Raw genomic sequence first — 57,671 nt, forward strand, 5'->3', positions numbered from 1 at the left:
CATGAAGATGACCGGCAAATTGTGTACGCCTGCAAAGTTGCAAGCTTCATGCCAATCGCCTTGGTTGCTGGACCCTTCCCCGCAGGTGGTCAACACAACATGGTCTTTCTTTTCCAATTTTCCTGCGTACGCAATCCCCACCGCGTGCAATACTTGGGTTGTCACAGGGCTGGAGCCAGTCAAGATGCGGAAACGTTTGTCACCGTAATGCCCCGGCATTTGGCGCCCGCCGCTGTTTGGATCTTCCGCCTTGGCGAAAGCGGACAGCATTTGATCTTTAGCCGACTGCCCGAAAGTCAGCACCATCCCCAAATCGCGGTAGTACGGGCAAAGCCAGTCTTTCTCACGATCCAACGCGAAGGCCGCACCGACCTGAATCGCTTCTTGCCCTTGGCAGGAGATCACAAACGGGATTTTACCCGCACGGTTCAACTTCCACATGCGTTCGTCAATTTTGCGGGCCAACAGCATCGTGCGGTACATTTCCAGCACTTGCTCATCGCTTAACCCCAATTCTTTATGGTTCAATTCGCTCATTGCGGTTCCTCCTTTATTACCCATGAATTGCTTTGCCGTCAACGGCCAATGCCGCTTCCAGATAAGCTTCGGACAAGGTCGGATGTGGGTGAATCACTTGTGAGATTTCCCAAGCGGTGGCATCAAGCACTTTGGCCAAACCAGCTTCTGAAATCATGTCTGTAGCGTGCGGACCGATGATGTGCACACCCAGCAAGTCGTCCGTCTTCGCATCGGACACGATTTTGATGAAGCCATCCGGTTCACCATAAACCAACGCTTTTCCGGCACCGCGGAATGGGAATTTGCCTACTTTTACTTCATACCCTTGTGCCTTCGCTTCCGCTTCAGTGAGTCCGATGCTGCCCACTTCCGGACGGCTGTAGGTACAACGCGGAACCTCTTGCGGATTCAGCGGATGTACGTCCAATCCAGCCATATGCTCAACAGCCAGAATTCCTTCATGGGAAGCCACATGAGCCAATTGGTAACCGCCGACCACATCGCCGATCGCATAGATGTGCTTCTCCTTGGTTTGCATAAACTCATTTACCTTGATGACGCCTTTTTCGGTTTCAATCGCTGTGTTGTGCAAACCGATATCTTCAATATTGGCTTGCCGGCCCACGGAAACGAGCATTTTTTCCGCTGTCAAAGTAATAACCTCAGAGCCCGATTCCGCCTGCAATGTGACTACCCCGTCCGTTTTGGATACGCTTTCAGGCAAGACCTTAGTATTGGTCAGCACTCTCACTTTGCGCTTTTTCATCAGGCGCGCCATCTCTTTGCTGACATCTTCATCTTCAAACGGCAAGATCCGATTGGCGAATTCAACTACAGTCACATCCACGCCAAAGTCGCTCAACATAGATGCCCATTCAATTCCAATCACGCCACCGCCAACGATGATGATCGATTTTGGCAATTCTTGCATCTGTAGGGCGTGATCCGAATTCATCACATACGTGCCATCTACATCCAACCCTGGCAATGTACGCGGCCGGGAACCCGTTGCAATCAGCACATATTGCGGAACCAACATCACCGGGTCGCCACCATCTTCGGACTCCACCGAAATCGTTCCCGGTTGTGGCGAGAAAATCGACGGGCCCAAAATACGGCCGACTCCTTTATACACATCTACTTTGTTTTTCTTGAGCAACCCTTCCACACCTTTGTGGAGTTGGCTGACCACTTTTTCTTTTCTGGCCTGTACGCCGGCAAAGTCAAGGGTGACATCCCCCACGCGGACCCCATATTCCTCTCCATGTTTTGCATGCTGATAGATCTCCGCGCTTCTGAGCAGGGTTTTGGAAGGAATGCATCCTTTATGAAGACATACCCCGCCTACTTTTTCCTTCTCGACAACGGCTACCTTCATTCCCAATTGAGCGGCGCGAACGGCGGCTACGTAGCCTCCTGGTCCCGCTCCCAACACTACCAAATCTACGTTTTCAGCCATGCGTTACCCCCACTTTTTCTGCGACAGGTGGATAGTTTTTGGCCGTCTCTTCGCCACGCACAACGCGAAGTGCTCCTTCCACAAGCGCTTGTAATTCATTTTCTCCCGGCACGAGGTGGACAGGGGCGATCCATTCCACCCGCTCTTGGATCATTTGGGTGAAACTTTTCCCATAAGCCAGCCCGCCGGTCAAAATGATGCCGTCCACTTTTCCTTTCAACACTGCGGCGCACGACCCGATTTCCTTCGCCACTTGGTAAGCCATCGCTTCATAGACGCTTTTGGCTTTCTCATCGCCCTGTGCAATGCGCTCTTCCACTTCGCGCGCATCCGTCGTGCCCAAATATCCCATAAGACCACCGCGGCCCACGATCATGCGCATGATTTCGCTGGCGAAATATTTGCCCGAGAAGCAGAGGGACACCAAATCCCCAACCGGAATGCTTCCCGCCCGTTCAGGGGAAAAGGGGCCATCCCCGTGCAATCCGTTATTCACATCAATCACGCGGCCATTAGCATGCACGCCGACGGTGATGCCTCCTCCCATATGAGCGACAATGTAATTCACTTGCTCATAACTGGTTCCGTTCTGTTTGGCGACACGGCGAGCAACCGCCTTTTGGTTCAGCGCATGGAAAATGCTGCGCCGTTCGATGGCGGGCATGCCCGAGATCTTGGCGATCGGTTCCATTTCATCGACCACCACCGGGTCGACGATAAACGAAGGGATGTTTAACTGGGACGCAATCTCATGTGCGATCACCGCTCCGAGGTTGGAAGCGTGCATGCCGTATTCACCGGAACGCAAATCGTCCAGCATCGGCCCGTTTACTTCATAAGTGCCTCCCGGAATGGGACGCAACAACCCACCGCGCGCCACCACTGCATCCAACCGTGTCAAGTTCATCCCTTCCCGATCAAGGGTGTCCAAGATCACTTGTTTTCGAAATGGATATTGCTCAAACAAATCATTAAACTTCGCGATTTCATCCGGGTCATGACGCAACGTTTCAACCAAAATCGCTTTTTCATCATCAAACACACCGATTTTGGTTGAAGTTGACCCTGGGTTAATCGCTAGAACCCGAATCGGCTCCACCATAAACACTCCGTTTCTTCCACGCTTTTATCTGTGACTCAAGATGCTTTGGCCGTTAACGAGGAATGTGCTTCTCGTTTTGCGCATAGCTGCGATCCGCTCTTCTGCCATCCGGTCAGCCGCCTTATAGCTTGGGATGCCGTCGCGCTTTGCAATTTCAAATACTTTGAGCATGTTGTCATAAATGGTTTCTACTCTTTTCATCGCCCGGTCACGATTGTAGCCGTACAGTTCATCAGCAACGTTAATCACGCCGCCCGCATTGATAACATAATCAGGTGCGTAGATGATTCCTTTCTGTTCCAACATCTCTCCGTGCTTCTCTTCTTTGAGCTGGTTATTGGCAGCACCGGCTACTACTTTACAAGTCAGGCGCTCAATCGTCTCATCGTTAATGATGGCGCCAAGTGCACAAGGGGAAAAGATGTCGCAATCAACGTCGTAGATTTTGTCAGGGCTTACCGCTTCCGCACCGAATTCTTGCACGGCACGATCCACGTTTGCCTGGTTGATGTCGGTCACGATCAGCTTAGCGCCTTCGGCATGCAGGTGTTTACACAGGTTGTACGCGACATGGCCAACTCCTTGCACCGCCACAACCTTGCCTTTGAGAGAGTCTTCACCAAAGGCCACTTTAGAAGCCGCTTTCATTCCTTTGTATACGCCATAGGCGGTCACAGGGGATGGATTTCCGCTGGAACCGAATGCTGGGGAAACACCGGTGACGTATTTCGTCTCTTCACGAATGATATCCATGTCTTCCACCGTGGTTCCCACATCTTCCGCAGTGATATAACGACCGTTCAACCCTTGAATGTAACGTCCCAACGCTCTAAACAACGCTTCGCTTTTATCTTTTTTGGGATCGCCGATGACAACAGTCTTTCCGCCTCCGAGGTTGAGTCCGGCTGCCGCGTTTTTGTAAGTCATACCACGGGCCAGGCGCAATGCGTCTTCAATCGCCGCATCTTCGCTGTCATATGTCCACATCCGGGTCCCGCCAAGCGCAGGCCCCAGAGTGGTATCATGGATGCAGATGATCGCTTTCAAACCAGATTGTTCATCATGGCACAGCACCAACTGCTCATAATCGTATTTCCCCATGTATTCAAAGATTTTCATGTGTAGTTCCCCCTAAACTATGCGCGTTTTTGATTGGCTGCTTGCAGTACCGCCAGAGCGATCGAGTACAGTTTCGCTTCAGGAGAGTCCGCACGGGAGGTTAAAACGACTGGAGCGGCAGCTCCCAGCACCAAAGCCCCAACCTTGCTTTTGCCAAAGTAAACAAGTGACTTGTACAACATGTTGCCTGCTTCAATATCAGGAACAAGCAAGACATCCGCTTGGCCGGCAACCGGGCTTTGGATCCCTTTGTGTTCCGCCGCATGGACAGAGACTGCGTTATCCAAAGCGAACGGCCCGTCGATGATGCCGCCTTTGATTTGCCCACGTCTGTTCATCTGTGTCAATGCCGCCGCGTCCAATGTGGGAGGCATGTTGGGATTAACTACTTCTACTGCACCCAGCACAGCCACTTTTGGTTCTTGATTGCCCAGCGAATGGCAATAGCCGATCACGTTTTGGACGATTTGGGCCTTCTCTGGTAATGTCGGCGCCACATTCAAAGCTGGGTCTGTCACGTGAATGAGACGATCATAACCGTCCACTTCATGCGTTGACACATGGCTTAACACTTTTCCCGTGCGCAATCCGTACTCTTTGTTGAGAACCGCACGCAAGAAATCAGATGTTTGGATCATGCCTTTCATCACAACATCTGCTTTGCCTTCACGCACGGCGGATACTGCCATTTGAGCGGCTTTAACGTCAGAATCGGCATGACCGATTGCAGCCGCATCGATCTCCAAGCCTACTTTTTGGCTTAAGGAGATGATGGTATCTTTATCTCCAAACAGAAGAAAATCTGCAATGTTGCGCTCTTTTGCCTCGCGTACCGCCTCCAGCACATCCTCATCGGCAGCTTGGGCCACCGCTACGGTGACAGATGGCAAGGTTTCCGCTTTTTTTACTACTTCCTCAAATGTTTTAATCATCCTACACACCTCTTTTTTCCGACTGTATTTGTCTGTTATCAAATCAGATTAAAAATAGTTTTCTCGGATTAGTCGGTCGCAATACCATATATGCAAATGCGGTGCCAACTCATCGACAAATCCGTGAAAGCATGATGTTTCCTGTTTTTTTATTTAAATTGTAAATAAAACCATTTGCAACGAATTGCAAAATGTCTGCAACTCTCTTCATGCAAAAAATTGCAGTGTCACAGTACCCCGTACCGCTCCAATTTGTAATAGAGGCTGCGGATGGAAATTCCCAACCTCCGCGCCGCTTCCGTTTTGTTTTGGCCACATGCCGCAACCACCTGCAAAATATAGTCCCGTTCCGTTTGCGCCAAAACTTCTTTCAGCGGTTTGCCGACAATCGCGTCGGGAACAGAGGGTGTCGCCGACGGTTGTATCATGCGGGAAAGGTCCAGTGGTGGAATATGTTCGCGCCGCATGCGTCTTTCGTTGAACGCCATATTGATCATAGCCCGACCCAGCACATTCTCCAATTCGCGCACATTTCCAGGCCAATCGTACTGGGACAGCACATGAATAGCGTCCTCTCCGATGTCTTCAACTTGCCGGCCGTACTCTTGATTAAACTTTTTGATCAAATGCAGGGATAAATCATACAAATCTTCTTTGCGCATGCGAAGCGGGGCGATATGTATAGGCAATACATTCAACCGGTAGTACAGATCTTCACGGAAGCGTTTTTCCTGAATCGCTTTTTCCAGATACACATTCGTCGCCGCTATGACGCGCACATCGACAGGAATTGATTTGGTGCCTCCGACCCGGAGCACTTCTTTCTCTTGCAACACTCGCAACAGCTTGGCTTGGGTGCTTAAGCTTAATTCCCCGATCTCATCCAGGAAAATCGTGCCTCCACTCGCCTCTTCAAACAAGCCTTTTTTTCCACCCCGTTTGGCTCCGGTAAATGCCCCTTCTTCATACCCGAACAATTCACTCTCTAATAGCGACTCAGACAAGGTGGCACAATTGACACGCACAAACTGGTTGTATTTACGGTCGCTCGCATTGTGAATCGCATGGGCAAACAACTCCTTGCCCGTGCCCGATTCCCCGCGTAGTAGCACCGTCGCCCGCGTTTGTGCCGCTTGCTTCGCTTGTGCCAGGGAGTGGCACATCGACTCACTGTTGCCGATGATGTCCTCAAATGTGTATTTCGCCTCCAAGGTGCGAATGATGCGGCGCGCCCGTTCCAAGTCGCGACTCAATTGCTTCAACTCGGTGACATCGTGGATGATGCCCACACTTCCCTTCAACTCATCACCGATGATGATGGGAGCTGCATTTACCACCACTTCTTTGTGGTGCGGGCCTACTTTCATGTGAACCCCCCGTGCCGGTTGACGCGTTTTCAACACTTTTTTGTGCAGGCTCTCCCCTTCGGAAATGTCCGTTTCAGCCGGTTTCCCGATCACCTGTTCAGGGGTTAGTCCAGTCAGCCGGGTGTAGGCGGGATTGATCAGTATGCCCATGCCATCTTGATCCACGACGGAAATGGCGTCATCAGAGGAGTTGATAATCGCCTGCAACATGCTTTTCATACTCTCCAAATCAAGCACTTGCTGTGTGAGCTGTTTGATCTCGCTGATGTCGCGAAAGACGGCAACGGCTCCGATCACTTTGCCGTCCGGCGCCTTGACCGGCACACGACTGGTGATGATTTCCAATCCATTTTCCAGCGTTTGCCGGCGATTCAATTCACTAATCCCTTCCTTAATGACCACGCCCAAACGCGTGTTGGGGATGACTTCAGTGACCGGTTTTCCCAAAGACTTTGCCGGATCAACGCCGGTCATTCGCCCTGCCGCCTGATTGAACAGCGTCACTTCTCCTCGTTGGTTGACGGCGATCATCCCGTCATGTGTCGAATTGACGACCGCTTCCAGTTCATTTTGCCGCCGTTTCCACGCTTGTCCCACCAGCTTAACCATCAATCGGGCAACAGCGCCGGAAATCACATGTGTTTGAGGTGGCGCCATTTCTTTCAGACGCCCCTCCACCTCATCTTCATCCGTCACGTCCAAAATCACATCCGGAGGGGGAGCAAGGAACGTTTGCATATCCGTGGAAGTTGGAATCCCCCGCTTGCGCGCCTCCACCAGACCGGGGGCGTCCGGCGCTGCATCCACCATGCCGACCACAGCAATAAAGTCGACTGAAGCCAACATGTCCAACACCGTTTTGCCGTCTTCGCCGCCTCCAACGATCAAAAAAGTTTGCAACTTGCACCCTCCTTTCAACCATCCGCCCCTTATCTTACCACACTAGGTACGGACTATTAACTTGTGCTCGTGGCTAATTGGAACGCAGGCTAGCCATCGGCGACAAAATAAGGTACTATTAGCCTTGACCACAGAAAGGACGGATGCGACATGAAACCAGTATACCAACGGATTATCGCCATCATCATCATGTGCGTGCCCGGCGCTTTGGCCATTTACGGCTGGACCTTGATGCGGGACGTCTTGTTCAACTATTTTGGTGGCCAAGGGATGGCTTGGCTTCCTTTCACTGGCGGACTCGTCTTGCTCATCATCGGATTAGCACTGATCGGCGGCTTCCTCTTCCACCATGACCGCAAACGGAAACGAATCCAGCCACGCCTGATTGGCAAACAAAACGACCCCACCTACCGCAACAAGCCGGGTTATTGACACACTAACTGGCATCTTTGCGCCCCATAACTCAAACTCAGGCATCCGCACCAACCAGCGGATGTTTTTTTGTGCCGCCATTCACCCTTTACCAACTGGGCACATATCTTGAGAGTGAAGACGCGAGGAGGGAAAACACATGACTTACCCACCATCATTCTGGCATCCCGGCCTTTTCCGCGAACCGATCGCCTCATCTTTTTCCTTTTTTCGCAAACTGCTCAACCGAATAGAAATGACAGCAACAGACCCTGCACAACGCGAAACCTCGGTTCGGCTACGGGAACAACTTTCGCAAATCGAGCACACGCTGTTCAGCCCAGATCCTTATCTCGCGGCAACGGGGGAACAACAATGGCGGCATTGGTTGCGATCGCTTGCTCGCTTGTTGGAACCGATCGAAACGATAGCCACTTCCGCTCGACAACCCGAAGAATCACCGTACAAGCAAGAGACATCTGCTGTCTCCGCTTACCGCCCGGTGCCAATCGGTCAACATCAACTCCCACCACTTCCCTATCCGTATGATGCCCTTGAACCCTACATTGATGAAACCACCATGCGCATCCATCATCAAGAACATCACAAAAAATATGTAGAAGACTTAAATAACGCAGAAACCCAATTGGCGCACGCGCGACAAACCGGCGATTTCTCATTGATCAAGCATTGGGAAAGAGAATTGGCCTTCAACGGCGCTGGCCATTATCTCCACACGCTTTTTTGGGAATCGATGAGTCCGCGTGGCGGCGGCGAACCCAGCGGAGCGCTTAAAAAGCAAATCATTCACGACTTTGGTAGCTTCGAAGCCTTTAAAAAACAATTTTCTGAAGCTGCCGAAAAAGTGGAAGGAGGAGGCTGGGCCATCCTTGTCTGGAGCCCCCGCGCCCACCGACTCGAAATCCTGCAAGCCGAAAAGCATCAAAACTTGTCACAACAGGACATCGTTCCCTTGTTGCCACTGGATGTGTGGGAACACGCCTATTATCTTAAATACCCCAACAAGAGAAGGCAGTATATCGACGCTTGGTGGCACGTTGTCAATTGGCCTCAAGTCTATAAACGCTTCTGCAAAGCCCGCCAACTCCGCTGGCACCCCTACTAAATGTTTGAGGCAGGTGGTTCCCATGGCCAAACATAAGTCTTACACCAAAGAGAAAAAACCAAACAATCCTCCAAAACCCCGTTACACCAATCAGGCCAATCTATTCCATCGAGATGTGATCGCCCCCCTGGAAAGGCGATACCGCCAATGTCTGCAAGCGCGGGAATATGAAAGCGCGCGCGCCCTCCTGCGAGAACTGGAAACAGCGCGCCGCGAGCACCCGATTTTGATTCACCGCAACGAACGAGTCAAAATCAATTGAGCCTGCAATGCCGACCCACTGACATCGGCACCCTTCCAACGATTACACGCAGCATATCATTTGTATGATGCGGACGGCATCCAGTTGGTGCCCTGATCTTAGTACCAGGTATTATGACCTTATCATAAAACCTTGCACAAATGAAGCCCTCTGCATCCACTTCCTTTTTCAGCACAAAAAGAAAACAAGCCTCTGATGTTGCCAAAGAATCCTCTCTGGCAACATCAGAGGCTTTAGATCATTGGTGTAAATAGCTCCGTTTTCACGTACAATCCCTATCCGACTTTGTGCTCGATCCGCAATTTGTCGGCCACCATCGCAATAAACTCACTGTTGGTCGGCTTCGCTTTGGACACATTGATGGTGTAACCGAACAGACTGCGAATGGAATCCATGTTCCCCCGGCTCCAAGCCACTTCGATCGCATGGCGAATCGCACGCTCCACCCGGCTCGGAGTGGTGTTGTATTTTTCCGCAATCCGCGGATACAAAGACTTCGTGATCGCCCCCAACAGATCGACCTCATTGTAGACCATGGATATCGCTTCCCGCAAATACAAGTATCCTTTAATATGCGCCGGCACGCCGATTTCATGAATCACGTTGGTGATGTTGGCGTCCAGGTTGTTTGCCCGTGGGGAAGGCATGCTCACCTGCGACGTTTTCACAAACGACGCCTTGCCGCTGATCCCTTTCATTTGCCGGATGCGATGTGTAAGAACGTCAAGATCAAACGGTTTGAGTATGTAATAAGAAGCGCCCAACTCGACCGCCCGCTGAGTGATGTTTTCCTGGCCAAACGCGGTCAGCATGATCACTTTGGGCACCGGTTGCAAATTCATCTGCTGGATCTGCTCCAACACGCCCAACCCATCCAAGTGCGGCATGATAATATCCAACACGAGCACATCTGGCACCCGCTGTTTGATCATGTCTATCACTTCGCCACCGTGATGGGCGACCCCGATCACTTCAATATCCCCTTGGCTCATAAGATGTTCCTTCAAAAGCTCGGCGAATTCCCGATTGTCATCCGCTAATATGACTCGGATCTGATTCAATGAGAGACCCTCCTAATCATCCATACCAGTTTCCTTTTTTGCATTCGACAAACGTAAAAATCTTCCTGCAATTCCCGTTGCTAATTGCTGAAAATTTGTAAATATCGCGAAAATGAACGTTTGGTTTTTAAACGATTTCATTTATGTATTCTAGAATATTCATCACCTTACTGAAGAACCCTATATAAAAAGGAGGTGATAACAATGAGACACCAAACTGACGAACGTAGCTTGGAACAACGGCAAAAAGAGCGGAAAAACAGACAAAGCTCGCCAGAGCAACCCACCGTAGGGCCCACCCATGCTGGTAACAAGAAATTGACCGGCCCTGACCGCCCCTCTACATAATCTCACAGCCGAATGGTATCTCCATTCGGTTTTATTTTTCCGAGACAATGATACCATATATTTTCCGATTAATATTATAATTGTTATTCAGGTTGAATTACAACGCAAATTAATTTAACATATTAAGCATGTGAATTATTGACTTAGTCAAATGTTTTGCCCTGCCACTTATAGTTATAAACAAATGATTCATCCCTTATATCAGTCATAGCGTGAGGTGATTATATGAAGATGAAAAAAATTGGCTTAGCTTGGCAAATTCTAATCGGACTCATCCTGGGGATCGCGGTTGGTGCCGTATTTTATGGTAACCCCAGTTTTGAACAATACTTACAACCAATCGGCGACATCTTCTTACGTCTGATCAAGATGATCGTCATCCCCATCGTCGTCGCAAGCATCATTGTCGGCGTCGCTGGTGTGGGGGATATTAAGAAACTTGGCAAAATCGGCGGCAAAACCATTCTATACTTCGAGATCATCACCACCATCGCCCTCTTGGTCGGGCTTTTAGCAGCTAACATCTTCCAACCCGGCGCCGGGGTCGATATGAAAGCGATTCAAAAAACAGATATCCAAAAATATGTGGATACCACCCATGAAGTGGAAAACCATGGCATGGTTGACACTTTCGTCAACATTGTCCCAACAAACCTGTTCACTTCTCTGGCTGAAGGGGACATGCTGGCCATCATCTTCTTCTCGGTGATGTTCGGTCTCGGGGTTGCCGCCATCGGCGAACGGGGCCAACCGGTATTGCAATTCTTCCAAGGTGTGGCTGACGCGATGTTCTATGTGACCAACACCATTATGAAGTTCGCACCATTCGGCGTATTCGCCCTGATTGGTGTAACCGTATCCAAGTTTGGTTTGCAGTCACTCATCCCGCTCAGCAAGCTAGTCATTTTGGTATATGCAGCAATGGTGTTCTTCGTGCTCGTCGCACTTGGTCTGACAGCCAAACTGTTCGGCATCAACATCTTCTCATTGATTCGCATCCTAAAAGACGAACTGATCTTGGCGTACTCTACATCCAGCTCGGAAACCGTGTTGCCGAAACTGATTGAAAAAATGGAGAAATTCGGTTGCCCCAAAGCGATCACTTCATTTGTGATTCCGACCGGATACTCCTTCAACTTGGACGGCTCTACATTGTATCAAGCGATCGCAGCCATTTTCATCGCGCAAATGTATGGAATCGATCTCACCTTGACCCAACAAGTCACCTTGTTGCTCACCCTGATGGTTACTTCAAAAGGGATCGCAGGGGTGCCTGGCGTTTCCTTCGTCGTTCTCTTGGCCACACTCCATGTGGTGGGAATTCCGGCTGAAGGTCTGGCCTTCATCGCTGGCGTCGACCGCATCATGGACATGGCGCGGACCGTGGTAAACGTCATTGGTAACTCCCTCGCGGCAGTGGTAATGTCCAAATGGGAAAAACAATATGATGAGAAACAAGGCCAATCCTATCTGGCTGAAATAAAACAAGCTGCCTAATCAACGTACAAGCCCGTTGCGTTAAGTTTAACCAACGGGCTTGTTTTTTATTAACAGTTCGGCATGCAATTGCTGTAGCCAAACACCAATCTTCTCCCGGTTTACCACCAAATCGGCCTCAGCGTCAAAATCAGTGGGCTCCCAATTGATGATGGCCAGTTTGGCCCCTTGTTCCTTAGCGCGAATGGGAAAGAAGTTGGCCGGACTCACTTGCAAGGAAGAACCCAGTACAATCAACAATTCCACTCCGTCAATCAGCGCTTCGGCCCGCTCTACCTCCTGTTCCGGCAAATTTTCCCCAAACAGCACCACCTTCGGGCGGATAAAACCGCCACAAACACACGTTGTTCCGGCGTCTGTCTCATACTGTTGCGCAGGGTAGGTCTTCTGGCACTCCATGCAAACGAGCTCCCGCAAGCTACCGTGCAACGCTGCCACCCGCTTGCTGCCCGCCGCTTGATGAAGCCCATCGACATTCTGCGTGACAATCCCATCGATCCAACCTCTCTTTTCCCATTCGGCCAACACCGTATGGCCTTCGTGAGGCCTTACTTTGAGCAAGCCTTTGATCCGCTGGCGATAAAACTGGATAAATGCGTCACGGTGATGAGTCAGCGCATAGGTACTGGCATAATAAGTCGGATCTTTGTCTTGCCACATCCCTTGCTTAGCGGAACGAAAATCCGGCAACCCGCTTTCCGTCGACATTCCCGCACCTGTGAAAACCACCGTTTTGTTGGATTGTTTGATCCACTCGCTGATCAATTTCCCCCGCCTTCCTTTCCCAATTTTCCGTTATTGTAACACAAAAAACAGCGGGACCCGAAAGGGTACCCGCTGAAGTTTGCATCACGCCCGCATCCTGCAACATCCATTCGATAAACGTTCCATAACCAGAAGTCGGATCATTTACGAACACATGGGTCACAGCTCCGACTAATTTACCATTTTGAAGGATCGGGCTACCGCTCATCCCTTGTACAATGCCCCCGGTTTTTTTCAATAAGCGCGGGTCAGTTACTTTGATGATCAAGCCTTTGGTTGCCGGATACTTTTGCCGTAGCGCATGCAGTATTTGTATATCGAACGCTTCCACCTTTTGCCCTTCAACGACCGTTAAGATTTTGGCCGGTCCTTCTTTCACCTGATCAGCTAAGGCGACAGGAATCGCCTGCTTCGCTTCGCCTGCTCCGGGCATGTCGCCCAATTGCCCGAATATCCCGAATGGCGTGTTTTTCTTGATATTGCCCAAGACCTGATTCTCCTGGAAGAATATCGCCCGTTTTTCTCCGGGCTCCCCTGATTCCCCTTTTTGAATCGATGTCACACTAGATTGCACGATTTTTCCATCTCCCACCCGAATCGGCTGGCCGGTGTCCATGTCGGTGATAACATGTCCCAACGCGCCATATACCTGATGAGCCGGATCGTAAAAAGTGAGCGTTCCCACTCCCGCCGCGGAATCCCTGATGTAAAGACCCAAACGGTACATCTGCTCTTTTTCGTCAAACACAGGTCGAATCGACACGGTTCTCTTCTTCCCTTCACGCATGACAACCATGTTCAGCACCCGCTTCTCTTTACCGGCCTGATTGACGGCATCAGCCACATCCCTGATTTGCTTCACCGGCTTGCCATTCATGCGTACCAAATAATCCCCGACACGAATGTCGGCTTGTTCAGCCGGAGATTTCACTTCTTTATTTTTGCTGTGCACCACATGATGCCCCACGACCAATGCCCCATCCGAACGCAATTTGACGCCGATGGATTGTCCTCCCGGCACCACTTTCAACTGGGGATAGACCTGGACATCCACCTGTTTGATCGGCAACTTCCCAAACAACTTCAAGGTCAGTTGCGTTTTGCCAACCGCTTGCGGCAACAAGGTCATTGGCTGCTTGAGGTCAAGCGGCACGCGGGCATTTGCCGCACCATTCACATGAAGAACAGCTGGATTGGAAACATTAGCCGTAGCTGTTACGGGCATGGAGAGCTGAAGCTTGCGCCATTCTCCCTGAAGGAGACGAATTTCCCGGGGAAAGTTGGTGAATTGACGAAATGTCGTGGTGGTACTTCCCAACGTGATGAGAAGCACGAGGAGAAAGCCAAAGAACTTTTTTGCTGAAATCCTGTTCATTTTCATCATCACTCTCCTCAAGCTTCCCGCCTACCCCTCCGCCTAATTCGTGGTCTTTACTAACTTTAAGTTAACCGCGCCCTTGGGCTTTTATGTTCGACAAATGCTTCCTCCCCAACATAAAAAATGCCTTTGACCGACCAAAGGCATCCCCCTTGAATCCGATCAACGGCATTTATCCATAACGCTTCACTTTTTCAGCCAAACGGATCATCTCTTCCGCGTGTTGCATCGTGCGGTTGGTCACTTCCACTCCACCCAGCAACCGGGCCAACTCCATGGTGCGGCCGCGGCGGTCGAGGCGATCCACTTTGGTGCGCGTCTTATCTTCTTTTAGCTCTTTGGAAATATAAAAATGATGATCGGCCATGCAGGCCACTTGCGGCAGGTGGGTAACGCACAAGACTTGATTTTGCCTGGAGACCACCGCGATCTTCTCAGCAATCGCCTGGGCCGCTCGTCCGCTCACCCCAGTGTCGATTTCGTCGAAGACCAAGGTGTCCGCACTGTCGGTGGCGGTAAAAATGCATTTCAATGCCAGCATGATCCGTGACAATTCCCCACCGGAAGCAATTTTGGTGAGAGGCTTGAGCGGTTCGCCCGGATTGGGTGCGATTTGGAATTCCACCACATCCTGCCCATGTGGCAACAGTTCATTTGCTTGGTATGTTTCAGAATAAAAAGCCACATGAAATACGGTTGAAGCCATATTCAGATCGGCCAGCTCTTGCTCCACTTTGGTTTCCAGTTGGGCGGCAGCTTCTTTGCGCAACTGGGTCAGTGTTTTAGCCAGCGCATAAAGGTCGGTTTCCGCGGAAGCGATCTTCTCTTCCAATTCAGCAACAGATTCTTCCCGATGTTCCAGTTGACTCAATTCCTGACGAACCTTGTCTCCGTAAGCCAAAATTTCCTCGATCGAGTCGCCGTACTTCCGCTTCAGCTGTTTAATCATGTGCAAGCGCTCTTCCACCTCATTGAGCCGGCCCGGATCATATTCAAACGCATCCCGGTAACGAGCAATGGCGCGCGCTGCCTCTTCCAGCTGATAATAAGCGGATTGAGCGCTTTCCAACAAACCGCCAAGCGACTCATCCACTTCCGCCATTCCTTCCAAATGCGTCAGCGCTTCCTGCACCTGCTCCAATCCGCCTTGTTCGCCGTTTAAGTGTTGGTACGCGTGAGTGGTATGCATCATCAGTTTTTCAGCGTGAGCTAGGCGGCTGCGCTCTTGCTCAAGTTCTTCCTCCTCGCCCGGCACCAATGCCGCGGCTTCAATCTCTTGCGCCTGAAACTGCAACATATCCACACGGTACGCCAAGTCCTGCTGATCCATATGATAGCGGGCCAATTCTTTCTTGAGCGCCTGATATTCGCGGAACCGGGCCTGATACTGCTCCTTTACGGCGATCACTTCATTTCCCGCAAACGTATCCAGCCAGGACAAATGCTCTTCTACGCGCAAGAGGGCTTGGTGTTCATGTTGTCCAGAAATGTCCAACAGCGTCTGCCCCATCTGTTTGAGCATGGCAAGCGTGATCGTACGGCCATTGATTCGGCAGACGCTTTTGCCGCTAGCGGTGATTTCCCGGCGGATGATCAAGGTGTCCAACTCATCAGCGGCGAAACCCCACTCCTGGAGCAACGCATAGGCAGGATGGGAAGCAGATACTTCGAACACGGCTTCGATCTCCGCCTTGTCCGCGCCGTACCGCACAAATTCTGCCGAGGCGCGCCCACCGATCACCAATCCGAGTGCGTCAATCAAAATCGACTTACCAGCACCCGTTTCGCCCGTCAAAACATGAAACCCTTCACTCAATTGCAGCCGAACCTCTTCAATGATCGCAAATTGGCGAATAACGAGTTCTTTGAGCATCTCTTCCTATCGCCCCTTATACCAGATCCAAGAAGCGTTGCACTAGCTCTGGTGCTTTTTCTTTCGAACGGCAAATGATCAAAATGGTGTCATCCCCCGCCAGTGTACCCAATAACTCATCCCAATCCAGATGATCCATCAAAGCCGCGATCGCATGAGCGTTCCCCGGCAAAGTCTTCAGTACGATCAGATTTTCACTCGCATCAATGGAGACAAACGATTCCTGCAAGGTGCGCTTCAATTTTTTGAGCGGATTGATCCGCTTGTCTTCAGACGGCACCGAATATTTATAGATTCCTTTGGAGGTGGGCACTTTCACCAACTGCAATTCCTTGATATCCCTGGAAACAGTGGCTTGCGTTACGTTATAACCCGCCCTCTTCAGCTCTTCCACCAATTCGTCTTGGGTTTCTATCTCCTTCATGCTGATGATTTCACGAATTTTAATATGACGCTGTGCCTTCATCACTTTCCTCCTACCCTACTGTCCACACTTTCTCCTTGAAGTTTTTTCCTAACCACTTCAAAAAAAGAACGGTCTTGCCATTTGATCAAGTGTGCGGGAGTGCGGGAGCGTTTCACCCGCACCACGTCCCCTTCCTTCAAACAATATCCGATCTGCCCGTCGATGGTAATCGCCATTTCGCGATGGACGGCGGAAACATGGATTTCCAACACCGCTTCTGCAGGAAGAACCATGGGCCGCGATGTTAGGGTGTGAGGGCAAATCGGTGTCAGCAAAAGCACCTGTATGCCCGGATAGACAATCGGTCCTCCGCAAGACAGCGAATACGCCGTCGACCCGGTTGGCGTGGACACGATCAAGCCATCACCGGAATATGTACCCAAAAACATCCCATCCATATAAGCCGTGCATTGGATCATCCGGCCGAACGAACCTTTGGAAATGCCGATGTCATTCAGGGCAATCCCGGTTTCAACTACCTCGTTGCCACGCAACACCTCGGCTTCAATCATTAGCCGCTGTTCAATGGTATAATCCTCATTCAACACACGATCGACGGCCATAGACAGATCATCCGGCTCCGCTTCCGACAGAAAACCTAGCTGTCCCAAGTTGAACCCCAAGATCGGCAATCCCGCCGCGGCAAAACGCCGGGCCACGCCGAGGAGCGTCCCGTCCCCTCCCAACACGAAAACCAATTGCACGCGTTCGGTGAATCGTTCCAATTCCAACCCCAGATCCGGCCGTTCTAATCGCATGGCCAAAGCGTTGTCCACAAGGACTTCAGCCCCGCGTTCCTCCAAGAGGTGAACCAATCGCTCCGCTACTTGCACACTCTTCGATTTGCTTTGGTTCGCTGTGATGCCGATGGTTTTCAACAGTTCCACCTCTATCTCTCAAATCCGTCAGAATAGTATCAGCCACAACAAAAGAGCGCCCAAACCCAATCCACCGTACACCGCCAACCCAGCTCGCGACCGTTTGGCGTGAAACGACAACTCCGGCACATCAAAAAAAATGCGCTTGACCGTTCTTTTTTCACGATCGACATATAGCAAGCCATCAGGTTGACACAACAGGTAATACGTGAGGAAAAAGTCGCGCAATCCAGCACCTGACAACCGCAGGGGCTTTCGTTCCCTCGCCACGATTACAATATAACATTCCTCGTCTTGTCTGGCGATATAATCGATGTACAAGCGGCTCTCATATTCCTTGTCATCCATCTCGATCGAGAGAGGGATTCTCTCTTTGCCGCCTATGACTTCATACCCGTTTTCCCTCAACAGATCAGGCACTTCTCCCCGGAACTCCTCCTTCGGCTCCGAGGGAGGATTGCTCCTGATGCGCGGTATGAATTGGGTGGCGATCAAATACAAGATGGCGCCCAATATCAGAAAAAGAACGAGGGTATCTCCAGGTTGTTGGGCCATTCCCCTCCCCCCTTTTCCTAATTATTCGCATCAAGGGCGGAGAACCCTGCCACTAATGAGAGATTAGCGGGATCTGCCATCCAGCTTATGGGCGCCTAGTGCTGTCTTTAGAATCTGTTATGGGCCGCCGCTACAACTTGCGCGATGTCTTCGGACAAGTCGCCTGGCGTCACGGCCTCTTCCAAAACCAAGTAACCGAGAAACTCGATGTTCCCTTCGCCCCCTTTAATCGGAGAAGGGGCCAACCCCCGCACATCAAAGCCAAGCTCTGTGGCCATCTGCACAAAACGGCTTAATACCTGTCGGTGAACGGCTGGGTCCTTGACGATTCCCTTTTTGCCCACTTGTTCCTTGCCGGCTTCAAATTGCGGCTTGATCAGCGCGATCACTTCCCCTTGTGGTTGCAACAGCTTTTTCAGTGTCGGCAAGATGTGTTTAAGGGAAATGAAAGACACATCGATCACCGCAAAGTCTGGAGTAGCTCCTTTAAGGTCTTCTGGTTCAAGGTATCGGAAATTGGTGCGCTCCATTACGATCACACGTTCGTCTTGGCGCAATTTCCAAGCCAATTGTCCATATCCGACATCGATGGCGTACACTTGCTTGGCCCCATTTTGCAACGCGCAATCAGTGAAACCACCCGTGGACGCCCCAATGTCTAGCACCACGCGTTGCTCCATCTGAATCGGAAAAACCCGCAGGGCTTCTTCCAGCTTCAACCCACCGCGAGAAACATATGGATGAAGCTCGCCTTTCACCTCAATCACGGCATCAACGGGGATTTTCATCCCCGCTTTGTCCACTCGTTCATTATTCACCAATACAAGGCCGGCCATAATGGAGCGTTTCGCTTGTTCACGACTTGCAAAATGGCCTTTATTCACAAGCAATATGTCAAGACGTTCTTTTTCCACTTGCAACCCTCATGCTTTCTGGATTTTTTGCGCAACGTGCCGCCGCACTTCTTCGGCGATTGCATCAGGGGTGAGCCCCACCTCGGCGCGCTGCTCGGCGATGCTACCGTGTTCTACATAATAATCTGGCACACCCAACACTTTCACAACCATCCCAACTTGTTCCTGAGCAGCGTAGTATTCCAATACGGCGCTACCAAATCCACCTGCGATGCAAGCCTCTTCCACCGTAAACACCGGGATCTGCTCCCGCGCCAACTCATCTAGGCACTCCGTGTCTAACGGTTTTGCAAACCGAGCGTTGATCACGCGAGCATCAATGCCGTCGGCCGCCAAGCGCTCACTTGCGGCCAAAGCGACGGGCACCATGTTGCCGAACGCCAGAATCGCCACATCGTTCCCTTTCCGCACGCATTCTGACTTGCCGATTGGAATGGCGCGGAATTCCTCATCCATAGGCACGCCTACACCAGCTTCTTTGGAATAGCGGACCGCAATGGGGCCATCATGGTTTACCGCCGTATACAACATGTGTTGCAATTCATTTTCGTCTTTCGGCATCATGATGACCAAGTTCGGTTGGTTTCGCAAAAAGCTGATGTCGTAAATCCCTTGGTGCGTTTCACCATCCTCGCCGACAAAGCCAGCCCGGTCAATGGCAAAGACCACGGGTAAGTTCTGGCGGCACACGTCATGCACAACCTGGTCGTAGCCACGCTGTAAGAAAGTAGAATAAATGGCCAACACCGGCTTGATCCCTTGTGTCGCTAAACCAGCGGCAAAGGTGACCGCATGTTGTTCGGCGATTCCCACATCGAAACACCGATCAGGGTAAGCCGCTTGAAACTTCTCCAATTTGGAGCCCGTCAACATCGCGGGCGTCACAGCCACAATTCGCTCATCGTTCGCTGCCAATCGAACCAAGGTGTCTCCAAACACCGCTGGGTACGCAGGCGCCCCGCCCGCTTTTTTCTGGAACGCGCCCGATTCGATTTTGTATGTGCCGACGCCGTGATACACGACAGAATCATTTTCAGCGGGTTTGTAGCCATATCCTTTTTTGGTCACGACGTGAACCAACACCGGCCCTTTTGTTTTGCCGGCCAGCCGCAAGCTCTCCATCAATTCGTCCAGCTTGTGGCCATCCACTGGACCGATATAGGTAAATCCGAGAGTTTCGAACAGGACACCGGAGACGACTAGATATTTCAAGCTGTCTTTGATCCGCTCCACCGTTTTGGCAAAGGGTGCGCCTACCGTGGGGATCTTCATGAGCAGCTGTTCTACTTCTTCTTTGATTTTGTTGTAACTCTTGTTGGTCCGCAAGCGCGCCAGATGGTTATGCAACGCGCCCACGTTAGGACTGATCGACATCTCGTTGTCATTCAAGATGACAATCAGGTCTTTTTTGGTTTCACCGATGTGGTTCAGCGCCTCCAGCGCCATACCACCGGTCAGAGCCCCATCACCGATGATGGCGATCACTTTGTTGTCCTCGCCTTTGAGATCGCGGGCCGTGGCCATCCCCATCGCACCAGACAAGGATGTACTACTGTGCCCTGTTTCCCACACATCGTGTTCGCTTTCCCGCATTTTCGGAAATCCACACAATCCTTTGTATTGCCGCAAGGTGGGGAACATCTCCCGGCGATTTGTCAAAATTTTGTGCACATACGCTTGATGCCCCACGTCCCACAACATTTTGTCCCGTGGACTGTCAAACAAGTAATGCAGGGCGATGGTCAACTCAACCACGCCCAGATTGGACGCCAAATGGCCTCCTGTTTTGGATAAGCTCTCTATAAGAAATTGACGGATTTCCTCTGCTAATTTCGGCAATTCTTCCACAGACAACCGTTTAAGTTGATCCGGAGAATTAATCTGTTCGAGGAGCACGGATAACGCCTCGCTTTCGCTTTCTTTTCTTATTCGATTTCACATGAAACAAAGACAGTCGAAACTGTCGGTTTATCCAATAAAAAAATCTACCAACCCTGAATATGATCTGATTGGAATAATGAATGGATAAGGTCTTGCCGAGCGCCTTTCCCCCAACAGTAAGCGCGGAAATGAGCGAAACCAACACGATGTCGACCACCCCACTACTTAGCTTCCATTCTGGGAAAGATATCACAAATGAAGCCACCACGGCAACAGCGACTGCACCACTGATCACTCCACTGATATCGCCAACCACGTCATTGCAGAAGTTGGAGAATTGGTCCGCTCGCCTCACGATGCCAATGGCTTCTTTGGCTCCAGGAATCTTTTGGGCCGCCATGGCGTGAAGCGGTTTCTCAGAAGCGGCCGCAGCGGCGATGCCCAACATGTCAAATCCGATCCCGATCGCCACAATCATCAGTAAGACCATCATCCCCCCACCCCAGGACATCCCTCGAAGCACAGTTTGGGAAGAGACGGACAAAATACAGGCGATAAATGCGGATATCAGACTGACAGTAATCGCCCAGCGCATAGATTTTCGGAGTAATGAAACCATCAGGTAAAAATCCCCTTCATCCCCAACATTCCAGAAAAATGCCGGTCTCATGATGGACCGGTTTTCGTAGCTTAACTCTTCATCCCTATGTAATTTCCCCGGTTTTCAACCCTATATGTGAGAAGAGTGGCGACAACCTAGGTAAACTCTGCGGCTTAGGTCCAGTAGGCTTTCCCAAAGGGGTATCCCGATCGTCGCCGATCTGGCGGTTTCCCTTTACAACCCCTCTCGGCACCGTCACCGAATGCCGGACTGGACTGCCACTCAGTCCGCACTTTAATCCCTAGATGGCCATGCCTTTTTCGGCAAACAGTCTAGGAGTTTTCCTCAACAGCCCGTTCCAGTCTCCTAGCCTCTTTTGCAACAGAACTTTCAACCGCGTTCCGCATTAAAGCGGAGAACGGTATCCCCACCCTGTCACTCAAGGCAGGCTACGCTACACCCAGTTGATCCCGAGATGCAGGTTCATACCCCAAGCCGTCGTTCCCGCATGAGAGCGTACACGACGAACATTGGGCCTCCGCGGAAGAAGGGTCAACGCCCGCATGCCATTGCGGATCGCCCTTCAACCTTAACTCTCAGCATCAGCCCATAGCTGGGCGCCACAAGCCAACACCAAGAACTTCATCGATGTGCCCTTTAGCGGATTTTTAGGCCCGCCTTCAGAGGTGGCGGGCTGACTAGAATACTGCGCCACTCTTCAGTAGTACATTTTATTATAGCATAAGCTTACCGCCTTAGCACCTTGCAGAACTTACCTGTCACGGGCCAAAAGATAGTCGGCGATTTGAAGCAACCGCTCCGGATTGATCCCAGCATAACCGATGATGGCGTTTTTGGCTTGCTCAGTTATTTCATTGAGTCGCTTTTTAGACTCCTCCAGCCCGAGCAAAGCGGGATACGTCGCTTTTTGGTTGGCTTCGTCACTACCGACCGGCTTGCCGATCAGCACAGCATCTCCAATGACATCCAAAATGTCGTCTTGAATTTGAAACGCCAATCCCAGCCGATACGCATAACGGGTCAAAGCCGTCAAAGCCTCTTCATCTGCGCCAGCTACCATCGCTCCTGCGCGTACGGAAAACGCAATCAGGTCTCCAGTTTTCCGGTGATGAATGCTTTCCAGTTCAGCCAGCGTGACCGAGCGCCCTTCGCCTAGCAAGTCGTCCACCTGACCGCCAACCATGCCTTTGGCACCTGCAGCCACGGATGCTTCATTGATCAGCGCCAAAGCCACTTCCGGTGCGACTCCCGTTTCTCCTGCCGCGCGGGCCATGATCCCGAACGCTTCCGTCAGCAAGGCGTCACCGGCCAATATCGCGTGTGCTTCGCCGTAGACTTTGTGATTTGTCGGCATACCACGGCGCACATCATCATCATCCATCGCTGGCAAATCATCATGTATCAAGGAATAAGTGTGAATCATTTCAATAGCACAAGCGAAAGGCAACGCTTGCTGAGTGTTTCCCCCAAGCGCTTCCACTGTCGCCAAGACAAGAACAGGCCGAAAACGCTTACCTCCGGCTAAAAGAGAATACCGCATGGCATCCTTCAAAACAGAAGGAATCCCTTCTAATCCGGCTGTGTAATCGTCAAGGGCCTGATGTACGAGCTTGGCTTTTTCTCTCATGTAGCTTTGTATCTGCACCTAATCCATGTCCTCCTCTGCCTCAAACGGTTTTTTAATCCATTCCCCGTTTTCTTGCATCAACATTTCCACCTGTTGTTCGGCCCACTCCAGCTTTTTCCCGCAGAGGTGGGAAAGCTTCATCCCCTCATCGAACAACTGGATGGCCTGTTCTAGGGGTGCGTCTCCCCGTTCCAACAGCTGCACCACTTCTTCCAGCCGCTCCAACGCCTTCTCAAAGGCGAGCGACTCCAGTTGAGTCAGATCGATTGGATCACTCATCGCCATTTGCCTCCGATCTCCAAACTTGACATTTGAGTTGGCCGTCAGCCACCCGTACCCGGATCAGATCTCCCGGCCGGACTTGTTGCCTTGATTTCACCAACTCACCGTTTGCGTGTCGGTACACGAGCGAATAGCCGCGTTGCATCACTTTGAGCGGACTTAGGGCGTCCAATTGGGCCACCAATGCTAGATGCTTCTGACGCATACCGTTTAGCTGTTGCAACATCACCTGGCGCTGATTGCGCTCTAAGACGGCAACGCGTTCACGCAGTTGTCTGATCCGTTCTTGGGGATGATGCGCGGCCAACCGGACACGCTCATTCGCCAAGCTTTGGCGTTTCTCCCGGACAAGCTGCACCATGGCACGCTCCAATCTAGCTTCCAACTCATCGCGCCGTTGCACGTATTGGTGCAAACGGGCATGGGGATATTTAAAAATCGGTCGGTCCACGCTTTTCTCCAACCGCTCGCGAGCCCGATCAAGTACAGCCATTTGCGCCCGTAACAGCCGTTGCGTCAGCAAAGCGACCCGCGCTTTCAGATCCTCCACATGGGGAACCACCAGTTCAGCAGCGGCGGTTGGTGTCGCCGCTCGCACGTCAGCCGCAAAATCACTGATCGTCACATCCGTCTCATGGCCTACCGCGGAAATCACAGGTACCTGGGAACGATAAATGGCGCGGGCCACGATCTCTTCATTAAACGCCCACAACTCCTCAAGCGAACCGCCGCCCCGCCCCACGATCAACACATCCGCTTCCAGATGCAGGTTCATCCGGTCAATCGCCGCTGCGATCTCCGAAGCCGCTTTTTCCCCCTGAACCGACACGGGATGCAACAAGATGCGCGTGAGGGGATAGCGGCGGCGCATCGTCGAGATAATGTCGCGCACCGCCGCTCCATGCGCGGAAGTGATCACGCCGACGGTTTTGGGAAACGCGGGGATAGCTTTTTTCGGGGCATCAAACAAACCCTCAGCAGCCAACTGCTCTTTCAAGCGCTGAAACGCCACATGCAAGTCGCCCACTCCGCTCAAGCGCATGTCTTGGGCGTAAAGCTGCAAGCTTCCACTCTTTTGATAGATGGAAACATAACCCTTGACCAACACCCGGTCCCCATTTTTGGGAACAAATCGCAAGCGGCGATTGTTGCCTGCGAACATCACTGCATTCAGGGTGGCATTTTCATCTTTCAAAGTGAAATACATGTGGCGGCTATGGGTGTGTTGCGAGAAATTGGAAATCTCCCCTTCCACCCACACCCCTTTTAAGCTATCGTCGTCTTCCAGCTTGCGGTAAAGATGTTGAACCAAATCCGTTACCGACCAACGTTCGGGTTCACGGATCATCATCTTCCCTCACTTTGTCTGTAAGAATGAGTAAAACCTTTTCTCACCTTATCATGTTCCGCGGCTACCGTCCATGCCTATTTACCAATTCGTTTGGCCGCTTCTACCGTGTTGCGCATCAACATGGCAATCGTCATCGGACCTACCCCGCCCGGAACAGGAGTGATGGCGGAAGCGATCTCCTTGACCTCGTCAAACTTCACATCGCCAACCAGTTTCCCCTCATGGCGGTTAACGCCAACGTCAATGACTACCGCACCCGGTTTAACATGCTCGGCAGTCAGCATCTCCGGCCGCCCCACTGCCGCGATCAAAATATCAGCCTGCTTGGTATGGGAAGCCAAATCAGCCGTCCGGGAATGGCACATGGTGACGGTGGCGTCAGCACGTTGGAGAAGCAGGGAGATCGGTTTGCCCACAATATTGCTCCGGCCGACCACAACCGCGTGCTTCCCAGCGATTTGTACGCCGCTTCGTTGCAATAAATGCATGATGCCATGAGGCGTGCAAGGCAAAAGCGCTTCTTGGCCGATAACCATGTTGCCGACGCTGACAGGTGTGAACCCATCCACATCCTTGGCGGGAGAGATGGTAGCAATGACCTTGTCTGGATTGATATGATCTGGCAATGGCAATTGTACCAAAATCCCATGAATGGCAGGGTCGGCATTGAGCGTTTCGATTAGCTCCAACAGCTCTCGTTCGGAAATAGACGATTCGCGGCGGATAAGCCGGGAGTTGATTCCCACTTCTTCAGAAGCGCGAATTTTCCCTTTCACATAGGATTCCGATGCCGGATGATTGCCTACCAACACCACTGCAAGGCCCGGAATCAAGCCTTTTTCCTTTAATTTAGCCACTTCGATTTTCAATTCGCTACGCACTTCTTTTGCGATTGTTTTTCCGTCAATAATGGTTGCCGTCATTTTATCCACATCCTTATTTCTTAACATTAATAGCAATTTCACTCATTAATGTTCAGTTTATCCTGTTCACTCTTGGATGTAAAGATAAAATGAGAGGGGGGATACCCCTCTTATGAGTTGATCTCTTGATTGTCCACTTGCTGTTGGGGGGGTAGATCGGCAACCAACCGCCCTAACACCCCGTTGACAAAACGGCCAGATTCGACACCGCCAAACGCCTTGGCCAAATCGACCGCCTCATTTAAAATAGCGGCTCTCGGCGTGTCCACTTCATGCATCAACTCATAGACCGCCAACCGCATGATGGCCCGATCCACGGAAGAGATGCGGGCGAGTGACCAGCCTTCCTTTAAATGGCGTTCAATCACTGGATCAATGGTAGCCTGGTGCTCCCTCACCCCTTGCGCCAGACGGAGGTAAAACGCGTGATCTTCCTGCTCCAGCTTTTCACCTCTCGTCCGGATCACATCCGTCTCTTCATCGGGATGAAATTCACATTCGTACAATGCTTGAATCACTCTTTCGCGTGCGGTTCTTCTGCTCATTAAAACCTTCCTCCAAAAAGAAGCCCGAGCAGTGTCTGCCCGGTCCCATAATTTTGCGCATCCATATTATCGAGCTTGTTTGATCGGCCGTCGCGCATCAAAGCGGTGCCTGCCTCATTCGTATTTTGCCCAGAGAAACACCGTCTCTTGCATGGTTCTCGTCTCTAGAACGCCCGTTGCGCGCGTGGGAAATCGTTAAAGGATGTTCACTCGGATTTCTCCGGCGGCATCTTGATCCCATCCACGCGAACAATCACTTTATCGACTGTCAAACCGGTCATGCTCTCTACTGCCGTCTTCACTTGCTCTTGGATTTCGCGGCCCACATCTGGAATATGGAAACCATATTGTACCACAACCGCCAAGTCGATCGTAAGTTGGTCTTCCAGATCAACGCGAATTCCTTTCTTCAGGTTTTTACGTCCCAGCAGTTGGTTGATGTCCCCAACAACCCCTCCGCTAAGGGTGATCACACCGTTCACCTGGGAAGCTGCGATGCCCGAAATCAATTGAATCACTTCTGGAGCGATCTCCACTTTGCCAAGCTGGTTCGCGTCGTATTGGTACAAATCACTCATGCCGATCCTCCTCGTTTAAATTAGTCTTCTCCAAGAATTGGATATGGAAGTCACCTGACACAAAGTTGGGATGGTTCAACACCTTCAGATGGAACGGAATGGTCGTGTGCACGCCATCGATCGCAAATTCTTTGAGCGCGCGGTTCATGCGTTCGATTGCCTCCTGCCGGTCTTTCCCCCAAACGATCAGTTTGGCCACCATCGAATCATAAAATGGGGAAATTTGATACCCTTGGTAACAGGCGCTGTCAATGCGCACGCCATTTCCGCCCGGAGGTAGGTAGAATTGGATCTTACCCGGAGACGGCATGAAGTTTTTGTCCGGCCGCTCCGCATTGATCCGGCATTCAATCGACCAACCGTCGAAGCGAATGTCTTCCTGTTTCCATTTTAATTTTTCTCCGGCGGCAATGCGAATCTGTTCTTTGACCAAATCGATTCCGGTGATCAACTCGGTGACCGGATGTTCCACTTGAATCCGGGTGTTCATCTCCATGAAATAAAAATTACCGTCTTTGTCCAACAAGAATTCGACTGTCCCCGCACCGGAGTATTGTACAGACTCTGCTGCTTTCACGGCCGCCTCACCCATACGGGAGCGCAAATCTTCGCTCAGCGCTGGAGAAGGCGCCTCTTCGATCAGTTTTTGGTAGCGGCGCTGGATGGAGCAATCCCGCTCACCCAAATGAATCACATTGCCGTAATTGTCAGCCAGCACCTGAATTTCAATATGGCGGGGCTCAACCAAAAATTTCTCCAGATAAACCCCGGAATTGCCGAAGTTGGCTTCCGCTTCCTTTTGCGCCAAGGTGATTGCACGCGTAAGCTCTTCTTCGTTGTAAACGACGCGCATTCCTTTACCGCCGCCGCCTGCTGTCGCTTTCACGATAACGGGGTACCCGATCTCCGCCGCGGTCTTGGCCGCTTCTTCCAGATCATCGATCACCCCTTCAGTTCCGGGAACGGTCGGCACACCCGCCACTTTCATGGTCTCGCGCGCCGTGGTCTTATCCCCCATCTTTACAATCGCTTCTGGTGAAGGGCCGATGAAGGTGATGTTGCATGCCGTACACAATTCCGCGAAATCGGCGTTCTCCGCCAAAAAGCCATAGCCGGGGTGGATGGCGTCCGCTCCCACCAAGGTCGCCGTGCTAAGCAGGTTGGTCATGTTTAGATAGCTGTCTCGAGCAGCCGCCGGGCCAATGCAATACGCTTCATCCGCCAAAGTCACGTGCAACGCATCGCGATCCGCTTCTGAATAGACGGCGACGGTGCTGATCCCCAGTTCGCGGCAAGCGCGGATGATGCGAACAGCAATCTCGCCGCGGTTTGCGATTAAAATTTTTTTAAACATAGCGTAAACCTCCTCCCATGGCCTAAGTTGTTTTCACCAGGAACAGAGGCTGGCCGAACTCAACCAACTGACCGTTTTCGACGAGAACTTTGACAATCGTTCCACGCACTTCAGCTTCGATCTCATTCATCAACTTCATCGCCTCCACGATGCAGACGACCGTATCCCCGTTGACCGTGTCGCCTTCTTTCACATAAGGGTCTGCATCCGGAGCTGGAGCGCGGTAGAAGGTTCCCACCATGGGCGAAACGATTTTATGTAGATTGGCATCTTCCACCTCTTCCTCTACTTTAGTGGGCGCTGCCACTTGAGGCTCTTTTGGAGACGCAGGTGCTTCTTGAACGGGCGCCGGAGCCGGAGCTTGTGGAACAACACTTACCGGAGCTTGTGGCGCAACAGTCATAACAGGAGCCCCAGATTTTTTGATGGTAACTTTTGTACCTTCTTTATCGATTTCAAATTCTTCAATGCTCGACTCATCAATCAACCGAATCAGTTCACGGATTTCATGCATTTTAAATGCCATTGCCTATCACTCCTTGTATTGTCTTGGCAAGGATACTCAAGTATGATAATAACGCTAATAGCATACCGTTTTTTTAGTGGTTTGACCACCCCTTGAGCTTAAACGGAGCCCCATCGACCCTCTGCCTTTTAAAGCCTTGCGGGTGAGTTGACAGCTCACACATTCATCCTACTTGTTTCTTTTCCTAATATCAACTATTAAGACCAGATACTAAATCGAAGCCCCCTCTTTTCCCACGGCTCACGTTGTTAATACATTTGTAAAACATTTCACTTGCAACTATCTTCCCCTCAATTTGACCAGCGAGTATAATAAAAAAGTCATCCCATTTCCCCTCCAAATGAAAAAATGTAGCCTTATTGCTAAGAGCCGGTTTCCATGAAGGAAACCGGCTCTTTTCCACTTTATTTGCGATAGGCGACCGATACATTGAGCGGAGAAACATTGAGATGTTGTTTCACCAAACTGATCAGTCCGACCACTTGTTTCCTGCTTAGATGCTCAGTCTGTACGACGACATCGACATGTGGACTGTTGCTCACCACCACGGCATCACGGTACCCCTCTTTGCGAATCAGTTCTTCCAGCACCGTTTCCGCATTGTCCACTTTCATCAGCTCTTCAATTTTCGCATTGGCTTCCTGCAGTTCTTTTTCCGAAGCATCCGGATTGGTCAGCACTTTCATGTATTCTTCTACCATCTTCTGACGCAACGTGCTCCGTTGCAATTGGTATCCGACAAAATAATCATCTTGGTCTTTCTTGTTCAGTTTATCCTTGGAGCTGTTTGCCGACGCTGGTTGATGGATTGGTTTAATGTTGACGTCCACATCCCCCTCCGGGTCCACCTGTTTGGCCGCTTGCCGAACCGGCTCCACAGGCCCCGTCACAATATAATAAGCTGACAACACCACCATGATGGATAACATCGTCACCAACCAAACCGTTTGTTTGTTCACTGACATGTACAATTCCCCCTTATCCTTTTGGCAGAACAGAAATGCGGTGCATGGGAATGTCCAATGTGCGCTGGACGGCCTCGATCACGATAGCCTTGACTTGCAGATTTTCCACTCCGCGCGCTACTACCAGCACACCCCGGACTTTGGGTTTCAACTTCTTCACGACCACTGGCCTTTCGCCATCATCATTGCGATAATACGCCGTTTTTCTGTCCCGCGTGTTTTGGGTGATAGAACGGTTTCCTCCCGTTTTGTCCCGTTCCGTCGTCACTTGCTCCGAATGCCGTTCATCGATTTGCACCACTTCCTCCTCTGTAGAGTCAAGGTTGACGACCACTGAAACATCATCCACGCCGACGATTTTGCCTAGCACTTCCGACAACTGCTGTTCCACTTCCCGTTCATACTGTTGCATCGCCGACATGGGATGGTTCACTTGCGGTTTCGCAGACGCGGGCATCACCCCCTCCGGCTCCGGTTGGACGGCGCTTTCTTTCACTCCCACAAATGAGGAAACCAACATGATCGCCACGCCGGCCCCTCCCAAGATCACCATCCAGCCCAGCTTGCTTTTTTGCTTGTCGCTGCTTGCCAATTTCTGTTCCAACTGCTTCAACCATTTGAACAACACGCTTCACCTCCCCGCGCCTATAATGCATCCACTGTCACCTGAACTTGTTCTTGCCGCACATGCCAAGCATCCGACAAGTAACTGGCGATGTTCTGGGCTAGTTTGTTCCCCGCATGGTCCCCTTTGGGTGAAGCAGTTTCCCTTTCGCCGACCGAAATGTACACAGGTTGAACCGGTTTGCCTCCCAACTGATGGGGTGAAACGGCAGACGCGCTAGCCCTCACGTGGATGTGCTTGATTTCGGCCATCCCCTTCGGCCTGGTTTGCAGGATCACGTTCGACTCCGTCACTTCCACTCCAAACTTCCGCTCCACCTGTTCCTTGATGCTCAGCTCCATTTGCTTCGACGATTGCTCTTGTATCAAGCGGTCTTGCGTGGTTTTCAACTTTTCTCCCTGTTCTCGAATCTGCTGTAGCGATGCCAATCTTTCTCCATGCGACGCATGGGTGAACGCCAACGCGGACAAATCGTATTCTTCCGACAATAATTGGAAGATCGGCGTCAGTATCGCCATGATGATCAGTAACCCCATCACCAGCTTGACATAGCGATCCAAGGCGTTGTTGGGCAACAGCAAATCAATAAATGTTGCGATCAACACCAAGATGATGATTTGTTTGAGCCATTCGCTTATCCATTCGATCACTTTGGGTCACCTACCTCATCATCACCGAGACGTTGCCCGAAGCGACGATTATCGTGATAGCCAAGAAAAACATCAGGCCTACGGTTGCCAGAGCGGCGAAAATGTATATGAGCGTGCGGCCGATGGTACTCAGGCTCTCAATGATGGGACTATTTCCCAAAGGTTGCATCACCGCCGCCGTGAAATTGTAAATGAAAGCGAGCGACAAGATTTTCAACGCGGGAAACGCACAGATAAATAGCAAGATCAGCACGCCGGCCAGGCCAATCGTGTTTTTGACCAGCAAGGAGGCGCCCATCACCGTATCCGCCGCTTCGGATATGGTGCGTCCGATCACCGGAATAAAATTCCCCGTGATATACTTGGCCGTGCGTAACGTGACCCCGTCCGCAATGGAAGCAGTGGCCCCTTGGATAGAAATCACACCGAGGAAAATCGCCAACAACCCACCCAGTACCGACACACTGATTTTCCGTAACAAACTGGCCAATTGATTCACCTTGTACTTCTCAGACAGGCAACTCACGATGCTCAGAATGGCGGATAAAAAAAGCAACGGAAAAACAATGGTGTAGATGAATGTGCCAATCATGTGGATCATGAACACGATCAACGGATGGAATAAAGCAACCGAGCCGATGTTGCCCATGGACACCAAGAGGGTGAGCATCATTGGCACCAACGCTAGCATGAAGTCGATCATGCGACCGATTGCGGTTTTGGCCGAATCGACCGCCACATGAAAGCTGTTGGCCGCCAAGATGATCAGCACCATGAACACGATGGCGTAAGCCACTTTGCTTACTTGGTTCTGCTCAAAAGCCGTTTGCAGTGTCCTTAGCAACATGCTCAATACGGTCAACACCACAATCGTGCCGAGTAGCTTCCCGTTGTACAAAATTTCATGAAAGAAAAAGCGGACGAATCCCATCAGCACCTGTTCCAATGACAGCTCTTGATTGGGTGACAGCAACAAATCAAACAAACTTAGCCCCTGTTCCCCTCCTAGATACTCACCGTAATCCCCCTTGAGCTGTTTCCAAAAGGTGTCCACTTGCTCCACTTGCGTTTGGTTCAATTGACTTCGCACCAATTGATCAATGACAGAAGAGCCGCTTTCTTCTTCCGCGGCAAAAACGGAAGGGCGAATCAGCAGAAGAAAAAGGCACAGAAATGGAAAGATCCAAGCAATTCGTTTCATCTATCTTCATCCTTACGCAGGCAAAATTCGGATGACCGTCTCAATAATCACCGTGATAATCGGGATTGCCATCACCATGATCAACACTTTCCCCGCCAGTTCGATTTTGGAAGCGATCGCTCCTTGCCCGGCATCCCTGGTCACTTGCGCGCCGAATTCCGCGATATAGGCGATGCCGATAATTTTGAGGATCGTTTCCAAAAATAGGTCGTTCACTCGCGCTTGGTGAGCCAAACTTTGCAACACTCCCAGCACCTCGGCGATTTTCCCCGCAATGGAGATGAAGATGATGACACCCACAAACGCCGCTAAAAGAAAAGCGAAAATCGGCTTCTGCTCTTTGATGATCAAGATGAGAAACGTGGCAATGAGACCCAGCCCCACCACCTGGATGATTTCCAAGCGGATCGCCTCCCATCATGTGCGAAACAGAAACACATTCTTAATGGTTTGAAACAAATCTTGCACCAGCATGGCCACCATGAAGAGGACAACAACAAAGCCAAACAGCGTCACCCAGTGGGCAAAATCCTCTTTTCCCATCTGTTTCAGCACGGTGTGGATCATCGCGACAATAATCCCGATGCCCGCGATCTGAAACACCGAATCCAGATGATACGGCATACGCACCCTCCATTCCGAAAATTGGCTCAAATCATGAGGATTACCAGCAAGACTCCCGTCAAAACCCCCATGGTTTTATACATTTTTTCATACCGGTCTTGTTCTTCGCGGGCGCGGTTTTCTTCCAGCTCCAATTGATTGCAGGCCATCGTCAGATGATGCGCTTGGTCTTGGCGGTCTGATGATCCCAGCACCTGACAAAGTTGTAGCAGCACAGTTTGTTCCGATTGTTGTAATGCGGTTCGCTGCCACTCTTGCTCAATGGCTCGCCTAAAACATTCATAGGTGGAAGAGCCGTCCCCCTTGAGCAGCTGATCGGCACTGGCCTGAAACAGCCGGGACACCGCCGTTTCCTCCTGAGAAGCGATGTTAGCGCAAGCTTCAGCGAGCGGCCTTGTCCCATATTCAATCTCTGTTTTCAGGATGGCTAAGTACGATCGAAGTTGCCTCAGCTGTTTGGGTCGGTCGCGCACGCGTCCGGCAAAAGTGAAGCCCAACCAGCTCGTAGCCAAAATCACCAACAATCCGCCGATCAATTTCATCATCACCCGGCAACCACCTCTCTCCGGTTTGGGTGAAGAAGCCGTCCTGACGCATCTAGCACCCGCTCTACCGTCCCTGGTCCCTGTGCACGACTAAGTATCATGATGCGCGAAAACACTCCTTCTCCCAGTAGCGGGGAAAACGTGGGCCGGTGCATCAATTCCTCAACCGAGCGCCCGTGAACGGTGGCGAAGACGGAAACCCCCGCATAGACCGCTTCATGAATCGCCTCCGTGTCTTCTGCCCGCCCCAATTCATCAACGACTAAAATATCAGGAGACATGGAGCGGATCATCATCATCATCCCTTCTGCTTTGGGACACCCGTCAAGCACATCTGTCCGTAATCCGACATCATGTTGTGGCACCCCATGCAAACATCCCGCGATTTCCGACCGTTCATCCACAATCCCCACTTTATATGCCGGATATCCTTGTCCACCTGTGCCGGCCAAACGTGCCAAATCACGTACCAACGTGGTCTTGCCGCATTGGGGTGGGGACACGATCAATAGATTTTCAATTCGCCCCCCATGCAACACGGTAGAAATCCACCGCTCTCCAACACCTTTCACTTGTCGGGCAATGCGGATATTAAAGCCGGTAATGTCCCGAAGATGCTTGACCCCGCCTTGTTCCACTACCACTCTTCCCGCCAAACCGATGCGATGGCCGCCTTCGATCGTAACAAAGCCGCGTTTAAGCTCTTCCTCCAACGCATACAGTGAATGATTGCTAATCAGGTTAAGCAGTTTGACACAATCACCGCGTGTGGGGATCCAAGCGCATTCCGGATTTTTGCTCAATGCCCCTGCCTTGTCCACAAACCAAGCATGGGTCGGCGTGATCACTTCCAAGGGCCGCCCTTGACGAACGCGAATTTCTTCGATGGTGGCGGACACTCCCTTCGGTAGGGAATGAATCACTTCGCGCAGCCCCGGGGGGAGAATCTTGCAAATCGCTTGATATGGCATGGAACACCTCCTGTCCCATGGTTCTTCTTTATTCCCATTCATATGTGAGCTTGTTTCTTTTATGCCAACCGGTTGCCGCAAAAATGGCGCGCTGTTTTTAAGCCACAAAAAAAAGCGCCCCACCTCTTCTGGGGACACTTCGAATGTGTGCTTCTAAACAGTATCGGTTGACCTTCCTCATCCAGATGTGCAACCCCCTTTGCCGATCAGAACGGCTTCCCATCGATGGATGAAAGAGGGAGCTTTTTCTTGGCTAACGCCACGCGTTTTCCGTGCAATCAATGCCTATGTCCTCTTTGAACTGCTACAGGCGCGGGTCATTCAGTATCACCCGCGCCTGTGGCATCCCGTGATGCTTGCTTTCAACACAATGGTACGATCCCCGCATCACGCTTTTTTAATCTTCGCTGATCACCGTTTCGACATCCTCTTCGTCGATCTCCTCAAGATCCAAGACCGTGTGGCACTTGGGGCACAACAACTCCACATTTTCATCATCCAAATCGTCCTCGTCGATAGTGACATCTTCACCGCATTCAGGGCAAGTCACCTCAATCTCATGATCCCACTCATCATCTTCCTCATCGTCATCGTAACAAAGCAATTCCAGTTCATTGAGGTCTTCGTCGATGGTCTCCACATATTCCTCCAGCTCCGACAACCGGCGCTCCAATTGCTCGACGGATTCAACCAGTAAGTCCACCACATCAACCAACCGTGACAACCCACGGTACTCCACATGGTGCTGATGGTTCACATCTCCTTCCAACAAGCCTTGGATGAAGGACAAATCACGTTTAATGCTTTCGAACATCTTTCACTCACCTCTTTGCGGCTTCGATTTGCTCCTAGTGTGCCACCCGCCTGACCGATCCAATCCATTCAATAAATGGCAAATAGCATCCGGCCTTTCAGGGCAAACTGATGAAGCAGATTGAAATGAGGTGAATTTGGGATGCCACAAGAAAACAACGCGCAAACCACGGCAAAGCCAAGCTGGGCTGTCCTTATCACGTTGAGTTTCATCCCGTTGATCATGGTTTTGGGAAACTCCATGCTGATTCCAGTCTTGCCCACTGCGGAAAAAGTGTTGGACGTCAACGCCTTTCAAGTGAGCTTGCTCATCACGCTCTTTTCCATTCCCGCCGCTTTGGCCATTCCGATCGCCGGAGTGTTGTCCGACCGTATCGGCCGGAAAAAAGTTATCATCTTCAGTTTGATCCTGTATGGAATCGGCGGGCTACTAGCTGGATTCTCCGCTATTTACCGAGGGGGGTCTTACGGATTCCTGCTCGCTTCACGTATCGTGCAAGGAATAGGGGCGGCTGGTACCGCTCCAATCGCCATGGTGTTGGTGAGTGACTTATTTACCAAAGACAACCGGAGTAAAGCGCTGGGAATCATTGAAGCTTCCAATGCGTTCGGGAAAGTGCTAAGTCCCATCCTGGGCTCACTCATTGCATTGATCACTTGGTACGCCATGTTTTTCGCTTTTCCACTCTTATGCATTCCAGCTTCACTCGCTTTGTGGAAACTAGTCAAAGAGCCCACCAAAAAAGAGAAACCGCAACCGCTGACTCAATACAAAGAGCACATCAAAAAGATTTTTAAGCGGCAAGGCAATTGGATGAGTGTGGCGTTTATCGCCGGGGCTTTGACGATGTTTACCATGTTCGGAGTGTTGTTTCACCTATCCGATTTCTTGGAAACAGCGTATCGCATCGATGGCATCAAAAAAGGGTTCATTCTGGCCATCCCCCTGCTAACCCTTTGCGGAACGGCTTATTTTACTGGTTCGCATGTAAAGGAGAATACCCGGCAAATGAAAAGGCTGATCACCATCGGCCTGGGCCTTTCTGCGGTAGCCATCGCCGTCATCCCTTGGGCCAAAAACGCCCCCCTGCTCATCACCGCGGTTTCATTCATCGGGATTGGAAACGGATTGGTTCTCCCTTGCTTAAACACGATGATCACTTCAGCGGTCGGTATACAGGAGCGCGGCATCGTCACGTCGTTGTATGGAAGCGTGCGTTTTTTTGGAGTCGCCATGGGACCGCCCGCATTCGGCGCTCTGGCCAACCGTCCCTTTTTGCTATTCATCGGGTTGGGCGTTGTCTTATTCTTTATCGCCTGGCTATGCAACGTAATCATCCACCCACCTAAACGCATCAAAGGGAAGGATGGCCGTTCCCGCTTACTCATACGCAAAAAACCGCTCTCTCCCGCTTAAAGAAGCACTTGCTTCTCCTGCCAATTATGAAATAGAGTGAAGATGAACACGGCGTAAGGGGGAGAAGAGCATGATGGAAATGAAAAGCCTATTGCAAGTTCTAGCCGATTTGAGTGGTACGCGTGCGGATAACGCCAAACCCCGGTCAACGGGTTGCACCATGGTGATAGACAAAGGGTTGGGCTTATCCGCCTATCAAGACCTCTTGCAGCTCACAGGCGAATATATCGATTTCATCAAACTCGCTTTCGGGACAGCCACCATTACCCCCCCTCAAATCCTTCAACAAAAAATCGCTTTGTGTAAACAACACGGCGTCCATCTTTATTTTGGAGGAACCTTTTTTGAAATCGCTTATAGCCGACGGAAAGTGGATGAGTATTTTCAAATGGTACGTGATTGGGGATTAGATTGGGTCGAAATATCGGACGGCACGGTCACAATCCCGTCTGAAACCCGTTACCGGCTGGTGCAGCAAGCCTGTCAGATGGGCTTTCAAGTCATCACCGAAATCGGAAAAAAAATGCACGGTTACCATCCTACCGTCGACGAGTTTGCTTCTATGTTTGCGTTGGACCGCCAAGCGGGGGCTGCATACGTAATCATGGAAAGCAGAGAGTCTGGGCAAAACATCGGCGTGTATGACCAAGCGGGAAATGCGGATTGTGCCTACCTGGAAAAACTGGCGGAGCGGATACCGACACAATATGTGATATGGGAAGCGCCCCAGGTCAAACAACAGGTACAGCTCATTCAATTGCTTGGTAATTCGATTAATTTGGGTAACATCCAGCCCAGTGATGTAATGTCATTGGAGTCTTTACGCCGGGGCTTGCGGGCTGACACATTGTCTCAATTCCTCTCGCACTAAATTATTGGAATATTTCAAATGATAATTAACTTCCCGTTCTGTGTTGGAGAAAAAGATGACTAAAACCACCTTGTCCATCATAAAGTGTAACTAAACAACCTCGGACAGGGGCTATCCATATGAATCCCGATATTTTACTCGTCGTCCTAATCATTATCGGCATCGTGGGTCGATCCCCTCTGATCGCCACCGCCGCAAGCTTTTTATTAATATTAAAACTGATTCATCTTGATCGCTATTTCCCCGCTTTAGAGCGACGAGGGTTAGAGTTTGGTCTGCTGTTTTTGACCCTTTCTGTGTTGATTCCCTTTGCCTCCGGACGGATCAACACCAAAGATGTGCTGATGGTTTTCACCTCCACTCCGGGAATTTTGGCCTTGTTGGGAGGGGCACTCGCCACTTACATGAATGGCAAAGGGTTGGATCTATTAAAAGTGGATCCACAACTGATTGTCGGATTGGTCATGGGTTCCATTTTCGGCATCTTGTTCATGCGGGGAATACCAGTGGGACCGCTCATGGCTGCTGGCATCACGGCTTTCTTCCTGCAAATATTAAAGTTCATTTTCAGATGACCCTGCTTTTTGAAGCAGGGTTTTTCGCATGGCTGGATAAATAAAGAAGCGACACTCCCGCAGTGAACGGGCGCACGAGTCAGCCCGACCCAATTTTTCGATGGAGGGATCAACATGAAGAAGAATGAAGAACTGCAAGATTACATCCGGCGGCTAAAAACCCATCTGAAACCGTTACCGCCTTCTGAACAGCAAGAAATTGTCAATGAAATTGAAAGTCATCTCCGCGAGGGAGTCAAACACGGCAAGCCGCTAGACGCATTGCTCACCTCTTTGGGCTCTCCCTCCGAGCTGGCCAAAGGATATATTGGGGAATATTACCTCAGCCAATCACCTGCCCGGCCTTCTGTTTGGTTAAAGAAAATGGTTTTTTTCACGACAGCGGGAATGACCAGCCCCGTCGCCACCGTCTTCTTAGGCGGAACCAGCGCCGCGTTTGCCTTGGCGGCAGCCCTTGTGATGATAGCAGGCTTGTTACGCCTGTTTGGGGCTGCGGTGCCATTTAACATCGGTACATATGAAGTTCCCCGCTTGCTCAGCCCGCTAGTCGCCATCGTTTTTTCCTTCTTGCTCGGAAAAACGGCCCTTTATTTTCACGGCAAGTTGCAAGCCCATTTTCAAGCGGTGCACCGTCGCTACCGCCGCCTGTTCCCTTCCAGTTCGCAAACGGCGAGCACCCACGCGCACGGAGAGTAAACTTCAGAACATAGGTCATAGCCTATTCCAATTTAAACCAACATGATAAGCGCAACTTTCGAAAATAATTTAATTAAAAATTTATATAGGAATCCCGATATTGTTTGCAGAATATACCTATTGTTTTATATATTAATCATCTTGCTGAAGGAGGCACTCAGATGAAGAAGTGGTTCACACTCGGACTTTCTCTCATTACCAGCACTGCATTTGCCATCACCGGAACCATCACTCCTGCGCATGCAAACGGGCACAGCCAAATGTACACCATCAACTTTAAAGGAAATGGCATTCCCGCCAACGCCGAACAAATCATTCAGGCAGCCGGAGGCACCGTGCTTAAAAAGGATGCTGCGCTTGCCTATGTGAAAGCGTCTTCATCCAATCCCCAATTTTTGAGCAAGATTCAAGCCAACCAAGAAGTGGAGAACGCCGGAAGGCAACTGAGCATCAAACTGGAAAAGGCCGTAGCAAAAGAGATGGCCGTGACGGACGGAGACCATGCTTACTATGACCAATATCAATGGGACATTAAACAAGTGACCCAAAACGGGGCAAGCTGGAATCTTCCCGGAGGGAAAGGTAAAAAAGATGTTGTCGTTGCAGTGATTGACACAGGCATTGATTTGGAACACCCTGACTTGAAAGACAACATCGTCGACGCCAAATCTTTCGTCCCCGGAGAAAGTGCGCAAGATTACGAAGGCCATGGTAGCCATGTGGCTGGTGCCATCGCGGCCAATGGAAAAGCCCTGGGTGTGGGGCCGTCTCTAGGGATCGCGGCGCTCAAAGTCTTCCCCCGCGAGGGCAGCGCTTCGACGGCAACCATCGCTGAAGCCCTGAAATATGCGGCTGACAAAGATTATGATGTGGTTAACATGAGTTTGGGCGATTATCTCTTCTTGCAAGATCCTGAAAGCCATGCCAGCGACATCCGCGCAGAAATGAATCTGTTTAAAAAGGCGATTGCCTACGCGCATCAGAAAGGGGTCACCGTTGTTGGTTCCGCCGGTAACGCAGGGGCTGACATCACCAGCCCGGGCCGCCTGACCCGCTTTTTCGATGAAGAAAACCGCGGCGCCACCCACCGCGACCCGGCCAGCAATCTGCTCATTCGCGTATCCGCCGGTAACAAGGACAAGCAATTGACCTATTACTCCAACTATGGGGTCGGCAAAATCGATGTGATGGCCCCAGGAGGAGACCGGGGTCCAAACAACAATGACCGTTCTTACCTCTGCTTCAGCACCGTGCCGATTGTGGATGAAAACGACAATGTGACGGGCCACGGCTATGCTTGGTACGCGGGCACGTCCATGGCTGCGCCCAAAGTAGCGGCGGTCGCGGGCTTGGTGATCTCCAAACACGGAAAAAACCAGATTTCCCCAACCCAAGTCAAGTCGATTATCAAACAATCTGCCGAAGACATTTATAAAAAAGGTTATGATAAACAATCTGGTTTCGGTTTGATCAATGCTGTTAACGCACTGAACCACCGCTGACCGGACAAGGGCCCTTCCTGCGCGGAAGGGCCCTTGGTGCATGCCGATACCAATTACACCGGCGTTAAAAGGCTGTTGCCTCTTATTTCTTTTTTTCTTCTTCCATCCGTTTCATCATCTGTTGCCACACCGTGCCGCTTGCTTCTTCTCCACGTTCGATCCGCTCCAGCGCCAATCGCGCTTGCAAGCGCACCTCAAATTCGGGGTCATTCACCGCATCGCGCAGAGCCGGCAACGCTGATTCATCTCCCACTTCATACAGGAAACGCGCCGCACGCCAACGCACCAGCTTATTGGTGTCCTTCAACGCATCGCACATGGCAGGAATAGCCTCTGGATCGCCGATGTCTGACAAGGTGTCACCCGCTGTCCGACGCACGATTGGCGAAGCGTCACGCAACGCCCGCATGACATAAGGCAACACGGCTTTGCCTCCGATAAAACCCAGATAAACCACAGCCAAGCGGCGAATGGATGCTTTCGCATCATCGAGTGCCCGATCTAAGACATGAAGCTCATCCGCGTTTGGCTCATACTGCTCCAACGCCGCATATCGTTTCTCCCAATTCTCATCATTAAACGCTTGCATGACTTCATCCGCAGTCAACGTCTGTTCTTTCCGCTCTTGTTCTGGGTTTAGCACCCGTTCCACCATCTGCGACAAGCGCACTTCGTCGTAAGCGGCGGCCAACTCTTCAACGACTTGTTCCCCCACTTCACTCATTTCACCGTATCGCGGGCGTTGCTCCACCCACTCCCGTTCAAACACCAAGTTGCTGGTCGCAGTCTGTGCCCGCATCACGGCGGCTTTAAACCGCTCCGGCAGCCCAAATCGCATTTCTTCCCCATTTCTCACGCACTTGACTTGCATCGGGATGCCTTTCAACTTTTGAATAAACACTTGAACCTCGCCAAATGACTCCTGATCCGCTGCCGACTCTTCCTTTTCGGGTGCCGTAGCCATTGCCGCATCGCCCAACACTTCCCGCACTTGGGCCAGCACATCGGGCCAGTCCGCTTTGGGATGGCGTTCAATGGAGATAAAATCGAGCACTTGAAACAGGCTCTTCACCCCGTCGATTTCCAGCAAGCGCCGCAAGTGGTGGGGAGCGTCAGCCATTTGGTCTTTGGTGACATTGTAACTCGTTCCGGCGGGTAGCGTTTCATCGACATTGCATTTCATCACGTTGGGGCTCGGCGTCGGTTCAATCGAGACGATTTTCATGGCATTCCCTCCTATTATGAAAGTAAAACCTCTGAGCCACTGGCTTCAGAGGTTTTAGGTAAAACATACGGCTTAGGCCCGGGAAACATATTGGCCGCTACGCGTGTCAATGATGAGGCGGTCACCGACATTGATGAAGAGAGGCACTTGCACGGTGAAGCCGGTGGACAATTTTGCTGGTTTGCTACCGCCAGTAGCGGTATCTCCTTTGATGCCCGGTTCCGTTTCCACCACTTCCAATTCAACCGTGTTTGGCAACTGAATCCCAATCGTTTCGTTTTTAAAGGAAACGATTTGCACATTCATGTTTTCTTGCAAGAAGTTCAATTCATATTCCAAACGCTCCCCTGGAAGGGTGATTTGGTCATACGTTTCATTGTCCATGAATGTGTATTCGCCGCCGCTTTCGTATAAATATTGCATTTGGCGGGTTTCCACCAACGCTTTTTGCACTTTCTCCCCAGCGCGGAAGGTTCGCTCTTGGATGTTGCCGTTGCGCAGGTTGCGCAGTTTGGAACGAACGAACGCCGCCCCTTTACCCGGTTTTACGTGTTGGAATTCAATAACTTGCCACACGTCGCCTTCCAGTTCAACGGTCAAACCCGTCCGAAAATCGTTCACGCTAATCATGTTTTACTTTCCTCCATTTCCATATTCAATGACAATCCATTCTTTGCTTGATTGGTTCAGCGCTTCACAGCCGGTTTCAGTGATGACCACATCGTCTTCGATACGGACACCGCCCATCTCTGGCAGATAAATCCCCGGCTCCACGGTGACGACCATGTTCGGCTGAAGAACCATATCTCCACGGCTGGAGAGCATCGGAAGCTCATGCACTTCCATGCCGAGTCCATGACCGGTGCTATGGCCGAAAAATTCGCCGTACCCATGCGCGCTGATGTAATCACGGGCGACCGCATCCGCCTCTTTCCCAGTCATCCCCGGGCGAAGCGCCGCAATCGTGCGATTACAAGCTTCCAATACAATATCATAAATCTCTTTTTGTTTCTCGCTCGGCCGCCCCAGCATGACCGTGCGGGTAATGTCGGACGCATAGCCTTGATACAAGGCCCCAAAATCTAGTGTCACCAGATCGCCGAGTTCTAACACTTTATCACTGGCCACTCCGTGCGGCAAGGCAGAACGTTTGCCGGATGCAACAATCATGTCAAAAGACGAGGATGTTGCCCCCAACTCGCGCATGTAGAACTCCAATTTAAAGGAAATCTCGTTTTCGCGCACACCGGGCTTGATGTCGGACAAAATCTTGCTGAAGGCTTGGTCCGCAATCCGGGCGGCTTCTCTCATCACTGCCAACTCGTCCGCGTCTTTCACCATACGCAATTCTTTCACGATGCCGCTGGTCGGTTGCAACTTGATGTCGCCAACAGCTTCTTTCAACTGCAAAAACTCGGCAAATGTCAGATGGTCTTGTTCAAAAGACAAAGCCTTGATGCCCAATTTGCGGCACTGCTCACCCACCGTGTGGTAAATTGCGCCTTGATGTTGCACCAAGGTCATATGCGGCGCTTGTTCCTGCACTTGGATCACATAGCGGAAATCGGTCAACAACAGCTGTTCAGTGGCCGTGATCAGCACCACTCCGGCCGACCCCGTAAATCCGGTCAAATACCGGCGATTCACAGGATGGCTGATCAATAGCGCTTCAATGCCGTGCTCTTGCAGTTTTTGTCTCAGTTTCAATAGGCGTTTTTCCAACATCTTCACCCCTTGTTTTCCATGTTCCGGTTCGCCAGCTCCCTGATGGCGGCCAAGGCGAGCTCATAACTCAACGCGCCGAACCCCACAATCTGCCCGCATGTGACCGGCGCCGTCACAGAAGTGTGCCGAAAAGATTCCCGGGCATGGATGTTGGTCATATGCACTTCGATCACCGGCACATCAATCGCAGCAATCGCATCACGCAAAGCATAACTGTAATGGGTGTAAGCCCCTGGGTTAAAAACTATGTAATCAACATTTCCTTCCGCGAGATGGAGCTGATCGATCAATTCCCCCTCAATGTTGCTTTGGTAACAAGCAACACGAAGGCCCCACTCCTCACCTTTTTTGATCAGGCCCGCATTGATATCTTCCAATGTAGTCCGCCCATAAACCGCCTGCTCGCGCTTGCCCAAGCGATTGAGATTCGGGCCGTGCAATACGAGGACGTTTACCATCATGCCCACCTCCCGCAACACTTTTCGCCAATGTACACTCGGATGGTTAACCTAAATATGATTGCCCAGACAACTATCTATTTTCCCACGAACTTGCCGTTTTGTCCACGGGTCGAACGGTAATCGCTTTCCGCCCTGTCAAGCAGGAATCCTTAGTAACAGTGTTCAAATTATACGATACATATGCATGATCCGCACCTCCATCCCACTCTCCTCACACACTTCCCCAACCATTGTGTTAGAATAAAATACACATTATTTGATGACAATTACAACAAGGTGGTGCGCCTACGTGTCAGATAAACCCATTGCTTACGGCGGGCAAGCCGTCATCGAAGGCGTGATGTTTGGCGGGCAACACGCCCAAGTAACCGCCGTTCGCCGCAAAGACGGCAACATCGAATTATTCGAATGCAAAAAGAAAACCTCGCCAACGCTTAACTTCCTGATGAAGATTCCCTTTTTAAGGGGCATTGTCGCGATCATCGCGGCCAGCGCCTCTGGCGCGAAACACTTGCAATTCGCGACAGAACAATACGATCTGGATCATGCCGACCCAGATGATCCCGAACAAGCGCCCAGTTCGAACCAATCCAAATGGATGATGATCTTGGGCGTCACCCTGGTAGGTATCCTGTCCTTCCTGTTTGGCAAAGTATTGTTCACCGCAGTTCCCGCCTTTTTGGCTAGTGTACTGTTTGACCGCTTCGTGCAAAACTTGGTCATCCAAAGTTTGCTCGAAGGAGTGATCAAAACCTTATTGTTGCTCTCCTACTTGTGGTTGATCTCGCAAACCCCGATGATCAAACGGCTCTTTCAATATCATGGAGCGGAGCACAAAGTGATTACCGCCTTTGAACATGGGGAAGAATTAACAGTAACCAATGTGCAAAAATATTCCACCCTTCATTACCGTTGTGGCAGTAGCTTTATCATTCTCAGCATCATCGTCGGCGTGATTGTGTACTCTTTCTTCAGTTACGACGGAGTGTGGGATCGCATCGTGACGAGGCTGTTGTTGCTTCCAGCCGTGTTGGGCATCTCCTATGAATTGTTGCGCCTGACCAATGCCGTGCGGGATGTTCCCGTTCTCACCTATTTGGGATATCCCGGCTTATGGTTGCAAAAACTTACAACCAAAGAGCCCGATGACACTCAGGTGGAAGTAGCCATCCACGCGTTTGTCCGCATGCGGGAACTTGACGCCCAAGAGGCTCGGCAACATGTTAAACAAGCTTCCCAATTGGTTCACTCCAGTTAGCCCATAAGAAAGAGGGTGATATGCGTGACCAACCCCGGTTCTAAGCCATATTGGCATTATCTCGTACTGGCTTTTGTCTTGTTTGGCGCCGTGATCGAATTCATCCAACAGCCCAGTCGGTTGCTCTTGCCGGCGCTAGTCATCGGCATCGTCATCTACCTGTACAAATTCCCACCGCGCTGGCTGTTGCGCTTAGGCTCGATGCGCTCACCCCTAGCAAGCAAACAAGCTAAAACCCATCCGCGCAAGCGCAAAAAATACCCGTTTCGCGTGATTGAAGGCAATAACAAAAAAAACTCGCTATAATGAAACGAGCCCCCGCTTTACACCAGAGAGGAAGGCGGGGGCTGTTTCATATTCTTGGGGGGCAATGGACAAGCGACACAAACGGGAGAACAAGATGAAATGACAACCATGTTAAACCAACTTTTGGACTTTATCCCCCAGCTTGGTCGGATGGGTTGATCTTGTATGTGATTTGCTTGCTTTTACCCCGTGCACTGAGATATTGGTCGAAGCTCCATTTGTTGAAGAAAAACTCAGCTGCTTTCACACCCGACATAAACAATTCCTCTTTCTTTTCCTTGGATAAAGAAAAATCAGTCATTTTCACACCGCTGATCGGCACTTGAATGGTGCGGATCTCTTCATGCTGTTGTACATACCGGTTGTCCCGCGCATCCAACATCGTATAGAGCAACGAACGGAACATGCTGAGCGGGCCGTCGATCTGATGGATTTGCTCTTCTCCTTCCGCGCAGAGCGAAAAGCCGAAGGTAGGCCATCGCGGATTATCTTGGTCAAATAACCAGACCGGAAAATTGCTTAACACTCCTCCATCCACCACATAAGATGTTTTGCGGGTAGGATAATGCATCAATTTGATCGGTTCAAAGAAGAAAGGGATGCTACAGCTCATACACACCGCTTTGGCCACTGGGAACGAGTCGGGATCATAACCGTACTGCTTCAAATCCTGCGGCAACACCAACAATTGGCTTCGGGAGATGTCCGATGCGATAACGTGAAGCTCCACACCCTCAGGCAAATCCTTAAACGTCTGAATTCCTTTGGCCTTGAGCAGAGTAGAAACCCACTTCTCCAACTCTGTCGTCGGATACAACCCTTTTTTCAACCACAACCGCAAGGCCGGACCGACCACGGGAATATAATCATACCAAGAAGGGGCCAAAAACTGCAAAAATTCCTGCTCCATCAAAATTTCATATAATTCCTTGCCTGTGTACCCGGCAGCCAGCAAGGCCGCGATGATCGACCCCGCCGATGTTCCGGCTACTTTTTTCCACTTGTATCCCTTGCTCTCAGCGACGGATAAAGCGCCCACCAAACCAATCCCTTTCACCCCACCGCCTTCAAAAACGGCGTCTGCCCACATCAGCGTCCCTCCTCTTCAAATTCTCTCTGTTAAAAAATGTATGTGATAAAGGGCAAAAAAACCCAAGGAGACGAGTCCATGGGTTATTTCATTTCATCCGCTTCTTGTTCATCCGCTTCTTTTAAGGATTGCAAGTGGTCCACGATTTCTTTGTTAGCCGTTAAATACTGCACCAGGTTCTCAATGCAAGTAATCGAATCCCAACTCAAATGGTGCTCGATCCCCTCTACATCATGGTATATCTGGTCTTCGCTAACCCCGATCAAACGCAAAAACTCCTCCAGCAATTGGTGCCGATCCATCAAGCGTTTCCCTATCTTTTTCCCTTTAGAAGTTAAAACCAAACCCCGATATTTTTCGTAGACCAGATATTTGTTCTGATCCAGCTTTTGCACCATTTTTGTTACAGATGAGGGGTGCACTTCCAATGCTTCTGCGATGTCCGACACCCTGGCATAACCCTTTTGTTCAATCAATTTATAAATGTTTTCCAAATAATCCTCCATGCTTGGTGTTGGCATCGAAAGTCCCCCTATCTATGTAGCAACTGAAATTCAAAAGTAGTTTATCATATTTTTGCGGATAGAGCATGCTGATCTCCTATCCTTTTGTATTGATACGTAGCTCTGCCCCGTACAGTTGGATCATCTTCACCAGACTGGTACCCAAGTCTTCCAGCCGTTGCTGCAGTTTCTCGTCTTTTAATGTGCCGTCCGAATTGAATGCCATGTAACTTTGCGGTACAGACGGCATGGAAGGCAATGGCCACGCGTGTAGTGAGCGGCAGATCGTGTTAAGCGTATTGAGCGTGTTTGTAGCGCCCATCGCACCTCCGGCCGTGCCGAGCAACGCCACCCATTTCCCTTCCAATTCACGCGCTCCAATGAAATCTAATGCGTTTTTCAACACACCGGATATGCTGCCATGATATTCAGGTGACGCGAAAATGAATCCATCGGCTTCCGCCATTTTTTGTTTGAACAGCCGAACGGTCTCCGGATAAGACGCTTCATCCACTCGCCCATCATAAATCGGCAACGGATCCTTGCGCAGGTCAAACACTTCCACCTCGGCACCCATCTTACGGGCCGCTTCGGCCACAATTGCTACTGCCATATGCGTCGTTGACTGTTCACTCAAACTTCCAGGGACTGCCAGGATTTTCATCCCACCTGCCACCTCTTTCTCTGTTTTCGTTTCTGTCGCACGATACAGTATACCGAATATCCCCTGCCAATGCTAGCGCGCTTTAAGGAAAACGAAGCACCGTTTTCCATCTTGCCCTCCCCTAATCATCCATAGCCAATCCTTGCGCATCCGATCCAATGTCCCAGATTCATGAAAAGATGCCTATGACATGTCGCTTAGGTATTTACCATTCCCAATTGAGTGAGTATACTGAATTTAAAGACATTGTAGAGGAGGGAAAGATATGCCTGGCTTGACGGCACGTGATATTCATAACAAGGAGTTCAAACGGGCGATGCGCGGTTACGATGTGGATGAAGTTAATCATTTTCTCGATCAAATCATTAAAGATTACATAGAGTTTGAAAAGACGATCCAAACACAATCCGTGTTAAATGAGCATGAGCGGTACAACCAGATCGAGCAATTGCTCCAACAGTTGCTTTACGACGTGCAACAAATCCGCGAAGAGAACCGCCAACTTCGGGAGCAACTTCGAGAGCAATTGAAGGGAAGCTCCAACGGCGCTGATCACTATTCCCAACAGTTTTACCGCTAGCCGGCTCCCCATCGGCGAGGCGGGCTTTCGGGCAAACTCCGGACTGATGGTTGCCGGCGGAGTTCAGTCACCGATAGCGCCGAACATGGAAGGTCTGCGGGTCCCTCAAGCTTGATCGCGACCCGCCCGCCGCCTACCATTGGACAATGAAGCACCGATTCCGAACAAGCGGCCGAAAACACGAACCCCACATTTGGGGCCGAGCTCCTCTCCTTGTACGACCACCTCTTTAGCTCACGGGCTGCGCCTTCTCAATCAAACAACTTGACTGGACAAAAATCAATGGCATCGCAAGCGACCAACCGCAAGTCGATTCCATCCACCCGCCCTTGGATCGCTTCTTCTCGGGCCTTGCCGTGCATATGCCCATAAACGCACAAGGTCACCCCAAACTCTTTCATCACTTCCATAAACCCAGACTCCTTCGCTGAAACAGTCAACGGCGGAAAATGGAGCATGACGATCTTCTCTCGCCCAGGTTGCTCCTTCGCGGCTGCTTCCAAAGCAAGTCGTAGCCGGCCGATTTGGCGTTCATAGATCTTGCGATCTTCTTCCTCATTAAAAAAACGCTCCCCTGGCAACGTCCACCCCCTGGTGGCAGCCACAACTCGCCCTTCAACCAACGTATAGTCCGCATCTACCCACCGCATTCCTTCCGGTAACATCTCTCGTACTTTCTTCTTGCTGTGGGCGTAATAACAATGGTTGCCCGGCGACATCACTTTATAGCCCGGCAACTGATTGATCCAGTCAAAGTCGTACCGCGCCACATCCAATTTCATGGCCCAACTGATGTCCCCGGGAATCAGCACGGTGTCTTCCGGACCGACCAGGCGTAGCCACCCGTCGCGAATCCGCTCATAATGCCGCGTCCAGCCAAACACATCCATCGGCTTTTCTATATCTTGATCAGGGTTGACATCATAGAGGGTAACCGGTTTGTTAAATGATAAATGCAAGTCACTTAATGCGTATATTGCCACATTACCACATCCCTCATCGATATTGACGCTTATGTACCGGCAAACCGAAGTTACCACCATTGTTTCAGAAAAAACGCCGCTTGGCAAGGTGGGCGAAGTTAGTTTTCAGTCAAGGTCAAGCCTTGTACTTTTCAGAACCATCCGGCAAACTAAAAGAAAGATACATAAAGAGGGGATGAAGCGATATGATTCTGTATGACGAACGTTTGGTTTCCCGTGAAGAAACTGACATTGACATTGAAGACCGGGCTTACCAATTTGGTGACGGCGTGTATGAAATGATTCGGGTCTACCATGGACGCCCTTTTTATATGGATGAACATCTGGCCCGATTGGAGCGTAGCGCCACAGAAATTCGGCTGTCGCTACCTTATCCCATCACGCGCTTGAAACAACTGTTGCTTGACCTGATCCAGCAAAATCACTTGGAAGAAGGCAATGTATACATCCAAGTGAGCCGCGGCGTGGCACCGCGATATCACGGATTTCCAGAACAGGCCCGCCCGCTAGTGATCGCCTATACACAACACGCCAAACGCCCATTGGCTGAATTGAACCACGGCATTAAGGCCGTCACGACGGAAGATATCCGCTGGCTACGCTGCGACATTAAGAGCCTAAACTTGCTCGGCGCAGTGCTGGCCAAACAGACGGCCATCGACCATGGAGCCAAAGAAGCGATTCTCGTCCGCGACGGGATCGTTACCGAAGGAAGCTCCACAAATATCTTCATCATCAAAGATGGCACACTTCACACTCACCCTGCCAACCACCTGATCCTGAACGGAATCACCCGCCAAGTGATTTTCAAATTGGCGGACGAATGCGAAATCCCGATCAGTGAAACCACTTTTTCCAAAGAAGCGCTGGAATCGGCGGATGAAGTCTTCTTGAGTAGCACCACCATGGAAATCTGTCCTATCGTGGAAATCGATGGCCGTCCAGTAGGCCAAGGCGTGCCCGGTCCCGTGACCAAACAACTTCAAGAAGCATTCGTCAATGAAATCAAACGCACCACCCTTGCAGAATCATCCTCTTGATGCCTTTTTGTACGATCATGGAAGGAAACGGCCGGATTTTGAACTGAATCCATATAAGGCGGATGACTCCGCCATCAATTCATCTTACAGGCTACCGTGAATCGGTAGCCTTTTTTGTGCGGATGGCGTTTAAAAAAGATCGCACTATATAAGACAGAAGGTGTCATATATCCATTTTATACTGAACATGATTAGGAAAGGAGTTGAATGAGTTGGCACCATTAACAGAAAAAGTGGCACTTGTCACAGGTGGCAGTCGTGGGGCGGGCCGCGGCATCGCTGTGGAACTGGCGAAAGCGGGGGCGACCGTGTACGTCACAGGCCGTAGCCTCGATCAAAACAGCCCCGATCAGCCCGGAACCCTCAATGAGACGATATCTCTCATGACAGCCACGGGCGGAAAGGGCATTCCTGTCCAATGTGATCATACGCGCGATGCCGACACAGAAGCGGTGATTGAGCGAATTCACCGGGAACAAGGACGTCTGGATATCCTCGTCAACAATGTGTGGGGCGGAAATCAACTGCCCATCACATCCGAACCCTTTTGGGAACAATCCCTTCAACATTGGGACCATATGTTCACCGCTGGTGTGCGAGCGCAACTAGCTGCCAACCATTTTGCGATTCCCTTATTGCGCGAAGGCACGAGCGGAATCATCATCCACACCACCTTTTGGGATCAAGACAAATACATCGGCCATTTATATTATGACTTGGCCAAAAACGCGTTGATTCGCATGGCATATGGACTGTCCATCGAATTGAAGGCGGACGGCATCGCTGTGTTGGCCGTATCACCCGGGTGGATGAGAACCGAACTCGTGTTAAAAGCATTTCAAACGGACGAAGAGCATTGGCAAGAAGTCGAAGCTCTGAAAAACACGGAATCGCCCTATTATATCGGCCGGGCAGTCGCCGCGTTATGCGCTGATTCAGACGTCATTGAGAAAAGCGGCCAGGTGCTGAGGGTTGGCGATCTAGCCAAAGAATACGGGTTCACCGACATTGACGGACGGTCAATTCCCCCGTTTACGATTTGACTTCCACCGTGCTCGTGATGCAATAGAAAAAGACCGTGCACTTTTCGTCACGGTCTTTCATTGCGTATCGTTAATCTTCTCTTTCTCTTCCACCAACTCAAACCCATTGCGATTCTGCAAAGTGACATCTCTGATCAAAATCGGCGATTTGTCAGTGTACTCCAAAGTTGTCTTATTGGACCCGCGCACCAAGTCAATCGTCAGCTTGGTAAATGACGGCTTGATCATTACAGTGTAAAGGGTGTCGCCTTCTCCATCCAGCGGTTTCTCAGCGACTTTCTCGATCTTTTCATCCAGCTTGAACAAGCTTGCCTTTTTCTCTTTCCCCTCCAGCACCAACCGGTACCGGGCGTTGTTAATCGTTTGAATGTCAACTTGGAACAAATCCTCAGTTGTATTGGGGACAAAAGAGAATTTAGTGGCATCATTGGCGCCCAAGCGCACCTGAGTAGCTGGGAACACTCTCAACCGCGAGCGTTGTTCGTCGTCCAGTGTCAAGACAGCTTGCCCGAAATCGAGGTGCCACGGCTGCTGATTCATCCAGACCCGTTCAACCATCTGCTTGTCGGTCACTGGGTTGGGTACAGGATAGTACAATACCGCCCCTTCTTTTCCTGTGAACCTCATTTTCAACTCTCCTGAAACGGGAGTGATGCCCGTCGCAATCCATTTTTCCGGCTGCCCTTCTTCTGAGAATGCCAAACGAAGCGGCTCGTTGGGATAGTACAAAATCTCAAAGGTGTACTTTTTGCCTGGCCTTACTTTGTATCCATCTCCAGAAACGCCGACTTTCGTCATTTTGGAGCCCATGGTATGGTAAAGCTCAATCGAGCCTTGCTTGTTGATGTGAATCCCGTATTGCGCATTCCCGTCCGAAGACTCCAAGTATCCGAAAAACCCGTTTAACTTGGCCAGTTCAAACTCCCCGCGCAAGTTGGAATTGCCCGTTAAGGTGTACGGCAACGAAAAATGGGTTTTGTCGTTGGAGAAATGGATAGACTGCACCAGCGAGTCCCCCGTGTTGATCTGATCTCCACCTTGCTGTCCTACCGCATTATCCGGATTTTCGAATAATCCCGTATAACTTTCTTCCGGCTTCCATTGTGAAACGGCCAGAGTCACCAAAACCAATGCAGCGGCCGCAATGGTAACAGTGGTGACGACACCTTTCCGTTTGGTCTTTTTCGACGCCGCGTTCTTGCGGCTGAGACCGCTACCTTGATTCCCTGCTTTGGCGTCGATATAACTCTCCACCGCGTGCAACACATCTGCATACGGATGTTTGCGATCTAAACTCATCAGCGCTAGTTTTGCTACCCTACTTGGGATTTTTCTGCGCTCCAGCTCGGCTTCACATTGCTTCAATCCACCCATCGGAGCTTGACCAGTAAGTAGATAGTAAAGGAGCTCGCGCCATTTCTCATCAAAACGTGGTGTTTTGGGATCCTTCATATAATAGAACAAAATGAGCGGCTTATGTCCGTTCAACAAAATATTCTTCGGATCCAACGTTGCGCTCAGGGGCAGAGGTAACCGCTCCAAATCCCGCAACGTTTTAAAACATTTCCCCACAATGCGCACAGCCACTTCGGGATCCATTGCCCGCTCTTTATTTACGGTTAAAGGCAAGGGGTCTCCAGCAAACGGCGGGTGAACCAATAACAGTTCGTTTTCCTCTTCGATCAGGTCAAGGATCGGCGCCAAATACGGATGTTGCAACCGACGAAAAGCTTCTTGATAGCCGTTTGGAAGAGGACGGCGGGTGATTTTGATGCTTTGTAGGAAAACTTGGGCACCATCCGAAGATTTCGCCTGTAGAAGTTGACCAGAAAAGAAATTGATCACATCTTCCACTTGGAATCTTTCATAAAATCGTCGCTTCACATTTGTATCCTGTTTCAATCTAGTTTCCCCTAACCTTTATGATAATAGATTTGATGAAAGTTAGAATGAATTAGAAAATAATAGCATATAGCTACTAGCACCTTTATGCTATCATAAGCAACCGAAAAATCAAGAAGAAAATTATTCAACAGTATAGAACTAAAAGACAACAGCAATGGTTTATGACATATAAATGTACATTATGTCAAGATAGACTCAAGCAGTGCAATCGCATTCGCGCCTGAAGGCAAGTTATCTCATGAAATTCCAGTCATCATCGGCATAACGCGTTGTCATGAGCTGCTGGGCAAGCTCCCTTTCCTGGTTGGTCAGTTCCCCGGTCTGGAGCTGAATCCCCATGCCTTCCCCAAATCCCTCAAAAAACGCCTGCTTAACTTCTTCAAGTCCGATTTCCCGATCGGCCAACTGGCGGATCGCCACCGCTTTAACTGTGAAAGCCTGTTTCAGTTTCTCTCTCACCCGGTCCGACGGAAAAAGCAACACCTCAAACAAGGCTTCTACATCCATGTCCAACAAAATGGACCCATGTTGCAAAATGATGCCTTTCTGCCTTGTTTGCGCACTGCCAGCGATCTTCCGCCCACCGACGACCAATTCGTAGTCTGAGGGGGAGTCGAAGCAGGCTGAAGACATTTCCCCTGTCCGCCCTTTTGGCGGGGCGAGGCTGGCGTCTAATCCCAACCTCTTGAATCCGGCCAACAAACCTTGGCTGATAACGCGGTACGACTCGCTGACCGTCTTTGGCATCATGGGATGGGCTTCTTCCACGATGACGCTGTATGTCAACTCCTGATCATGCAACACCGCCCGTCCCCCGGTCATACGTCTGACAAACCCAAATCCTTTGTCTTGCAATTTGTCAAAATCGATTTCTTTGCGTGCTTTTTGAAAATACCCAATCGACAAGGTGGGTTGCGACCAACCATAAAAGCGAATGGTAGGGGGGACTTTCCCTTCGCGATGCAAGTGCAAAATCGCTTCGTCGATCGCCATGTTCATCGCTGGCGCATGCGCTTCATAAGGAAGAAACCGCCAAATATCCATAACCTTTCACACCTTTTCTCGACATCTCAATAAGCATCACTTATTTTCATTTAATTGTATTCTATCACACAGCAGGCTGGTTGCCTCCTGCACGGTGGCTCGTCTTCACCCAGTCCACGCATGCCTGAACCGTTTCCGCCAACGAAGTGATTGTGTAGCCCAACTCCCGCTCCGCCTTGGCAGAGGAATAATAGACATTACGTCCACACAATTTGGCCAAATCCCATGCAAAGGCCGGATCTTTCCCGGTAACCATTGCCCCGAGCTCTCCCAATATGGCTGCTAATTTCGCCCAGCTTTGCGGAACACGGCGAATGGTCAAACCCGTTTGTCCATAATCAGCCAGTTGTTGCAGAAAAGCGTGCAAGGATACGTTGGTTCCACCCAATATGTATCGTTCGCCAATGCGCCCTTTTTCCGCCGCGGCCAAGTGTCCACGCGCCACATCCGCAACATTACACACATTGATTCCACCCGGCGGGGCAACAAAAAGTTTGCGTTGCAACACGGCTTCCACAAACCCGCCCGCATCTGCCCGCATCCCCACGATGACTGTCGGATTGACTACCACTGCCGGCAAACCCTGCTGAACCAGAGCCAACACCGCGTCCTCGCCGGCTCGTTTGGCGATAGCGTATTCTACTTGCAACTCCGCACCGTTAAAGTCAAACGATTCATCGATGGCATCTCGCTCCGCCAATCCCACCGCCGCGGCCGAACTAGTATGGATAAATCGCTTCACGCCGCTTCTCAACGCTTCATTGGCGATGTTTGTGGCCCCTTCCACATTGATCCGGTACATCGATTGTTTGTGCCACTTTCCCCATGCCACTTCTCCTGCCACATGAAAAACCCAGTCCATGCCATCACATACACCCCGAATGCTTTCCTGGCAGGTGATATCCCCTTCCACAAAGGATAGTCCCGGTGGCAAACCATCCAGAGAAGAGGTTCGCCTGTGTAGCACAGTCACCTCTAATCCCGCCTCCAACAGACAATGGACGAGATTACGCCCCAAAAACCCTGTTCCTCCGGTTACCAACACCTTCATCCGCGCCACTCCCCTTTCTCGGTCATGTTTGACTTCTCTACTATACCATGGCATAAACCGGGCTACAGCCTTTATCGGCTGCAGCCTGGAATCGGGTCGCTTCGTGGCGAAGGTTCTTCCTGTCACTTAGCCTGCGGCCATACTTGTGCTGGATGAGAATAAGACAAACCATGGCCGTATGGATACAAGTCAGGGATGGTGACAGGCAATTTCCCTTGGGGTTGATTCGCACCAAACACCGTTTCCACCGCTGCTTGCAAGGAAACCTTGCGGAATCCGTAAGCGTTCAGATAAGCATTTACATCAGGAAATTCTTTGATGTCATAAGGATTGCGGAGGCCGATCACGATGAGTGGTTTTTTCAGTGTTTGCAATGCTCGAACCAATTTGACTTGCTGTGGATACAAGTTGGCACTGTAGGTCCCGACCAACAGCACATCCTTATCCCGAGCCATGGCCACCGCCGCTTGAATCATGTCATCACTGGGGTTAACCTGGTTGAGGTACAACTCTTCGGCCTCAGCGTGATGCCGTTGGACATACTCAAGCAGCGAGTAGGGGCTGATAATCCCCACTTTTTGACCCTCGTCCAAGCGAAGCGGCAACAGATTGGCATCATTTTTAACTAGGGTGACCGCTTGCTGAGCCATTGCCAAGGCACGCGAGTGATGCTTGCCAATGCCCACCTTTTTGGGCACTTGATGCAACGGAACATAGCGATCAGTGAAAACACCGACTTTCCATTTGGCGCGCAAAATGCGCAACACCGACTGGTTGATCCGTTTCTCGCTCAATTCTCCCCGTTTCACCGCTTGCACAATCGCCTTGTGCACATCCAGCTGTTCTTCCGTGGTCAGCTCCGGTGTAAGCAAAATGATATCCGCCCCGGCCTGTACCGCTTTTACCGCCGCTTGAGGCACCCCGCCAAAATATCCAGCCACCCCCGCCATAGCCATACTGTCGGTGATGATCAAGCCGTCATACCCCAGCTTTTTACGCAGAAGCCCCGTGAGGATGGGCTCAGACAATGTCGCCGGCAGATCGGGGGTCGGATCGAGGGCGGGCACATGGATATGAGCCGTCATGATCGCATCCACTCCTGCGGCGATCGCGCGTTTAAAGGGCACCAACTCCACTTGTTCCAACTCCTGCCGACTTTTATCAATCACCGGCAACCCCAAATGCGAGTCTACATGGGTATCCCCATGACCTGGGAAATGTTTTGCGGTCGCAATCACGCCATTTTTCTGCAAGCCCTTGATTTGCTCTGCGCCCAACTCAGCCACCAGCTTTGGGTCCTCGCCGTAAGAACGGACACCAATCACCGGATTGGCCGGATTCACATTCACATCCACATTGGGTGCCAAATTCATCTGGATGCCAATCGCTTTCAATTCCTTGGCCGTGATTTCAGCAGCCTGGCGAGCCAGTGACGGGTTGCGGGTAGCCCCCAGCGCCATATTGCCCGGCAACTCCGTCGCTCCTGTCGTCAGCCGAGCGACCACTCCCCCTTCTTGGTCGGTGGCGATCAGAAGCGGCAGGCCCAGACGTGTCTTTTGCGCCATGGCTTGCAAGCCATTGGTCAACCGAGCCGTTTGCAGAGGTTCCTTCACATTGCCAGTATAAGCGAATAATATGATCGAACCCACATGACCTTGCTGTATCAGTTTGCGCGCCTCTTCCGTCGGTTTCTCTCCATAAAAACCAGCCATGATCATTTGTCCCACTTTTTCTTCCAATGTCATACGCGCCAATTGCCCAGTCGGCGCCGTGGAATCATTCACTGGCATAAATCCTGTCTGAAACACCACCGCCAAAGCCAGAGCCAAGCATAACCATCCACTTGCCGATCTCGCCATCCGAACTCCTCCTCGCAGGATATAATGACATGACATATCGGGTGGAAAAGGTGCGCCTTATGACAAACCAACCCTGTCAACTCCATATTAACTGATGATTGCAAATTTTTTAAGTAAAACCAAACGCTACGGCTAATAAAAAAGGGCCAGCGACAACGTTTGAATCAAGCCGTTGTCACCGGCCCCGCCAACACGTTTTCCTTACGGGGCGCCATGCCACCTACTCAATCGCAAGGATCTTTTCGTCTCCGCTTTTGCACTCGGCCTTATTCAGCTTCACACCTGCCCCTTCCGGCAAATTGGTAAAGATGACTGGTGTGATGATCGAGGTAGCGTGCTCCTTGATGTAAGCCAAGTCCACTTCCAGCAGTTTTTGTCCTTTCTCCACCTTGTCCCCTTCAGCAATAAAGGAGGTAAATCCTCTTCCTTCCAAGTTCACTGTGTCAATCCCCACATGAATCAGCACTTCCCGGCCATCATGGGCGCGAATGCCGATAGCGTGTTTGGTTGGGAACAAGTTGACAATCTCGCCGTCCACTGGGGAAACCACTGTTCCCTCTGTCGGTTCAATCGCAAAGCCGTCGCCCATCATTTTTTGCGAAAATACTTGATCTGGTACTTCGCTAAGCGGCAACAGCTTCCCGGTCATCGGAGCCGCAAACTCGCCTTGCTCCGCCGTTGTAGCCTCTGTTTTCGCCGGCTCGCTCGTTTCAACAGGCGCCGCGGTTGGTTTCTTACCCATCATCAATTGCTTCATCTGTTCTTTGATGTTGTCTGATTTGGGGCCAAAGATGATTTGCAAATGGTTACCCATTTCCAGCACACCCGATGCTCCCAATTGTTTCAACTGTTCCTTGT

The 57,671-nt window shown here is 50.8% G+C and carries 61 protein-coding genes (2 of these 61 cut by a window edge); 15 read left to right on the plus strand and 46 right to left on the minus strand.

Going from position 1 to position 57,671, the window contains the following annotated elements; translation table 11 throughout:
- The 6 genes from CLV36_RS12345 to CLV36_RS12370 form a co-directional block, all read right to left on the minus strand.
- Window positions 1-537, minus strand: the 5' portion of a protein-coding gene (locus CLV36_RS12345) for a thiamine pyrophosphate-dependent dehydrogenase E1 component subunit alpha (RefSeq protein ID WP_022736191.1). It extends 453 nt beyond the left edge of the window; only the first 537 of its 990 coding nucleotides appear in the window; it begins with the start codon at window positions 535-537; its stop codon lies beyond the left edge, outside the window.
- A gap of 16 nt (window positions 538-553) precedes the next feature.
- Window positions 554-1,978, minus strand: a complete 1,425-nt coding sequence (gene lpdA / locus CLV36_RS12350; RefSeq protein ID WP_022736190.1) for a dihydrolipoyl dehydrogenase — start codon at window positions 1,976-1,978, stop codon at window positions 554-556.
- A complete protein-coding gene (buk, locus tag CLV36_RS12355; RefSeq protein ID WP_425436579.1) occupies window positions 1,971-3,077 on the minus strand; it encodes a butyrate kinase in 1,107 nt (368 codons plus the stop codon). Before buk ends, lpdA begins: the two co-directional genes overlap by 8 nt.
- 27 nt (window positions 3,078-3,104) lie before the next feature.
- Entirely contained in the window at window positions 3,105-4,199 is a 1,095-nt protein-coding gene (locus CLV36_RS12360; protein ID WP_054095392.1) for a Glu/Leu/Phe/Val family dehydrogenase, read from the minus strand.
- A gap of 17 nt (window positions 4,200-4,216) precedes the next feature.
- Window positions 4,217-5,131 carry a phosphate butyryltransferase gene (gene ptb, locus CLV36_RS12365; protein WP_022736187.1) on the minus strand — a complete coding sequence of 305 codons (915 nt, stop codon included), beginning with the start codon at window positions 5,129-5,131 and terminating at the stop codon, window positions 4,217-4,219.
- Between the two features lie 227 nt (window positions 5,132-5,358).
- A complete protein-coding gene (locus CLV36_RS12370; RefSeq protein ID WP_106342850.1) occupies window positions 5,359-7,398 on the minus strand; it encodes a sigma-54 interaction domain-containing protein in 2,040 nt (679 codons plus the stop codon).
- A 150-nt stretch (window positions 7,399-7,548) separates the two neighbouring features.
- Between CLV36_RS12370 and CLV36_RS12375 the strand changes: the two genes are divergently transcribed.
- The 3 genes from CLV36_RS12375 to CLV36_RS12385 all read left to right on the plus strand — a co-directional run bounded on the left by CLV36_RS12375 (window position 7,549) and on the right by CLV36_RS12385 (window position 9,197).
- On the plus strand, window positions 7,549-7,830 hold the full coding sequence (locus CLV36_RS12375) for a DUF2627 domain-containing protein (protein ID WP_106342851.1): 282 nt from the start codon (window positions 7,549-7,551) through the stop codon (window positions 7,828-7,830).
- Between the two features lie 139 nt (window positions 7,831-7,969).
- The gene (locus CLV36_RS12380; protein ID WP_106342852.1) at window positions 7,970-8,935 is read left to right on the plus strand and encodes a superoxide dismutase; all 966 of its coding nucleotides are present in this window, start codon (window positions 7,970-7,972) and stop codon (window positions 8,933-8,935) included.
- 22 nt (window positions 8,936-8,957) lie between these two features.
- Window positions 8,958-9,197 carry a hypothetical protein gene (locus CLV36_RS12385; RefSeq protein ID WP_106342853.1) on the plus strand — a complete coding sequence of 80 codons (240 nt, stop codon included), beginning with the start codon at window positions 8,958-8,960 and terminating at the stop codon, window positions 9,195-9,197.
- A 275-nt stretch (window positions 9,198-9,472) separates the two neighbouring features.
- Here CLV36_RS12385 and spo0A read toward each other — a convergent pair whose 3' ends face one another.
- The gene (spo0A, locus tag CLV36_RS12390) at window positions 9,473-10,258 is read right to left on the minus strand and encodes a sporulation transcription factor Spo0A (protein WP_022736181.1); all 786 of its coding nucleotides are present in this window, start codon (window positions 10,256-10,258) and stop codon (window positions 9,473-9,475) included.
- 204 nt (window positions 10,259-10,462) lie between these two features.
- On the opposite strand from spo0A, the gene CLV36_RS17365 reads away from it, so the two are divergent.
- Both CLV36_RS17365 and gltP read left to right on the plus strand, forming a co-directional pair.
- A complete protein-coding gene (locus CLV36_RS17365) occupies window positions 10,463-10,606 on the plus strand; it encodes a hypothetical protein (protein WP_154987295.1) in 144 nt (47 codons plus the stop codon).
- A gap of 231 nt (window positions 10,607-10,837) precedes the next feature.
- Complete coding sequence (gene gltP / locus CLV36_RS12395; RefSeq protein WP_106342854.1) at window positions 10,838-12,103, plus strand: glutamate/aspartate:proton symporter GltP; 1,266 nt, start codon at window positions 10,838-10,840, stop codon at window positions 12,101-12,103.
- Window positions 12,104-12,130: 27 nt separating this feature from the next.
- On the opposite strand, the gene CLV36_RS12400 is transcribed toward gltP, so the two are convergent.
- From CLV36_RS12400 to CLV36_RS12525, 26 genes are all read right to left on the minus strand, one after another.
- A complete protein-coding gene (locus CLV36_RS12400) occupies window positions 12,131-12,811 on the minus strand; it encodes an NAD-dependent deacylase (RefSeq protein ID WP_245888360.1) in 681 nt (226 codons plus the stop codon).
- Window positions 12,771-14,243, minus strand: a complete 1,473-nt coding sequence (gene spoIVB / locus CLV36_RS12405; RefSeq protein ID WP_425436581.1) for a SpoIVB peptidase — start codon at window positions 14,241-14,243, stop codon at window positions 12,771-12,773. The genes CLV36_RS12400 and spoIVB overlap by 41 nt, the downstream gene beginning before the upstream one ends.
- Before the next feature lie 175 nt (window positions 14,244-14,418).
- Window positions 14,419-16,119, minus strand: a complete 1,701-nt coding sequence (gene recN, locus CLV36_RS12410) for a DNA repair protein RecN (RefSeq protein ID WP_106342857.1) — start codon at window positions 16,117-16,119, stop codon at window positions 14,419-14,421.
- Between the two features lie 16 nt (window positions 16,120-16,135).
- Window positions 16,136-16,588 (minus strand): transcriptional regulator AhrC/ArgR, encoded by a 453-nt coding sequence (gene ahrC, locus CLV36_RS12415; RefSeq protein WP_102992149.1) that lies wholly within the window; start codon window positions 16,586-16,588, stop codon window positions 16,136-16,138.
- Window positions 16,585-17,463, minus strand: coding sequence for an NAD(+)/NADH kinase (locus CLV36_RS12420; protein WP_106342858.1), 879 nt, complete (start codon window positions 17,461-17,463; stop codon window positions 16,585-16,587). The genes ahrC and CLV36_RS12420 overlap by 4 nt, the downstream gene beginning before the upstream one ends.
- 27 nt (window positions 17,464-17,490) lie before the next feature.
- A complete protein-coding gene (locus tag CLV36_RS12425) occupies window positions 17,491-18,018 on the minus strand; it encodes a hypothetical protein (RefSeq protein ID WP_106342859.1) in 528 nt (175 codons plus the stop codon).
- A gap of 107 nt (window positions 18,019-18,125) precedes the next feature.
- Window positions 18,126-18,938, minus strand: a complete 813-nt coding sequence (locus CLV36_RS12430) for a TlyA family RNA methyltransferase (protein WP_106342860.1) — start codon at window positions 18,936-18,938, stop codon at window positions 18,126-18,128.
- A 3-nt stretch (window positions 18,939-18,941) separates the two neighbouring features.
- Window positions 18,942-20,828 (minus strand): 1-deoxy-D-xylulose-5-phosphate synthase, encoded by a 1,887-nt coding sequence (gene dxs, locus CLV36_RS12435; RefSeq protein ID WP_106342861.1) that lies wholly within the window; start codon window positions 20,826-20,828, stop codon window positions 18,942-18,944.
- On the minus strand, window positions 20,809-21,432 hold the full coding sequence (locus CLV36_RS12440; protein ID WP_022736171.1) for a hypothetical protein: 624 nt from the start codon (window positions 21,430-21,432) through the stop codon (window positions 20,809-20,811). The genes dxs and CLV36_RS12440 overlap by 20 nt, the downstream gene beginning before the upstream one ends.
- Before the next feature lie 754 nt (window positions 21,433-22,186).
- Complete coding sequence (locus tag CLV36_RS12445; RefSeq protein ID WP_245888361.1) at window positions 22,187-23,080, minus strand: polyprenyl synthetase family protein; 894 nt, start codon at window positions 23,078-23,080, stop codon at window positions 22,187-22,189.
- Window positions 23,081-23,341 carry an exodeoxyribonuclease VII small subunit gene (gene xseB, locus CLV36_RS12450; protein ID WP_245888362.1) on the minus strand — a complete coding sequence of 87 codons (261 nt, stop codon included), beginning with the start codon at window positions 23,339-23,341 and terminating at the stop codon, window positions 23,081-23,083.
- Window positions 23,334-24,692, minus strand: a complete 1,359-nt coding sequence (gene xseA / locus CLV36_RS12455; protein ID WP_342748021.1) for an exodeoxyribonuclease VII large subunit — start codon at window positions 24,690-24,692, stop codon at window positions 23,334-23,336. The genes xseB and xseA overlap by 8 nt, the downstream gene beginning before the upstream one ends.
- A gap of 77 nt (window positions 24,693-24,769) precedes the next feature.
- Entirely contained in the window at window positions 24,770-25,618 is an 849-nt protein-coding gene (gene folD, locus CLV36_RS12460) for a bifunctional methylenetetrahydrofolate dehydrogenase/methenyltetrahydrofolate cyclohydrolase FolD (protein WP_106342864.1), read from the minus strand.
- A gap of 110 nt (window positions 25,619-25,728) precedes the next feature.
- The gene (gene nusB, locus CLV36_RS12465; protein ID WP_106342865.1) at window positions 25,729-26,163 is read right to left on the minus strand and encodes a transcription antitermination factor NusB; all 435 of its coding nucleotides are present in this window, start codon (window positions 26,161-26,163) and stop codon (window positions 25,729-25,731) included.
- Between the two features lie 206 nt (window positions 26,164-26,369).
- The gene (locus CLV36_RS12470) at window positions 26,370-26,741 is read right to left on the minus strand and encodes an Asp23/Gls24 family envelope stress response protein (protein WP_102992140.1); all 372 of its coding nucleotides are present in this window, start codon (window positions 26,739-26,741) and stop codon (window positions 26,370-26,372) included.
- Complete coding sequence (gene accC, locus CLV36_RS12475) at window positions 26,734-28,095, minus strand: acetyl-CoA carboxylase biotin carboxylase subunit (protein ID WP_106342866.1); 1,362 nt, start codon at window positions 28,093-28,095, stop codon at window positions 26,734-26,736. The genes CLV36_RS12470 and accC overlap by 8 nt, the downstream gene beginning before the upstream one ends.
- A gap of 22 nt (window positions 28,096-28,117) precedes the next feature.
- Complete coding sequence (accB, locus tag CLV36_RS12480; RefSeq protein WP_106342867.1) at window positions 28,118-28,621, minus strand: acetyl-CoA carboxylase biotin carboxyl carrier protein; 504 nt, start codon at window positions 28,619-28,621, stop codon at window positions 28,118-28,120.
- A 404-nt stretch (window positions 28,622-29,025) separates the two neighbouring features.
- Window positions 29,026-29,586 carry a SpoIIIAH-like family protein gene (locus CLV36_RS12485; protein WP_106342868.1) on the minus strand — a complete coding sequence of 187 codons (561 nt, stop codon included), beginning with the start codon at window positions 29,584-29,586 and terminating at the stop codon, window positions 29,026-29,028.
- A gap of 13 nt (window positions 29,587-29,599) precedes the next feature.
- Window positions 29,600-30,214, minus strand: coding sequence for a stage III sporulation protein AG (gene spoIIIAG, locus CLV36_RS12490; RefSeq protein ID WP_106342869.1), 615 nt, complete (start codon window positions 30,212-30,214; stop codon window positions 29,600-29,602).
- A gap of 17 nt (window positions 30,215-30,231) precedes the next feature.
- Window positions 30,232-30,861 carry a stage III sporulation protein AF gene (spoIIIAF, locus tag CLV36_RS12495; RefSeq protein WP_106342870.1) on the minus strand — a complete coding sequence of 210 codons (630 nt, stop codon included), beginning with the start codon at window positions 30,859-30,861 and terminating at the stop codon, window positions 30,232-30,234.
- A 10-nt stretch (window positions 30,862-30,871) separates the two neighbouring features.
- Window positions 30,872-32,062: a stage III sporulation protein AE gene (gene spoIIIAE / locus CLV36_RS12500; protein ID WP_106342871.1), complete on the minus strand. Its 1,191-nt coding sequence runs from the start codon at window positions 32,060-32,062 to the stop codon at window positions 30,872-30,874.
- Between the two features lie 12 nt (window positions 32,063-32,074).
- Window positions 32,075-32,464, minus strand: coding sequence for a stage III sporulation protein AD (gene spoIIIAD / locus CLV36_RS12505; RefSeq protein ID WP_022736160.1), 390 nt, complete (start codon window positions 32,462-32,464; stop codon window positions 32,075-32,077).
- Window positions 32,465-32,479: 15 nt separating this feature from the next.
- A complete protein-coding gene (spoIIIAC, locus tag CLV36_RS12510) occupies window positions 32,480-32,686 on the minus strand; it encodes a stage III sporulation protein AC (protein ID WP_022736159.1) in 207 nt (68 codons plus the stop codon).
- A 26-nt stretch (window positions 32,687-32,712) separates the two neighbouring features.
- On the minus strand, window positions 32,713-33,231 hold the full coding sequence (gene spoIIIAB / locus CLV36_RS12515; protein WP_102992133.1) for a stage III sporulation protein SpoIIIAB: 519 nt from the start codon (window positions 33,229-33,231) through the stop codon (window positions 32,713-32,715).
- Window positions 33,231-34,202 carry a stage III sporulation protein AA gene (spoIIIAA, locus tag CLV36_RS12520; protein WP_106342872.1) on the minus strand — a complete coding sequence of 324 codons (972 nt, stop codon included), beginning with the start codon at window positions 34,200-34,202 and terminating at the stop codon, window positions 33,231-33,233. The genes spoIIIAB and spoIIIAA overlap by 1 nt, the downstream gene beginning before the upstream one ends.
- 397 nt (window positions 34,203-34,599) lie before the next feature.
- Window positions 34,600-35,016, minus strand: coding sequence for a CD1247 N-terminal domain-containing protein (locus tag CLV36_RS12525; RefSeq protein ID WP_022736155.1), 417 nt, complete (start codon window positions 35,014-35,016; stop codon window positions 34,600-34,602).
- A gap of 141 nt (window positions 35,017-35,157) precedes the next feature.
- On the opposite strand from CLV36_RS12525, the gene CLV36_RS12530 reads away from it, so the two are divergent.
- The 5 genes from CLV36_RS12530 (at window position 35,158) to CLV36_RS12550 (ending at window position 40,076) form a co-directional block, all read left to right on the plus strand.
- Window positions 35,158-36,432: an MFS transporter gene (locus CLV36_RS12530; protein ID WP_106342873.1), complete on the plus strand. Its 1,275-nt coding sequence runs from the start codon at window positions 35,158-35,160 to the stop codon at window positions 36,430-36,432.
- Between the two features lie 70 nt (window positions 36,433-36,502).
- The gene (gene comA / locus CLV36_RS12535) at window positions 36,503-37,303 is read left to right on the plus strand and encodes a phosphosulfolactate synthase (RefSeq protein ID WP_102992130.1); all 801 of its coding nucleotides are present in this window, start codon (window positions 36,503-36,505) and stop codon (window positions 37,301-37,303) included.
- A gap of 119 nt (window positions 37,304-37,422) precedes the next feature.
- Entirely contained in the window at window positions 37,423-37,878 is a 456-nt protein-coding gene (locus CLV36_RS12540; RefSeq protein WP_022736152.1) for a DUF441 domain-containing protein, read from the plus strand.
- Window positions 37,879-37,992: 114 nt separating this feature from the next.
- Window positions 37,993-38,574 (plus strand): DUF1700 domain-containing protein, encoded by a 582-nt coding sequence (locus CLV36_RS12545; protein ID WP_106342874.1) that lies wholly within the window; start codon window positions 37,993-37,995, stop codon window positions 38,572-38,574.
- A gap of 161 nt (window positions 38,575-38,735) precedes the next feature.
- A complete protein-coding gene (locus CLV36_RS12550; protein ID WP_106342875.1) occupies window positions 38,736-40,076 on the plus strand; it encodes a S8 family serine peptidase in 1,341 nt (446 codons plus the stop codon).
- An 82-nt stretch (window positions 40,077-40,158) separates the two neighbouring features.
- Here CLV36_RS12550 and CLV36_RS12555 read toward each other — a convergent pair whose 3' ends face one another.
- From CLV36_RS12555 to aroQ, 4 genes are all read right to left on the minus strand, one after another.
- Window positions 40,159-41,301, minus strand: coding sequence for a conserved virulence factor C family protein (locus CLV36_RS12555; protein WP_106342876.1), 1,143 nt, complete (start codon window positions 41,299-41,301; stop codon window positions 40,159-40,161).
- A 72-nt stretch (window positions 41,302-41,373) separates the two neighbouring features.
- A complete protein-coding gene (gene efp, locus CLV36_RS12560) occupies window positions 41,374-41,931 on the minus strand; it encodes an elongation factor P (RefSeq protein ID WP_022736148.1) in 558 nt (185 codons plus the stop codon).
- Between the two features lie 3 nt (window positions 41,932-41,934).
- Window positions 41,935-43,026, minus strand: coding sequence for a M24 family metallopeptidase (locus CLV36_RS12565; protein ID WP_106342877.1), 1,092 nt, complete (start codon window positions 43,024-43,026; stop codon window positions 41,935-41,937).
- Between the two features lie 2 nt (window positions 43,027-43,028).
- Window positions 43,029-43,484: a type II 3-dehydroquinate dehydratase gene (gene aroQ / locus CLV36_RS12570; RefSeq protein WP_102992124.1), complete on the minus strand. Its 456-nt coding sequence runs from the start codon at window positions 43,482-43,484 to the stop codon at window positions 43,029-43,031.
- 343 nt (window positions 43,485-43,827) lie between these two features.
- Between aroQ and CLV36_RS12575 the strand changes: the two genes are divergently transcribed.
- Complete coding sequence (locus CLV36_RS12575) at window positions 43,828-44,745, plus strand: DUF1385 domain-containing protein (RefSeq protein ID WP_425436582.1); 918 nt, start codon at window positions 43,828-43,830, stop codon at window positions 44,743-44,745.
- Window positions 44,746-44,769: 24 nt separating this feature from the next.
- Window positions 44,770-45,051: a hypothetical protein gene (locus CLV36_RS12580; RefSeq protein ID WP_054095402.1), complete on the plus strand. Its 282-nt coding sequence runs from the start codon at window positions 44,770-44,772 to the stop codon at window positions 45,049-45,051.
- Between the two features lie 130 nt (window positions 45,052-45,181).
- On the opposite strand, the gene CLV36_RS12585 is transcribed toward CLV36_RS12580, so the two are convergent.
- From CLV36_RS12585 to CLV36_RS12595, 3 genes are all read right to left on the minus strand, one after another.
- Window positions 45,182-46,141 (minus strand): patatin-like phospholipase family protein, encoded by a 960-nt coding sequence (locus CLV36_RS12585; protein WP_106342879.1) that lies wholly within the window; start codon window positions 46,139-46,141, stop codon window positions 45,182-45,184.
- Between the two features lie 83 nt (window positions 46,142-46,224).
- Window positions 46,225-46,662 carry a transcriptional regulator MntR gene (mntR, locus tag CLV36_RS12590; RefSeq protein ID WP_054095403.1) on the minus strand — a complete coding sequence of 146 codons (438 nt, stop codon included), beginning with the start codon at window positions 46,660-46,662 and terminating at the stop codon, window positions 46,225-46,227.
- Window positions 46,663-46,741: 79 nt separating this feature from the next.
- Window positions 46,742-47,308: an NADPH-dependent FMN reductase gene (locus tag CLV36_RS12595; protein ID WP_054095404.1), complete on the minus strand. Its 567-nt coding sequence runs from the start codon at window positions 47,306-47,308 to the stop codon at window positions 46,742-46,744.
- Between the two features lie 265 nt (window positions 47,309-47,573).
- Here CLV36_RS12595 and CLV36_RS17970 point away from each other — a divergent pair, with 265 nt between their 5' ends.
- Window positions 47,574-47,888 carry a DivIVA domain-containing protein gene (locus tag CLV36_RS17970; RefSeq protein ID WP_102992120.1) on the plus strand — a complete coding sequence of 105 codons (315 nt, stop codon included), beginning with the start codon at window positions 47,574-47,576 and terminating at the stop codon, window positions 47,886-47,888.
- A gap of 251 nt (window positions 47,889-48,139) precedes the next feature.
- On the opposite strand, the gene CLV36_RS12605 is transcribed toward CLV36_RS17970, so the two are convergent.
- On the minus strand, window positions 48,140-48,871 hold the full coding sequence (locus tag CLV36_RS12605) for a metallophosphoesterase (protein ID WP_181353019.1): 732 nt from the start codon (window positions 48,869-48,871) through the stop codon (window positions 48,140-48,142).
- Window positions 48,872-49,056: 185 nt separating this feature from the next.
- Between CLV36_RS12605 and dat the strand changes: the two genes are divergently transcribed.
- Together dat and CLV36_RS12615 are read left to right on the plus strand one after the other, a co-directional pair.
- Complete coding sequence (gene dat / locus CLV36_RS12610) at window positions 49,057-49,911, plus strand: D-amino-acid transaminase (RefSeq protein ID WP_106342881.1); 855 nt, start codon at window positions 49,057-49,059, stop codon at window positions 49,909-49,911.
- 212 nt (window positions 49,912-50,123) lie between these two features.
- Entirely contained in the window at window positions 50,124-50,954 is an 831-nt protein-coding gene (locus CLV36_RS12615) for an SDR family oxidoreductase (RefSeq protein WP_106342882.1), read from the plus strand.
- A 57-nt stretch (window positions 50,955-51,011) separates the two neighbouring features.
- On the opposite strand, the gene CLV36_RS12620 is transcribed toward CLV36_RS12615, so the two are convergent.
- From CLV36_RS12620 to ptsG, 5 genes are all read right to left on the minus strand, one after another.
- On the minus strand, window positions 51,012-52,856 hold the full coding sequence (locus tag CLV36_RS12620; RefSeq protein WP_106342883.1) for a hypothetical protein: 1,845 nt from the start codon (window positions 52,854-52,856) through the stop codon (window positions 51,012-51,014).
- A 234-nt stretch (window positions 52,857-53,090) separates the two neighbouring features.
- Window positions 53,091-53,903, minus strand: a complete 813-nt coding sequence (locus CLV36_RS12625; RefSeq protein ID WP_106342884.1) for a lipoate--protein ligase family protein — start codon at window positions 53,901-53,903, stop codon at window positions 53,091-53,093.
- Between the two features lie 64 nt (window positions 53,904-53,967).
- Entirely contained in the window at window positions 53,968-54,954 is a 987-nt protein-coding gene (locus tag CLV36_RS12630; protein ID WP_181353021.1) for an NAD-dependent epimerase/dehydratase family protein, read from the minus strand.
- A 122-nt stretch (window positions 54,955-55,076) separates the two neighbouring features.
- Window positions 55,077-56,813, minus strand: a complete 1,737-nt coding sequence (gene nagZ, locus CLV36_RS12635; protein WP_181353023.1) for a beta-N-acetylhexosaminidase — start codon at window positions 56,811-56,813, stop codon at window positions 55,077-55,079.
- Between the two features lie 220 nt (window positions 56,814-57,033).
- Window positions 57,034-57,671, minus strand: the 3' portion of a protein-coding gene (gene ptsG, locus CLV36_RS12640) for a glucose-specific PTS transporter subunit IIBC (protein WP_102992112.1). The gene runs 1,291 nt beyond the window's last position; only the last 638 of its 1,929 coding nucleotides appear in the window; its start codon lies beyond the right edge, outside the window; its stop codon occupies window positions 57,034-57,036.

It is taken from the genome of Laceyella sediminis (genome assembly GCF_003003125.1).
Classification (GTDB): domain Bacteria; phylum Bacillota; class Bacilli; order Thermoactinomycetales; family Thermoactinomycetaceae; genus Laceyella; species Laceyella tengchongensis.

What these genes read in the sequence shown, in the direction of transcription:
- spoIIIAA (WP_106342872.1), bottom strand. Translation starts at nt 34,202, where the DNA reads ATGCCATATCAAGCGATTTGCAAGATTCTCCCCCCGGGGCTGCGCGAA.
- CLV36_RS12540 (WP_022736152.1), top strand. Translation starts at nt 37,423, where the DNA reads ATGAATCCCGATATTTTACTCGTCGTCCTAATCATTATCGGCATCGTG.
- nusB (WP_106342865.1), bottom strand. Translation starts at nt 26,163, where the DNA reads ATGAGCAGAAGAACCGCACGCGAAAGAGTGATTCAAGCATTGTACGAA.
- xseA (WP_342748021.1), bottom strand. Translation starts at nt 24,692, where the DNA reads ATGATCCGTGAACCCGAACGTTGGTCGGTAACGGATTTGGTTCAACAT.
- spoIIIAB (WP_102992133.1), bottom strand. Translation starts at nt 33,231, where the DNA reads ATGATGAAATTGATCGGCGGATTGTTGGTGATTTTGGCTACGAGCTGG.
- ptb (WP_022736187.1), bottom strand. Translation starts at nt 5,131, where the DNA reads ATGATTAAAACATTTGAGGAAGTAGTAAAAAAAGCGGAAACCTTGCCA.
- spoIVB (WP_425436581.1), bottom strand. Translation starts at nt 14,243, where the DNA reads ATGAACAGGATTTCAGCAAAAAAGTTCTTTGGCTTTCTCCTCGTGCTT.
- nagZ (WP_181353023.1), bottom strand. Translation starts at nt 56,813, where the DNA reads ATGGCGAGATCGGCAAGTGGATGGTTATGCTTGGCTCTGGCTTTGGCG.
- CLV36_RS12400 (WP_245888360.1), bottom strand. Translation starts at nt 12,811, where the DNA reads ATGTCGACGGAAAGCGGGTTGCCGGATTTTCGTTCCGCTAAGCAAGGG.
- CLV36_RS12565 (WP_106342877.1), bottom strand. Translation starts at nt 43,026, where the DNA reads ATGTTGGAAAAACGCCTATTGAAACTGAGACAAAAACTGCAAGAGCAC.
- CLV36_RS12630 (WP_181353021.1), bottom strand. Translation starts at nt 54,954, where the DNA reads ATGAAGGTGTTGGTAACCGGAGGAACAGGGTTTTTGGGGCGTAATCTC.
- CLV36_RS12375 (WP_106342851.1), top strand. Translation starts at nt 7,549, where the DNA reads ATGAAACCAGTATACCAACGGATTATCGCCATCATCATCATGTGCGTG.
- recN (WP_106342857.1), bottom strand. Translation starts at nt 16,119, where the DNA reads ATGCTCAAAGAACTCGTTATTCGCCAATTTGCGATCATTGAAGAGGTT.
- xseB (WP_245888362.1), bottom strand. Translation starts at nt 23,341, where the DNA reads ATGAGTGATCCAATCGATCTGACTCAACTGGAGTCGCTCGCCTTTGAG.
- CLV36_RS12575 (WP_425436582.1), top strand. Translation starts at nt 43,828, where the DNA reads ATGTTTGGCGGGCAACACGCCCAAGTAACCGCCGTTCGCCGCAAAGAC.
- dat (WP_106342881.1), top strand. Translation starts at nt 49,057, where the DNA reads ATGATTCTGTATGACGAACGTTTGGTTTCCCGTGAAGAAACTGACATT.
- CLV36_RS12625 (WP_106342884.1), bottom strand. Translation starts at nt 53,903, where the DNA reads ATGGATATTTGGCGGTTTCTTCCTTATGAAGCGCATGCGCCAGCGATG.
- efp (WP_022736148.1), bottom strand. Translation starts at nt 41,931, where the DNA reads ATGATTAGCGTGAACGATTTTCGGACGGGTTTGACCGTTGAACTGGAA.
- CLV36_RS12380 (WP_106342852.1), top strand. Translation starts at nt 7,970, where the DNA reads ATGACTTACCCACCATCATTCTGGCATCCCGGCCTTTTCCGCGAACCG.
- CLV36_RS12595 (WP_054095404.1), bottom strand. Translation starts at nt 47,308, where the DNA reads ATGAAAATCCTGGCAGTCCCTGGAAGTTTGAGTGAACAGTCAACGACG.
- spoIIIAE (WP_106342871.1), bottom strand. Translation starts at nt 32,062, where the DNA reads ATGAAACGAATTGCTTGGATCTTTCCATTTCTGTGCCTTTTTCTTCTG.
- CLV36_RS12545 (WP_106342874.1), top strand. Translation starts at nt 37,993, where the DNA reads ATGAAGAAGAATGAAGAACTGCAAGATTACATCCGGCGGCTAAAAACC.
- CLV36_RS12550 (WP_106342875.1), top strand. Translation starts at nt 38,736, where the DNA reads ATGAAGAAGTGGTTCACACTCGGACTTTCTCTCATTACCAGCACTGCA.
- CLV36_RS17365 (WP_154987295.1), top strand. Translation starts at nt 10,463, where the DNA reads ATGAGACACCAAACTGACGAACGTAGCTTGGAACAACGGCAAAAAGAG.
- CLV36_RS12485 (WP_106342868.1), bottom strand. Translation starts at nt 29,586, where the DNA reads ATGTCAGTGAACAAACAAACGGTTTGGTTGGTGACGATGTTATCCATC.
- CLV36_RS12555 (WP_106342876.1), bottom strand. Translation starts at nt 41,301, where the DNA reads ATGAAAATCGTCTCGATTGAACCGACGCCGAGCCCCAACGTGATGAAA.
- gltP (WP_106342854.1), top strand. Translation starts at nt 10,838, where the DNA reads ATGAAAAAAATTGGCTTAGCTTGGCAAATTCTAATCGGACTCATCCTG.
- folD (WP_106342864.1), bottom strand. Translation starts at nt 25,618, where the DNA reads ATGACGGCAACCATTATTGACGGAAAAACAATCGCAAAAGAAGTGCGT.
- aroQ (WP_102992124.1), bottom strand. Translation starts at nt 43,484, where the DNA reads ATGGTAAACGTCCTCGTATTGCACGGCCCGAATCTCAATCGCTTGGGC.
- CLV36_RS12385 (WP_106342853.1), top strand. Translation starts at nt 8,958, where the DNA reads ATGGCCAAACATAAGTCTTACACCAAAGAGAAAAAACCAAACAATCCT.
- CLV36_RS12525 (WP_022736155.1), bottom strand. Translation starts at nt 35,016, where the DNA reads ATGTTCGAAAGCATTAAACGTGATTTGTCCTTCATCCAAGGCTTGTTG.
- mntR (WP_054095403.1), bottom strand. Translation starts at nt 46,662, where the DNA reads ATGCCAACACCAAGCATGGAGGATTATTTGGAAAACATTTATAAATTG.
- CLV36_RS12585 (WP_106342879.1), bottom strand. Translation starts at nt 46,141, where the DNA reads ATGTGGGCAGACGCCGTTTTTGAAGGCGGTGGGGTGAAAGGGATTGGT.
- comA (WP_102992130.1), top strand. Translation starts at nt 36,503, where the DNA reads ATGATGGAAATGAAAAGCCTATTGCAAGTTCTAGCCGATTTGAGTGGT.
- CLV36_RS12360 (WP_054095392.1), bottom strand. Translation starts at nt 4,199, where the DNA reads ATGAAAATCTTTGAATACATGGGGAAATACGATTATGAGCAGTTGGTG.
- CLV36_RS17970 (WP_102992120.1), top strand. Translation starts at nt 47,574, where the DNA reads ATGCCTGGCTTGACGGCACGTGATATTCATAACAAGGAGTTCAAACGG.
- accC (WP_106342866.1), bottom strand. Translation starts at nt 28,095, where the DNA reads ATGTTTAAAAAAATTTTAATCGCAAACCGCGGCGAGATTGCTGTTCGC.
- accB (WP_106342867.1), bottom strand. Translation starts at nt 28,621, where the DNA reads ATGGCATTTAAAATGCATGAAATCCGTGAACTGATTCGGTTGATTGAT.
- lpdA (WP_022736190.1), bottom strand. Translation starts at nt 1,978, where the DNA reads ATGGCTGAAAACGTAGATTTGGTAGTGTTGGGAGCGGGACCAGGAGGC.
- CLV36_RS12440 (WP_022736171.1), bottom strand. Translation starts at nt 21,432, where the DNA reads ATGGTTTCATTACTCCGAAAATCTATGCGCTGGGCGATTACTGTCAGT.
- CLV36_RS12530 (WP_106342873.1), top strand. Translation starts at nt 35,158, where the DNA reads ATGCCACAAGAAAACAACGCGCAAACCACGGCAAAGCCAAGCTGGGCT.
- CLV36_RS12470 (WP_102992140.1), bottom strand. Translation starts at nt 26,741, where the DNA reads ATGAGTGATTTGTACCAATACGACGCGAACCAGCTTGGCAAAGTGGAG.
- CLV36_RS12425 (WP_106342859.1), bottom strand. Translation starts at nt 18,018, where the DNA reads ATGGCCCAACAACCTGGAGATACCCTCGTTCTTTTTCTGATATTGGGC.
- spoIIIAC (WP_022736159.1), bottom strand. Translation starts at nt 32,686, where the DNA reads ATGCCGTATCATCTGGATTCGGTGTTTCAGATCGCGGGCATCGGGATT.